The organism is Pseudomonas sp. GW821-FHT01C01 (genome assembly GCF_059422645.1).
The window spans coordinates 1-57671 of the sequence record NZ_JBWKXF010000037.1 but is presented as its reverse complement, the minus strand read 5'-3'; the positions used below and the strand labels follow the sequence as shown (position 1 = coordinate 57671).

The following is a 57671-nucleotide window of genomic DNA, read 5'->3' as shown; positions in this document are numbered from 1 at the left end:
TGGATAGTTTCATCACGTTGTTGCGCCATCTCGGCGAAATGGACAAACCTTCGCTGGCGCTGGGGCTGGCGACGGTGGTGGTGGGTGTGATCCTCAAACTGTTGCTGCCACGCTGGCCGACGCTCCTGATCACTCTGGTTCTCGGCGGATTGCTGGTCTGGCTCTGGCCATCGATGTTCGGGCACGTGCAACTGGTCAGCGCTTTCACCGGCAAGCTGCCGCCTTTCAGTCCGTTGCCGCTGGAGCTTGACCTGATCCTGCGCCTGCTGCCCAGCGCCGTGGCAGTGGGCATGCTCGGGCTGGTCACAAGCCTGTCGATTGCCCGCTCGATCTCCGCACGTTCGCAGCAATTGCTCGACGCTAACCAGGAAGTTCGCGCTCAGGGCTTGTCGAACATTGTCGGTGCGTTTTTTTCCGGATCGTTGTCCGCCGGTTCTTTCACTCGCTCAGGCCTGAGCTACGAGGCCGGTGCCTGTTCACCGCTGGCGGGGATTTTTTCGGCACTGTGGGTGGCGCTGTTCGCCATATTCGGCGCGAGCCTGATCGCGCACATACCGATTCCGGCCATGGCCGGGAGCATTCTGTTGATCGCCTGGGGACTGGTGGACCATCGCGGCATTCGCGCGTTGTTACGGGTCAGCCGCGCTGAATTCGTGGTCATGGCGCTGACCTGCGTCGCCACGCTGCTGCTGGAATTGCAAACGGCGATCTACGCCGGCGTATTGGCCTCGCTTTTTTTCTACCTCAAACGCACATCGCAACCACGGGTGCAGCATGTTCGAGATGGCGAGGAAGACATTCTGCGGGTGGGCGGTTCGATCTTTTTCGGTGCCAGCCATTACCTGCAAGTGCGCTTGCAACGGATGCATGGCGCGCGCGTGGTGATCGAGGCGCAGCAGATCAACTTCATCGACTATTCAGGGGTAGAAATGCTGCATCAGGAAGCGCGGCGCCTGTTGCGTCAGGATCGCAGCCTGACCTTGCGCCGGGCACGGCCGCAGGTGGTGGAAGAGTTGAGGAAGCTCGAAGGGGCGGAGAAATGCCCGATCCGGTTTGAGGATTGAAACACCGCCCCTGTAGGAGCGGGCTTGCTCGCGAAGGTCGTGAACGATAACGCGCAAAACCAGATGCCCAGGGCGCCCTCGGGTTTTTCGCGAGCAAGCTCGCTCCTACAGTAGGTTATAGGGCTAACTGCCGCCGTAATTCCGCCAGCACCGGCGCCGTGTCCGGGCGCACCCCGCGCCACAGGAAAAACGCTTCCGCCGCTTGCTCGGCCAGCATCCCCAAGCCATCCATCGCCACCGCCGCGCCATGTTCGCTGGCCCAGCGGCAAAACGAGGTCGGTTCCTTGCCGTACATCATGTCGTAACACACCGTTTTGCCCGGTTCGATCAGGCTGGGTGCAATCGGCGGCACATCGCCCGTCAGGCTCGCCGACGTCGCGTTGATGATCAGGTCCACCGACTCCTGCAACCAGTCGTAACCGCTGGCCGATACCGGCCCCAGATCGCCGAACAATTCCGCCAGCAGCTCAGCCTTGTCCACCGTGCGGTTGGCGATGATCACCGAGGCCGGTTGCTCGGCCAGCAACGGCTCCAAAGCACCACGCACCGCACCGCCGGCACCGAGCAGCAGGATGCGTTTGCCCTTGAGGCTGAATCCGGCATTGACCGTCAGGTCGCGCACCAGCCCGGCACCATCGGTGTTGTCACCCAGCAGACTGCCATCGGCCAGTTTGCTCAGGGTATTGACCGCGCCCGCCCGCTGCGCCCGTGCCGTCAGGCTGTTCGCCAGCCGGTAGGCCTCTTCCTTGAACGGCACCGTCACATTGGCGCCGCGCCCTTCGAGGAAAAACGTCCGGGCACACGTGGAAAAGTCGTCGAGTGGCGCCAGCAATGTGTTGTAGTCCAGTTTCTGCGCCGTCTGCTCAGCAAACAGGCGATGGATCAGCGGCGACTTGCTGTGGCCAATCGGGTTACCGAATACGACATAACGGTCCATCAGGATTCCTCGTTCAGGCTTCGGCCAACCAATCGCGGTCTTGCAGGAAATACTCGGTCAGGCGCGCTTCTTCGCTGCCAGGCGTAGCCTTCCAGTCGTAACCCCAGCGCACTTGTGGTGGCAGCGACATCAAAATCGACTCGGTACGCCCACCCGACTGCAGGCCGAACAGCGTGCCACGGTCATAGACCAGGTTGAATTCAACGTAGCGACCACGGCGGAATTCCTGGAATTCACGCTGTTGGGCGGTGAACGCATCGTTTTTCCGGCGCTGCACGATGGGCAGGTAGGCGTCGATGTACGCATCGCCGATGGCGCGCATGAAAGCGAAGCTGGTGTCGAAATCCCACTCGTTCAGGTCGTCGAAAAACAATCCGCCGATGCCACGCGGCTCGTGGCGATGCTTGATGTGGAAATAGCTGTCGCACCAGGCCTTGTAACGCGGGTAGACGTCAGGGCCGAACGGCGCACAGGCCTGCTCGGCGACGCGGTGCCAGTGCACGCAATCTTCTTCATTACCGTAATAAGGGGTCAGGTCAAAGCCACCGCCGAACCACCAGACCGGCTCTTCGCCTTCTTTTTCAGCGATGAAAAAACGCACGTTGGCGTGGGAAGTCGGCACATGCGGGTTGTGCGGGTGGATCACCAGCGACACACCCAGTGCTTCGAAGCCACGACCGGCCAGTTCCGGTCGATGGGCACTGGCAGAGGGTGGGAGACCGCTGCCAAAGACATGGGAAAAGTTGACGCCGCCCTTTTCAATCACCGCGCCGTTTTCAATCACGCGGGTGCGACCGCCACCGCCGGCAGGCCGGGTCCAGGCGTCTTCGACGAATTGCGTGCCACCGTCTTCGGCTTCCAGGGCAGCGCAAATACGCTCTTGCAGGTCGAGCAGATAGGCTTTTACGGCCTCGGTGCGGGTCGTCATGTCATCACCTTGAATCGGGCAAAACTACGCGGCGCTCCATTGGAGCTCAGCCTGCGCAAATGGGCGCGTAGCATAACATCGCAAGTCGACCCTTCGCAGTTGACGAAGATCAAGCTTAGGAGTCCGATAGGGAGCTTGGTAAAACGACCTATGGAGAGTTCTGATGGCAAAGCGTATCCAGTTCCGCGCCCACGGCGGCCCCGAAGTGCTCGAATATGTGGATTACCAACCCGCCGAGCCAGGTTCCAAGGAAGTGCGCGTGACCAACAAGGCCATCGGCCTGAACTTCATCGACACTTACTACCGCAGCGGTCTGTATCCGCCGCCGTCCCTGCCGTCGGGTGTCGGCTCGGAAGGTGCGGGCGTGGTCGAGGCGGTGGGCAGCGACGTGACCCGCTTCAAGGTCGGTGATCGCGTGGCCTATGGCAGCGGTCCGCTGGGTGCCTACAGTGATGTTCACGTCTTGCCCGAGGCCAATCTGGTAAAACTGCCGGACGCTATCAGTTTCGAACAGGCAGCGGGCGTGATGCTCAAGGGCCTGACCGTGCAGTACCTGCTGCGTCAGACCTATGAACTCAAAGGTGGCGAAACCATCCTGTTCCACGCGGCGGCCGGTGGTGTCGGTTCCCTGGCTTGCCAATGGGCCAGGGCCTTGGGCGTGAAGTTGATCGGCACGGTCAGCTCGGCAGAGAAAGCCGCACTGGCCAAGGCCAACGGTGCCTGGGCGACCATCGACTACAGTCATGAAAACGTCGCACAACGCGTTCTGGAGTTGACCGACGGCAAAAAAGTCCCGGTGGTGTACGACGGCGTCGGCAAGGACACCTGGCTGACTTCACTCGACTGCGCCGCGCCGCGGGGGCTGGTGGTGAGCTTCGGCAATGCGTCCGGCGCAGTGGACGGCGTGAACCTGGGGATTCTCGCGGGCAAAGGTTCGCTGTACGTGACCCGGCCAACCCTGGGCACTTATGCGAACAACGCCGAGAACCTGCAACGCATGGCCGACGAACTGTTCGAGATGATCATCAGCGGCAAGCTGACGGTGGATATCAGCCAGCGTTATCCATTGGCTGACGCGGCGAAGGCGCAAACCGAGTTGTCGGCGCGGCGCACGACAGGCTCGGTTGTTCTGTTGCCTTAAGGACGCCTTCGCTGGCAAGCCAGCTCCTACAAGGTTAGCAATGGACCTGTAGGAGCTGGCTTGCCAGCGATGAACGATGACGCGGTCTCAATCCGGACGCACAACCTTGCCGGTCGCCAGATCGCGAATCACGCTCGGGTTTTTACGCCCGCCCAGACTGCCACCCAGCACCAGATCCACCTGGCCACGGAAATACTGCTCGACGCGAATCCGCGTACGCGCCGCCGGACGTCCTTGCGGGTTGGCCGACGTCGACACCAGCGGCCCGACCAGCGCGCACAAGTCCCGCACCATAGGGTGATCGCTGACCCGCAGCGCCACGGTTTCATGCACGCCGGTAATCCACTGCGGCAACAGGTTCTGGTGTGGCACCAGCCAGGTGTTCGGTCCCGGCCAGGTACTTGCCATGCGGTCCATCCACAACTCGGGGAAGTCTTCGAAAAGGAAATCGAACTGACGGATGTTGTCGGCGACCAGAATCAGCCCCTTGTCCACAGACCGGCCCTTGATCAGCAGCAGACGCTCCACCGCTTCCTCGTCCCACGGGTCGCAACCCAGGCCCCAGACTGCTTCGGTTGGGTAGGCAATCACCGCCCCGGCGCGAATTGCTTGCGCGGCTTGTTGCACACGCCAACTGTTGACCATGAAAAACACTCCAGAATAAGGCTCTGCGCAGTTTACCGATCTTGTTTATAAAACCTAGCTCACACGCGCAAACCAGCGCCCGCTTTCGCAAACGGCGCGACCGTCCATTTCCAGCTCCGTCAACGCCGCCAATACTTTTGGCAAGGCCCAGCCGCTTGCTTCGGCCAGCGCTTCACTGGTGTGAGGCGCGGCATGCAGCAGCTTCAGCAGTGGATGAGCCGATGTCGTGGTGCAGGTTTCTGTGGATAACGACAGTCGTTGCCAGCCACGCAAGGCCTCGAGGATATGTTCGATGGTTTCCACCAGCAGCGCACCGTCACGGATCAACTGATGGCAGCCCCGGGCGCCGGGATGATGGATCGACCCGGGAATCGCAAACACCTCGCGCCCCTGTTCCGCCGCCAGCCTCGCGGTAATCAGTGAACCGCTGGCGACACTGGCTTCGACCACCAGCACCCCGAGTGACAAACCACTGATGATCCGGTTGCGCCGGGGGAAGTTGCCGGCGCTGGGGCCTGCATCCAGCGGAAACTCCGAAAGCACCGCGCTGCCCGACGCAATCATGGCGTCCGCCAGGCGTCGATTTCGCTGTGGATAAAACTTCTCAAGCCCCGTGCCGAGCACACCGACCGTTTGCCCGCCGACGTCCAGCGCGGCCTGGTGCGCGGCGGCGTCAATGCCCAGGGCCAGGCCGCTGGTAATGACAAAACCGGCACCCGCCAGACTGCGGGAAAACGCGGCAGCGGTGTCCATCCCCGGCCGGGACGCGCGACGGCTGCCGACCATCGCCAGTTGTGGTTTTTCCAGAATGCCCGGATCGCCCGCGACAAATAACAGCGGTGGAGCATCGCTTATTTGTGCCAGCAGTGCCGGGTAGTCCGGCTGGTCCCACATCAGTAAATGCTGGCCCGGACGCTCCAGCCAGGCCAATGCATGGCTCGCGCCATCGCGAATGTCAGCGCGGCGGCGTGCCTCCGAACACGCCGGCGGCAGGCCCAGTGCACGCCAGGCACTGGCCGGAGCGCTGATGGCTTTGGACGCCGAACCGAAGGCCTCGAGCAACTTCTTGAAACGCACCGGGCCGAGTTCCGGCAAACGGTGCAGACGTAAACGAGCTTCCAGTTCCGCAGGGGAAACCGGTGTAACAGCCAATAGCGACATGCATCATCCTTGATCGTTATGAGCAACCGAACAAACGGGAATAAGCTGTGGATAACTCTGTTGGTAACTTGTGAAGCACGCTTAGGGATTTCGCACCTTGTCCCACACCGCCAGCGAGCGCGATGCGTTGAGCACCAGCCCGTAGCTGAGTTTGTCGTAGGTACGGAAAACCATCAGCAGACCGGCGCGCTCATCGGGAATTTTCAATGGCTGGCCGGTGATCCGGTCGCGCACGGTTTCGCCGGTTTTCATCACCGCCAGCACATTGCCTTCGGCCAGACCGTCACGCCGCCCCTTGTTCAGCGTGACCACGTCCAGTGCGCCGATCTGCGTCACCCCACGCGGCACATCGATGATCAAGCCGTTGATCTCGGTGCCCGGCGCGCTGGGCGTGAAGGTCGAATTGATCGAGCGCTCTTCGCCGCTGAACAGACGATCGCCGAGGCGGACTTCCTGGGTCGTGCGTTGCAACGTCAGGGTGGCGACGTCGCCTTCGGTGGCAACGACCTCGCCGCCACCGATGTCGTCGGCATTGATCCCCAGAATTTCCTTGCTCTGCGGATCGGTGTAGACCTTGCCCTGGCGGAAGATGCCGTAAACCGATTGCGCCGGATCGAAATGGCCGCGGGCAAAGATCCGGTCACCCGCGCCGCTGAGTACGCGTTCGGCATCGCCGGCGACGATGTAGGGCGCCTTGTCGAAATCCTCGGCCTTGTCGACGATGCGGTTGCTCAGCAGAAAGCTGTTGATCGTTTTCAGTGCGATGCCTGGGATGGGCTCGGTCATTGGGCTGCTGCGCACCTGAGGCGACAGCTTTACGGTGGGAATATCTTCCTTGAGCGGCACTTGCCCGTGCACCAGACCGGCCGAAGCCAGAAGCAGCAAGGCGAGTAGTGATTTCCTCATGCGGTGAATCCCTTTATTATGTACGTTCGCGTGAAACGCCAGAGCCGTCAGTGGCTCACTCCCGGTTTGCTTATGAAGAGAAGGGAGCTACGTTTTACAACGGTGGCCTGCATCTTCGGACTCGCCAGGCCATCGACCCGACCTTACTTCACACGTGCACTGATCAAGCTTATGGCCATTTTAAACATCCTCGAATTCCCTGATCCGCGTCTGCGCACTATCGCCAAGCCAGTGGCCGTAGTGGACGACGAAGTGCGTCAGTTGGTCGACGACATGTTTGAAACAATGTATGAAGCGCCTGGCATCGGCCTCGCCGCTACTCAGGTCAACGTGCACAAACGTATCGTCGTGATGGACCTCTCCGAAGACCGCACCGAGCCTCGAGTGTTCATCAACCCCGAACTCGAACCGCTGACCGACGACATGGGCCAGTACCAGGAAGGCTGCCTTTCGGTACCGGGCTTCTACGAAAACGTCGATCGCCCGCAAAGGGTCAAGGTCAAGGCGCTGGACCGCGACGGCCAGCCCTACGAACTGATCGCCGAAGATTTGCTCGCGGTGTGCATCCAGCACGAATGCGACCACCTCAACGGCAAATTGTTCGTCGATTACCTGTCCACGCTCAAACGCGACCGCATCAAGAAGAAACTGGAAAAGCTTCATCGCCAGAACGCCTGATGCCCATCTTCAAAGGCTTGCTGCGGCAAGCCTTTTTCTTTTCAAGAGACGTCACCCATGACTGAGCCACTGCGCATTGTCTTTGCCGGCACCCCGGAATTCGCCGCCGAACACCTCAAGGCCCTGCTGAGCAGCCCTTATGAGATCGTCGCGGTCTACACCCAACCGGACCGCCCGGCAGGTCGTGGGCAGAAGTTGATGCCGAGCCCGGTCAAGCAGCTTGCTCTGGAGAACAACATCCCGGTGTTGCAGCCGCCAACCCTGCGCAACGAAGACGCGCAAGCCGAACTGGCCGCGCTGAAACCGGACTTGATGGTGGTGGTCGCCTACGGCTTGATCCTGCCGCAAGTGGTACTGGATATTCCACGCCTGGGTTGCATCAACAGCCACGCCTCGCTGCTGCCTCGCTGGCGCGGTGCGGCGCCGATCCAGCGCGCCGTGGAAGCGGGCGACGCCGAAAGCGGTGTGACCGTGATGCGCATGGAAGCCGGCCTCGACACCGGGCCGATGCTGCTCAAGGTCACCACGCCGATCAGCGCCGAAGACACTGGCGGCAGCCTTCACGACCGTCTGGCCGAAATGGGTCCACCGGCCGTGGTTCAGGCGATTGCCGGCCTCGCCGCGGGTACGCTGGAAGGCGAAGTGCAGGACGACAGCCTGGCCACCTACGCGCACAAATTGAACAAGGACGAAGCACGCATCGACTGGAGTCGCCCGGCGATTGAGCTGGAGCGTCTGGTCCGTGCCTTCAACCCGTGGCCGATCACCCACAGCACCTTGAACGGCGAAGCACTGAAGGTGCTGGCCGCCAACCTCGCCGAAGGCAAAGGCGCCCCGGGTGAAATCCTCAGTGCCAGCAAGGACGGTCTGATCGTCGCTTGCAGTGAGCAGGCCCTGTGCCTGACCCGTCTGCAATTGCCCGGCGGCAAGGCGTTGAACTTCAGCGATCTGTTCAACAGCCGTCGCGAGAAATTCGCCACCGGCACTGTCCTCGGTCAAGCGGCGGACGCTCAATGAATCCGCGTCTGGCCGCCGCCAAGGCACTCGCTGCTGTCCTGAACGGAAAAGCCTCGCTGAACAGTTCGCTGCCCACGCAGATGGACAAGGTCGAGGACCGTGATCGCGGCTTCACCCAGGACCTGGCGTTCGGCACCGCACGCTGGCAGCCACGTTTGTCGGCGCTGGCGGCCAAGTTGCTGCAAAAGCCGTTCAAGGCCGCCGACGCCGATGTCGAGGCGCTGCTGCTGGTCGGCCTCTATCAGTTGCTCTACACCCGTGTCCCGGCCCATGCCGCGATTGGCGAGACGGTCGGTTGCGCCGACAAGTTGAAAAAACCATGGGCCAAGGCCTTGCTCAACGCTGTTCTGCGTAACGCTCAGCGCGAAAGCGAAACGATTTTCGCCGAACTGGAACGCGATCCGGTGGTGCGCACCGCCCACCCGCGCTGGCTGCAGAAATCCCTGAAGGCGTTCTGGCCAGAGCAGTGGGAAGCCATTTGCGCCGCCAACAACGCGCATCCGCCAATGATCCTGCGGGTCAATCGTCGCCACCACACCCGGGATGCCTACCTCGGTCTGCTGACTGACGCGGGTATCGCCGCCACGCCGTGTGTCTACAGCCGCGACGGCATCGTGCTCGACGCCGCCGCCGATGTGCGCAGCCTGCCGGGTTTCGCCGAGGGCTGGATCAGCGTGCAGGACGAAGCCGCGCAACTGGCCGCTGATCTGCTCGACCTGGCCCCCGGTCAACGGGTGCTCGACGCCTGCTGCGCGCCGGGCGGCAAGACCTGCCATATTCTCGAAGCCGAGCCAAAACTGGCCGGCGTCGTGGCGGTAGACCTCGAAGCCAAGCGGCTGGTGCGGGTGCGGGAAAACCTCGAACGCCTGAAGCTGAGCGCCGAACTGATTGCCGCCGACGGCCGCGACACTCAGGCGTGGTGGGATGGCAAGCCGTTCCAGCGCATCCTGCTGGACGCGCCATGCTCGGCCACCGGCGTGATTCGTCGTCACCCGGACATCAAGCTGACCCGCCAACCCGACGACATCGCCGCATTGGCAGTGCTGCAAGGCGAGTTGCTCGACGCCATGTGGAACACGCTGGAAGTGGGCGGCATCCTGCTGTACGCCACCTGTTCCACGCTGCCGACCGAGAACACCGAAGTCATCGAAGCCTTCCTCGCCCGCACGCCGGGTGCCCGAGAGCTGGACCTCGCCACGACGGCCGGCATCAAGCAGCCCCATGGTCGCCAGCTGCTGGCCCAGGAAGGCGGCCACGACGGGTTCTACTACGCCAAGCTGATCAAGATCGCCGCCGCTCGCGGTTAAATGGATTCAATGGAGTGAATGGATGAAAATCATCATCCTCGGTGCAGGGCAGGTCGGCGGTTCGCTGGCGGAACACCTGGCCAGCGAAGCCAACGACATCACCGTGGTCGACACCGATGGCGAACGCCTGCGCGACCTTGGCGACCGCCTGGACATCCGCACGGTGCAGGGCCGCGCTTCATTCCCGACCGTGTTGCGTCAGGCCGGGGCCGACGACGCCGACATGCTGGTCGCCGTGACCAACAGCGATGAAACCAACATGGTTGCCTGCCAGGTCGCCCACACTCTGTTCCACACACCGACAAAAATCGCGCGGGTGCGCGAAGCCGCCTACCTGACTCGCGAAGAACAGTTGTTCCAGAACGAAGCGATTCCGGTGGACGTGCTGATCAGCCCCGAGCAGGTGGTCACCAACTACATCAAGCGCCTGATCCAGCATCCCGGCGCCTTGCAGGTGATCGACTTCGCCGAAGGCAAGGCGCAACTGGTGGCCGTGCGGGCTTATTACGGCGGGCCGCTGGTGGGCCAGCAACTGCGGCAGTTGCGTGAACACATGCCGAACGTGGAAACCCGCGTCGCGGCGATTTTCCGTCGTGACCGGCCGATCCTGCCCCAGGGCGACACGGTGATCGAGGCCGACGACGAGGTATTTTTCATCGCCGCCAAAGCGAATATTCGCGCGGTGATGAGCGAAATGCGCCGTCTCGACGAGACTTACAAGCGCATCGTCATTGCCGGTGGCGGGCAGATCGGCGAGCGTCTGGCCGAGGCCATCGAAAGCCGTTATCAGGTAAAGATCATCGAGATGAATCCGGCACGCTGCCGTCATCTCTCGGACCACCTCGACAGCACCGTGGTGTTGCAAGGCAGCGCCTCGGACCGTGACCTGCTGCTGGAAGAGAACATCGCCGATGCGGATCTGTTCCTCGCCCTGACCAACGACGACGAAGCCAACATCATGTCGTCGCTGCTGGCCAAGCGCCTGGGCGCGAAGAAGGTGATGACCATCATCAACAACCCGGCCTATGTCGACCTGATCCAGGGCGGCGACATCGACATCGCCATCAGCCCGCAACTGGCGACCATCGGCACCTTGCTGGCCCACGTGCGCCGGGGCGACATCGTCAGCGTGCACTCACTGCGCCGGGGCGCGGCGGAAGCCATCGAGGCGATTGCCCATGGTGATGCGAAATCCAGCAAGGTAATCGGTAGAGCCATCGAGAACATCGGCCTGCCGCCGGGTACCACCATCGGCGCGATCATCCGCGATGAAGAAGTGATCATCGCCCATGACGACACCGTGATCGAAACCGGCGACCATGTGATTCTGTTCCTTGTGGATAAAAAGCATATTCGCGATGTGGAGAAGTTGTTCCATGTGGGATTGAGCTTCTTCTGATCCATTAGACCGCCTTCGCTGGCAAGCCAGCTCCTACAGAGACTCGCGCATAACCTGTAGGAGCTGGCTTGCCAGCGAAGGCGATTTCGAAAAAGACAACCATTCGGAAACTCCCCCCATGATCGAATCCCTGGAAAAAATGCTCGCCAAGGGTGTGGATAACGCTTTGCTGCGCTTCGGCCTGGGCAAGGGCTATCTGGATCTGGGGGAAAACGCCAAGGCTGTGGAGCATTTTCAGCGCTGCGTCGAATTCGATCCGAAGTATTCGGCGGCGTGGAAACTGCTGGGTAAGGCCCATCTCGCGCTGGCGGACTTTGCGGCTGCGCGGCAGGCTTGGGAACAAGGCCTGGAAGCTGCTCGCGGCCATGGCGACAAGCAGGCAGAGAAGGAAATGACGGTGTTCCTGAAGAAGCTTGAGCGTCAGGCGCACTGATCAGAGATAACGCAAACCGATGCCCTCGGCATCCACCAACACCACTTCCATGCGTACCCGCGGCGCGCCTGTGGGTAAGTCCTGCACCTGCCCATAGACCACCGCCCCCCGGGGCAGCGCCGACAGTTGCGGGTGCTTGACGTAAACGCCGGTGGTCGACAGGTTGCGCGTCTGGCCCAGACAATCGCCGATGCTTTCGTGACTGATCTTGATGCGCAATGACTTGCGGTGTTCGGACATCTTCTGCGCCCTTGAGAACGGGTTGTGGATACGCGTAGGAGCGAGCTTGCTCGCGATGGATGCAAGGGCGCCGCGTTCAACCTGACAGCCCACATCTTCGTTAACGTCCATCGCGAGCAAGCTCGCTCCTACAAGGTTATCCACAGAGTGTGCCAACTGCTTCAGTACCAACGCTCTTCGCCCGGTGGACGCTTCTTGAAGCGCTTCATGCTCCACATGTACTGGCTCGGATACGCCCGCACGTAGCGCTCGACCACCTGGCTCATGGCCGCGCAGGACTCTGCGGTATCGGTGCTGTACATGGCCTCGGGCGCAGCTTCCAGGATGACCTTGTAGCCGGAACCGTCAGGCAAGCGCAGCGCATGCAGGAACACGCCGACCGCTTTGCCGCCGGCGAGCATGTTCGGCACGAATTTGCTGGTCAGCGCCTGGGTGGCGAAGAACGGCACGAAGATCCCGGCGGATTCGGCCGGTTCCGGGTCAGCGGGAATGCCCACTGCACCACCTTTGCGCACTTCCTTGATGACGCTGAGGATGCCTTCCTTGGTGGAAGCAGCGACCTTGTTGCCCAACTGCACCCGCTGCTTTTGCAGCAACTCATCCACTGCCTTCAACTTCGGAGGACGATAGAAAATGATCGGTTTGCACTGGCTGCAATAGAAGTGGTTGAGCACTTCCCAGTTACCCAGGTGGCTGGTGATGCCGACCACGCCTTTGCCGGAGGCGAGGGCGTCTTTCAACACGTCAAGGCCTTCGACCTCGCGCACCAGGTCGATGGAACGCTGGGCCGGCCAGATCCACGCGCAGGCGCTTTCGGTCAGGGACTTGCCGATGTCTTTCAGGCTCTGGCCCACCAGACGCTCACGCTCGACGGGGTCCATGTCCGGAAAGCACTTGGACAGATTGATCCGTACCACGTCGCGGGAACGGTTCGGGGTTTTCCACATGACCCAGCCAATCGCCGAGCCCACGGCCTGCACGGCCCACCACGGAAGCAGGGCAAACAGCCGCAGAGCGCCTACCAGCAAGGCGCCTTTAAACTTATCCACAGGTCACTCCTGATCTTGTGCTGTGCGCGAGGCGGCCATTCTAACCGGCGTTCGCCAGCTGCGCGTAGCGGTCGCAGTCCCGGGTGTGATCCATGACCATGCCCGAGGCCTGCATCAACGCGTAGCAAATGGTCGGCCCGACGAACGTGAAACCGGCTTTTTTCAGGCCTTTGCTCATTTCCACGGCGGCCGGCGTGACGGCCGGCACTTCGCTGCGATCCTTGAAATGATTGATCACAGGCGTGCCACCGACAAACGACCAGAGAAACGCCACCGGGTCCTCCAGCGCCAGCCAGGCCTGGGCATTGCGCCGGGCCGCGTTGAGCTTGAGACGATTGCGGATGATGCCCGGATCGAGCATCAATTCGTCGATTTCGGCATCGCTCATCTGCGCCACGCGCTGGACATCAAAACCGAACATCACCTGACGATAATGCTCGCGTTTGCGCAACACGGTGATCCAGGAAAGCCCGGCCTGGAACCCTTCGAGCAAAAGCAACTCGAACAATCCCTGCGCATCGCGTAGCGGCGTGCCCCACTCCTGATCGTGATAAGCCATGTACAGCGGATCTTCGGAACACCAAAAGCAGCGTGGCATAAGGCTCCAGGGGGCGTGCGCAGCAATGAATCGGGTATACTCCCGCTCTTTAAATCGCAGCCCAAGAAACAGGTGAATTTCGTGAGCCAGCCTACGCCAGCCGTGCGTACCTTCCAAGACTTGATCCTCGCCCTCCAGCAATACTGGGCCGAGCAAGGTTGTGTGGTACTTCAGCCCTACGATATGGAAGTAGGCGCCGGCACTTTCCACACCGCAACATTCCTGCGCGCCATCGGCCCGGAAACCTGGAACGCCGCCTACGTGCAGCCAAGCCGCCGTCCAACTGACGGCCGCTACGGCGAAAACCCGAACCGTCTGCAGCATTACTACCAGTTCCAGGTCGTCCTGAAGCCGAACCCGGACAACTTCCAGGAACTGTACCTGGGCTCGCTCAAGCACGTGGGCCTGGACCCATTGGTGCACGACATCCGTTTCGTTGAAGACAACTGGGAATCGCCGACCCTCGGCGCCTGGGGTCTGGGCTGGGAAGTCTGGCTCAACGGCATGGAAGTGACCCAGTTCACCTACTTCCAGCAAGCGGGCGGCATCGAGTGCTACCCGGTAACCGGCGAGATCACTTACGGTCTCGAGCGTCTGGCCATGTACCTGCAAGGCGTGGACTCGGTCTACGACCTGGTCTGGGCTGATGGTCCGTTCGGCAAGGTGACCTACGGCGACGTGTTCCACCAGAACGAAGTGGAGCAGTCGACCTACAACTTCGAACACGCCAACGTCGAGAAGCTGTTCGAATTGTTCGATTTCTACGAAAGCGAAGCCAAACGCCTGATCGAACTCGACCAGCCGCTGCCGTTGCCGAGCTATGAAATGGTGTTGAAGGCCTCCCATACCTTCAACCTGCTGGATGCGCGCCGGGCAATCTCGGTGACTGCGCGTCAGCAATACATCCTGCGCGTACGCACCCTGGCGCGTTCCGTTGCGCAAGCCTACCTGTTGGCTCGCGCCAAACTGGGCTTCCCGATGGCGACCCCGGACCTGCGTGATGAAGTACTGGCCAAGCTGGAGGCTGCACAATGAGTGCTCTGGATTTTCTGGTTGAACTGGGCACCGAAGAACTGCCACCCAAAGCCCTGAACACCCTGGCCGAGGCGTTCCTCGCCGGTATCGACAAGGGCCTGCAAGCCGCCGGCCTGAACTACGAGACTAAAACCGTTTATGCCGCGCCGCGCCGCCTGGCCGTGCTGATCACCGCACTGGCCACCCAGCAGCCGGATCGCAGCATCAACCTCGACGGCCCGCCACGTCAGGCCGCATTCGATGCTGAAGGCAACCCGACCCAGGCGGCCCTGGGCTTCGCCAAGAAGTGCGGCGTCGAGCTGAGCGAAATCGATCAGAGCGGCCCGAAACTGCGCTACAGCCAAAGCATCGCCGGCAAGCCGACCGCGAGCCTGCTGCCGACCATCGTCGAAGATTCCCTGAACGACCTGCCGATTCCAAAACGCATGCGCTGGGGCGCGCGCAAGGAAGAGTTCGTGCGTCCGACCCAATGGCTGGTGATGCTGCTCGGTGACCAGGTCATCGATTGCACCATCCTCGCCCAGAAGGCTGGCCGCGATTCCCGTGGTCACCGCTTCCATCACCCGGAAAGCGTGCGCATCGGCTCGCCGTCCAGCTACCTGGCCGACCTGCGTGCCGCCTACGTGCTGGCCGACGCCAACGAGCGTCGCGACATCATCAGCAAGCGCACCGAAGAACTGGCCACCCGTCAGGAAGGCACAGCAATCGTTCCGCCAGCGCTGCTCGACGAAGTGACCGCGCTGGTCGAATGGCCGGTGCCGCTGGTGTGCTCGTTCGAGGAACGCTTCCTCGACGTGCCGCAAGAAGCACTGATCACCACCATGCAGGACAACCAGAAGTACTTCTGCCTGCTGGACGCCGACGGCAAGTTGCTGCCACGTTTCATTACCGTGGCCAACATCGAAAGCAAAGACCCGCAGCAGATCATCGCCGGCAACGAGAAAGTGGTTCGCCCACGCCTGACCGACGCCGAGTTCTTCTTCAAGCAAGACAAGAAGCAGAAACTCGAAGACTTCAACCAGCGCCTGCAAAACGTGGTGTTCCAGGAAAAACTCGGCAGCGTCTACGACAAGGCCGAGCGCGTATCCAGACTGGCCGCGTTCATCGCTCAACGCATCGGCGGCAACGCTGCGTGGGCAGCCCGTGCAGGCCTGCTGTCGAAGTGCGACCTGGCGACCGAAATGGTCGGCGAGTTCCCGGAGATGCAAGGTGTCGCCGGTTACTACTACGCCCTCAACGACGGCGAGCCGGAAGACGTCGCCCTGGCCCTGAACGAGCAGTACATGCCGCGCGGTGCCGGCGCTGAATTGCCGTCCACCCTGACCGGTGCGGCCGTGGCCATTGCCGACAAACTGGACACCCTCGTGGGTATCTTCGGTATCGGCATGCTGCCAACCGGCAGCAAAGACCCGTATGCCCTGCGTCGTGCCGCACTGGGCGTGTTGCGCATCCTGATCGAGAAGCAACTGGACCTGGACCTGACCGACGCCGTGGCCTTCGCCGTGGACGCGTTCGGTGCCAAGGTCAAGGCTGCCGGCCTCAACGACTCGGTGCTGGAATTCATCTTCGACCGTCTGCGTGCCCGTTACGAAGACGAAGGCGTGGATGTCGCGACCTACCTCTCGGTCCGTGCCCTCAAGCCAGGCTCGGCCCTGGACTTCGACCAACGCGTGCAAGCGGTAGAAGCTTTCCGCAAATTGCCGGAAGCCGCTGCCCTGGCCGCGGTGAACAAGCGTGTGTCGAACCTGCTGAGCAAGGTTGAAGGCTCGGTGCCTACCGTCGTGGAAGCCAAGTACTTCGACAATGCCAACGAGTTCTCCCTGTACTCGGCGATCCAGCAGGCTGACCAGGCTGTACAGCCAATGGCCGCCTCGCGTCAGTACAGCGAATCCCTGGCACGCCTGGCTGCCTTGCGCGAGCCGGTGGATGCGTTCTTCGAAGCCGTGATGGTCAACGCGGAGGACGCAAAAGTCCGCGCCAACCGTTATGCGTTGCTGGCGCGTCTGCGTGGGTTGTTCCTCGGCGTCGCCGACATTTCGCTGCTGGGTTGAGGGATTGCTGTTGAAACTGCTGATTCTCGATCGGGACGGGGTGATCAACTACGACTCCGACGCTTACATCAAGTCGGTGGAGGAGTGGATTCCACTCCCCGGTTCGATCGAAGCCATCGCGCAGTTGAGCAAGGCCGGCTGGACGGTAGCGGTCGCTACCAACCAGTCGGGCATCGCTCGCGGCTATTACGACCTCGCCACCCTGGATGCCATGCACGAGCGCTTGCGCGCGCTGGTGGCCGAGCAGGGTGGGGAAGTCGGGCTGATCGTCTACTGCCCGCACGGGCCGGACGAAGGCTGCGATTGCCGCAAGCCGAAACCCGGGATGTTGAAAAACATCGCCGCACATTACAACGTATCGCTGACTAATCTATGGTTCGTCGGCGATAGCCTTGGTGACCTGGAAGCCGCTAAAGCCGTCGATTCACAGCCAGTTTTGGTCAAGACCGGGAAAGGCGAAAAAACCTTGGGCAAGACCTTACCGGCAGGCACCTTGATTTTTGACGATCTGGCGGCGATTGCCGCAGAACTTATCCACAATTAGAGCGTTTTTGAGGCTCCTGACCAGGGAGTGATCGCAAGTGCGCTTTATATAGACGGGCAAAGCCCGCACGGTAACCGTCACCATGTCGATACTGCAGGCCATCAGAACCTTCCTCTTTTACCTGCTGCTGGGCACCAGCTCCTTGCTGTGGTGCAGCCTGAGTTTTTTTATCGCGCCGTTTCTGCCGTTCAAGGCGCGCTATCGCTTCATCAACGTTTACTGGTGCCGCTGCGCCTTGTGGCTGAGCAAAGTGTTTCTGGGTATCCGCTACGAAGTTAAGGGTGCCGAGAACGTACCTGAACGGCCTTGCGTCATTCAGTCGAACCACCAGAGCACGTGGGAGACGTTCTTTCTCTCTGCCTACTTCTCACCGCTGAGCCAGGTGCTCAAACGTGAGTTGCTCTATGTGCCGTTCTTCGGTTGGGCCATGGCCATGCTGCGACCGATCGCCATCGATCGCGACAACCCGAAAGCCGCACTCAAGCATGTAGCGAAGAAGGGCGATGAACTGCTCAAGGACAATGTCTGGGTGCTGATCTTCCCCGAAGGCACGCGTGTTCCTTTCGGCACCATCGGAAAGTTCTCGCGCGGCGGTAGCGCATTGGCAGTCAACGCCGAATTGCCCGTGCTGCCGATTGCGCACAACGCAGGCAAGTTCTGGCCGAAAACCGGTTGGGCGAAGAAGCAGGGTGTCATCACTGTGATCATCGGCGCACCAATGTATGCCGAAGGCACCGGACCACGAGCCATTGCTGATTTGAACGACCGGGTCCAGGCATGGAATGAGCAAATGCAACGGGAAATGGGCTCGCTGCCACCGGCTCCGCAAGCGCCGGTTTCAAACGATCAGGTGGCTGTCTGAGATTCTGTGGATAACCTGTGTACCGTTTCATTGAAAATCGTCGTTTTTTGTACGTAACTTTATGATTTTTTTACATATTTCATAGAATGATAAAAACCATAAAAACGTGCATAAGTTTTTTTCGGACGTAAAAAAACCGGCTGATATAGCCGGTTTTTTTATGCCCGGAGCAATCGCTGACTATCGACATGACCGGGTGACCCGGATCGTTCGCCTTCATTCTATAAGCAGCGGAAATTGCAGCCTGAATGTCGTGCCAAAACCCACCTCGCTCTGACACTCGATTCGCCCGCCATGTCGATCCACGACAGCTTTGACCATCGACAATCCCAACCCCACCCCGTCGATACCCTGGGCGGAAGAAAAGCGCCGGTACTGGCTGAACAAATCGGGTAACTCCTCAGGAGCGATGCCTTTTCCCTGATCGATGAGCTCGCAGATTAACCAGCTGCCACTTTGACTGACGAGCAAACGGATGCGAGTGCCTGAAACACTGTACTTGATGGCATTTTCCAACAGATTGAACAACGCCCGGGTCAACAGTGACTGATCCACCATGACCAGGCTTTCCTGTGCCTCTTCTTCCACTTGATGAACCAGTTCGATCTGTTTCAACTGCGCGATGGGCAGCGCCTGATCGAACACATCCAGCACCAGCATCGCAAACAGGCTCGGCTGAAACTGATATGCCTCGGACTCGGCCCTCGCCAGTTGAGCGAAGCCATCGGTCAGCTCCAGTGCCCGGCGCACCTGCCGTTCGATTTGATCGAAGAGTTGCAGGTCACCGCCCACCTGATGGCGATGCACATCGAGTAGCGCGAGGATGGCCGAGTGGGGTGCCCGCAGGTCATGGGACAGAAAACGCAACAGGACGGCACGCTGCTCTTCCGCGTCACGTTCGACACTCAAGTCAGTCAGGCTCCACAACCAGCCGACCGGGGTTTCCCCGTCTACCGGTAACAACTCGGCGCGCTCCAGCCGCAGGCTGCGTTCCTTGAGGTCGCGAAACTCCATCAGTGGCAGCGTCGACAAAGGCGCCCCCCGCTCGCGGGTCAAATCCGGGTAGCCAAGCTGTACCAGGCGCTGAAGCACATCATTGCCGACCAGTTCTCCGCCAAACAGGTCCCGGGCCTTACGGTTGCCCAGCAAAATCTCTCCGTGAGGATCGCTGATCATCGTGGCCACCGGCAGGTACTCCAGGCCGTCGGAGATGAACCGATGTGTATCGCGAGCCCGGCTCATGGCTTGTTCGAGGGCCATGATCTGCCTTTGCAGGCGATCGCCACCGGGAAACAGAACCCGACGACGCTCCGGAAAAACCTTCGGCTCACTGTCCAGTCGCGCGAGCTCCCAACCGAAATAGGTCAGCACCACACTAAGGCGACGCCAGTTCCAGATCAGATAACCGAACAGCATGCCCAACGCCGCCGGTGTCGGCGACCACCATCTCTGCAGCCCCGCGAGGCCGGCGCTGATCAGCAACGTGCAAGCGATGCCAATCAACGTCAGCCAGAGCGCCAATCGCGGGCGCCACAGCAGCAGCCCGAGAACGCATGTCAGCAAGCCAATCGACAGCAACGCGCTCAAGCCTGGCGAGGCGTCATGCAGATTGACCTGAGCACGATAGGACAACAGCGCGGTCAGTGGCAGCAGCACCAGGCTTATCCACAACCATTCGCGCACCAATTGCCGAAACAACCGCTCAACCTGGCTCGGCTCGCGATTTTCAGGGCGGCGTAGGTTATCCATGGGGAACAGGGCAGGCCGGGATAAAGGGGTTCATAGATTGCCGGTTTGAGGACTAGACCCCAAAAAGCATAGCGGAGGTCGACCAACGGCGAGCCGCTTACTTTCACAGTATCGATTGAGCCGCTATCGTCGATAAAGAGCTGCCCAAGCGACAAGGAATCACCGTGTATGCGCGTTGCGATTCTGGACGATGAGCCCGCCGAATTACGCCGGGTCGAACAAACCCTGCAACAGATGGCCGAAGCCGGGGAACAGCCGTGGTCGCTGCACAGCTTCGAACGGGCCGAAGACCTGTTGCACCAACTGCGTCGTGAAACCTTCGACCTGCTGATCCTCGACTGGCAATTGCCCGAGCTCACGGGTTTGTCATTGCTGCTATGGACCCGCGAACACATGGAAGCGCCGCCTGCGGCAATCATGCTCACCAGTCGCGACGGCGAAAGCGATATCGTTCAGGCCCTGAATGCCGGCGCCGACGACTACGTCAGCAAACCGTTCCGCCCCAATGAACTGAAGGCCCGTGTTGGCGCTGTACTGCGCCGACATGGCCAGCAGCGCACCGCTACCGAAGGGTTGAGCTTCAATGATCTGGTGTTCGACGACGCCGAACTGACCGTCACTCGCAACGGCAAACCGATCGTCATGACCGAACGCGAGTACCGCCTGGCGCATTGCCTGTTCAGCAACCTCGGTCGACCGCTGTCGCGGGATTACCTGTACGAACGACTCTGGCCCCATGAAGAAATGTCATCGTCGCGACCGCTGGACACTCACATCTATCGCCTGCGCAACAAGCTTGGGCTGACGGCGGATCGCGGTTGGCAGTTGCTGACGATTTATGGGTATGGGTATCGGTTGGAGAGTGTGGCGCCGGCGAGCGAGAATCGCAGGCAATAAAAAAGGTTCATCACGCAATCCCGGGGAATTGTAGGAGCCAGCTTGCTGGCGATGGACTCAAGTGCGCCGCGTTTATCCAGTTCATACGCGTTATCGTTAACCACCATCGCCAGCAAGCTGGCTCCTACAAGGGGGCGGGGAAGCCCCCGAAAAAGGTTCATCACGCATTCCCGGGAAACTGTAGGAGCCAGCTTGCTGGCGATGGACTCAAGTGCGCCGCGTTTATCCAGTTCATACGCGTCATCGTTAACCACCATCGCCAGCAAGCTGGCTCCTACAAGGGGGCGTGCCACGCTCAAACCAGTGAAAGCCCCAAAAAAAAGGCCAATGCAAATGCATTGGCCTTTTCGTTGGCGCTGACCGGGATCAGAAGTCCAGGTTGGATACCGCCAGGGCGTTGCTTTCGATGAAGTCACGGCGAGGTTCGACCGCATCACCCATCAGGGTGTTGAAGATCTGGTCCGCGCCAATGGCGTCTTCGATGGTTACTTTGAGCATGCGGCGCGAGCCCGGGTCCATCGTGGTTTCCCACAGCTGATCCGGGTTCATCTCGCCCAGACCTTTGTATCGCTGGATGGTGTGGCGCTTGGTGCTTTCGGCCATCAACCACTCAAGGGCTTCCTTGAACTCGGTGACCGATTTACGGCGTTCGCCACGCTGGATGTACGCGCCGTCGTCCAGCAAGGTGCTCAGTTGAGCGCCCAGGGAAACCACGGTCTTGTAATCGTTGCTGCCGAAGAAGTCGCGGTTGAAGGTGACGTAGTTCGACAGGCCGTGGGAGATCAGTTCGACCTCTGGCAGCCAGACATTACGCTCACGGTCTTCACGCAGGCTGGCCTTGTAGACCAGACCCGACTTCTCGACGGTGCGCAGACGCACTTCGTACTGGGCCAGCCAATCCTGCATCGCTGCGTGATCGGACAGTTGATCCATGCTGACCGCCGGCAGGTAGATGAAGTGCTCGGTCAGTTCCTGTGGGTACAGGCGCGACAGACGCTTGAGGGTCTTCATTACCAGACGGAAGTCATTCACCAGACGCTCAAGGGCTTCACCGGAGATACCCGGTGCTTCCTCGTTCAGGTGCAGGCTCGCATCTTCCAGGGCCGACTGCGTCATGTACTCTTCCATGGCGTCGTCGTCTTTGATGTATTGCTCTTGCTTGCCTTTCTTCACTTTGTACAGCGGCGGCTGAGCGATGTAGATGTAGCCACGCTCGATCAGCTCCGGCAACTGACGGAAGAAGAAGGTCAGCAGCAGGGTACGGATGTGCGAACCGTCGACGTCAGCATCGGTCATGATGATGATGTTGTGATAGCGCAGCTTGTCGATGTTGTACTCTTCGCGACCAATGCCGCAGCCCAGCGCGGTGATCAAGGTGCCCACTTCCTGGGAAGAGATCATCTTGTCGAAACGTGCCTTCTCGACGTTCAGGATCTTACCCTTGAGGGGCAGAATCGCCTGGGTCTTGCGGTTACGTCCCTGCTTGGCAGAGCCGCCCGCGGAGTCACCTTCCACGAGGTACAGTTCGGAAAGGGCAGGATCCTTTTCCTGGCAATCGGCCAGTTTGCCTGGCAGGCCGGCGATATCCAGCGCGCCTTTGCGACGGGTCATCTCGCGGGCTTTACGCGCCGCTTCACGGGCACGGGCTGCGTCGATCATCTTGCCGACGACCAGTTTGGCTTCGTTCGGGTTTTCCAGCAGGAAGTCGGAGAAGTACTTGCCCATTTCCTGTTCGACCGCAGTCTTCACTTCGGAAGACACCAGCTTGTCTTTGGTCTGGGAGCTGAACTTCGGATCCGGCACCTTCACCGAAATGATCGCGGTCAGGCCTTCACGGGCATCGTCGCCGGTGGTGGCGACTTTGTGCTTCTTCGCCAGGCCTTCTGCTTCGATGTAGGTGTTGAGGTTACGCGTCAGTGCGGAACGGAAACCCACAAGGTGAGTACCGCCGTCGCGCTGTGGAATGTTGTTGGTGAAGCACAACAGGTTCTCGTTGAAGCTGTCGTTCCACTGCAGGGCGATTTCCACGCCGATGCCGTCTTCACGCTGGATGTTGAAGTGGAACACCTGGTTGACCGGAGTCTTGTTGGTGTTCAGGTATTCAACGAACGCACGCAGGCCGCCTTCGTACTTGAACAGCTCTTCCTTGCCGCTGCGCTCGTCCTTGAGGACGATGCCGACACCGGAGTTGAGGAAGGACAGTTCGCGAATCCGCTTGGCCAGGATGTCCCAGCTGAAGTGGATGTTCTTGAAGGTTTCACTGGAAGCCTTGAAGTGGATCTGCGTACCGGTGGTTTCGCTGTCGCCAACGATTTTCATCGGCTCTTGCGGAACACCGTGGACGTAAGTCTGTTCCCAGATCTTGCCGCTACGGCGCACAGTGAGAACAAGCTGTTCCGACAGGGCGTTAACTACCGACACACCCACTCCGTGCAGACCGCCGGAAACCTTGTAGGAGTTGTCGTCGAATTTACCGCCGGCGTGCAGCACGGTCATGATGACCTCGGCTGCCGAAACGCCTTCTTCTTTGTGCACGTCTACCGGGATGCCACGGCCGTTGTCGCGAACGGTGATGGACTCATCCGGGTGGATGATAATGCTGATGTCGTCGCAGTAGCCGGCGAGCGCTTCGTCGATCGAGTTATCGACCACCTCGAAAACCATGTGGTGCAGACCGCTGCCATCGTCGGTGTCACCAATATACATACCGGGACGTTTGCGTACGGCATCCAGGCCTTTCAGCACTTTAATGCTCGTTGAGTCGTACGTATTTTCTTCGCTCAATGCCTTCACTCCCGATGGTCGTGGGTCTGGGTGATACGGCCCTGTTCCACGTGGAACAGAGCGACTGGCGTTTCCGTCTGCCAGACTTCCCTCAATAATTCGTGATCTACACAGGTGATAAATACCTGGCAGCGTAAGTCTTCCAACAAGCGGCAAAGCGCGCGACGGTGGTGCTCGTCCAGCTCGGACGGCAAGTCATCCACCAGATAAATACACTGACCGCGTCGAGCCTGACTGACCAAGTGCCCTTGGGCAATCCGCAATGCGCAAACCACCAACTTCTGCTGGCCACGGGACAAGATGTCCGCGGCGTTGTGCGCGCCCAGTCTGAGACGCAAATCAGCACGTTGTGGTCCGGCCTGGGTATGCCCCATTTGCTGGTCCCGCTGCAAAGACCCGGCGAGCACAGCACTCAGTTCCCGGTCCTTGTCCCAGCCGCGGTAATAGCTGAGCGTCAAGCCTTCAAGCTCAACCAGATCGCTCAAGGTTTGTTCAAAGACTGGTTTCAAGGCTTTGATATAAGCGCGGCGGTACTCATCAATTTCAGCGCTGGCCTGGCACAGTTCCCTGTCCCAAACCGCTTGCGAAACGGCGTCAAGTGTACCATGCCGCAGCCAAGAGTTTCTCTGGCGCAGGGCCTTCTGCAAGCGCTGCCAGGTTGACATGAAGCGCGGTTCCACGTGGAACACACCCCAGTCGAGAAACTGACGGCGAATCTTCGGCGCACCTTCCAGCAATCGAAAGCTGTCCGGATTGATCAGTTGCAGCGGCAAGATCTCGGCCAGTTGCGCGGCGCTGCGGGCATTCTGGCCATCGATACGGATCTGAAATTCGCCTTGGCGATCCCGCGAAATGCCCAAGGCGCTATGCCCGCCCTCCGCCAGTTCAACCTGGCCAAAGACCGTGCACGCCAGTTGTTCATATTGAATGACCGGCAACAGACGGGTGCTTCGAAACGAACGGGCAAGCCCCAGCAGATGGATGGCTTCCAGAACACTGGTTTTGCCGCTGCCGTTGGCGCCGTAAAGAATATTGATGCGGGGGGAAGGGGAGAAGGTCACCGGGTGCAAATTGCGCACCGCGGTGACCGAGACGCGACTTAAGGACATCTAGCTTCTGCTGAACATGATTACAGACGCATCGGCATGACAACGTAGGCCGAGTCATCGTTGTCCGATTCCTGCACCAGCGCACTGCTGTTGGAGTCGGACAGGATCAGGCGAACCTGCTCGGTAGTCATCACGCCCAGCACGTCGAGCAGGTAGCTCACGTTGAAACCGATTTCCAGAGAGCCACCGTTGTATTCAACGCCCACTTCTTCTTCCGCTTCTTCCTGCTCCGGGTTGTTCGCCTGGATCTTCAACTGACCGCTAGCCAGTTGCAGACGGATACCACGGTATTTCTCGTTGGACAGAATCGCGGTTCGGCTGAACGCTTCGCGCAGCGCCTGGCGATCACCCAGAACCAGCTTGTCGCCACCCTTGGGCAGAACACGCTCGTAGTCCGGGAATTTGCCGTCGACCAGTTTCGAGGTGAAGGTGAACTCACCGGTGGTGGCGCGGATGTGATGCTGACCCAGCACAATGCTGACATTGCCGTCCGGCTCGGTGAGCAGGCGTGCCAACTCAAGGATACCTTTACGCGGCACGATGACCTGGTGACGATCCGGCTGACCGATATCGGCCTGCATCGAGCACATGGCCAGACGGTGACCGTCGGTGGCGACGGCGCGGATCACCCCAGCGGATACTTCCAGCAGCATGCCGTTGAGGTAGTAACGCACGTCCTGCTGGGCCATGGCGAAGCTGGTGCGTTCGATCAGACGACGCAGCTTGCTTTGCTCCAGGCTGCAGGTCAGCGAGCCCGGGCCTTCTTCCACGGTAGGGAAGTCGTTGGCCGGCAGTGTTGACAGGGTAAAGCGGCTACGGCCGGCTTTGACCACAAGCTTCTGCTCATCGACCTTGATGTCGATCAGCGCATCGTTCGGCAGGCTTTTGCAGATGTCCATCAACTTGCGTGCCGGCACGGTGATGGAACCCGGATCTGCCGGCTCTTCGAGTTGAACACGACCAACCAGCTCGACTTCCAGGTCGGTACCGGTCAGCGACAATTGCTGGCCTTCGACAACCAGCAGCACGTTGGAGAGCACCGGCAAGGTCTGGCGGCGTTCGACGACGCCTGCGACCAGTTGCAGGGGTTTCAACAGGGCTTCGCGTTGAATGGTGAAATGCATGGTCTAGTCCCTTGCCTTAATAAGCTGCGCTGGTGTTCATCAAGTGGTCAGTGTACGCAGCAGGTTCTTGTAGTCCTCGCGGATGTCCGCGTCGGATTCCTTAAGTTCGTTGATCTTGCGGCACGCGTGCAAAACCGTCGTATGGTCGCGGCCGCCAAACACATCGCCGATTTCCGGCAGGCTGTGGTTGGTCAGCTCCTTGGACAACGCCATGGCGACCTGCCGTGGACGAGCGACCGAACGCGAACGGCGTTTGGACAACAAGTCGGAGATCTTGATCTTGTAGTACTCGGCGACAGTGCGCTGAATGTTATCCACAGAGACCAGTTTATCCTGTAACGCCAACAAGTCCTTCAGGGATTCGCGAATCAGCTCAATGGTGATATCGCGGCCCATGAAGTGCGAGTGGGCTATCACGCGTTTGAGCGCGCCTTCCAGCTCACGGACGTTGGAGCGAATGCGCTGGGCAATGAAGAACGCGGCGTCGTGAGGCAGCTCGACTTTGGCCTGATCGGCCTTCTTCATCAGGATCGCCACGCGGGTTTCCAGCTCCGGCGGCTCGACCGCTACGGTCAGGCCCCAGCCAAAGCGGGATTTGAGGCGTTCTTCAAGGCCTTCGATTTCTTTCGGGTAGCGGTCACTGGTGAGAATGACCTGCTGGCCACCTTCGAGCAGGGCGTTGAAGGTGTGGAAAAACTCTTCCTGGGAACGCTCTTTGCGGGCGAAGAACTGAATGTCGTCGATCAGCAACGCATCCACCGAACGGTAGAAGCGTTTGAACTCGTTGATCGCGTTCAACTGCAGGGCCTTGACCATATCCGCCACGAAACGCTCGGAATGCAGGTACACCACCTTGGCATTCGGGTTCTTCTTTAATAAATGGTTACCCACAGCGTGCATCAAGTGGGTTTTACCCAGGCCGACGCCACCATAAAGGAAGAGCGGGTTGTAACCGTGCTTGGGGTTGTCCGCCACCTGCCAGGCGGCGGCGCGCGCCAACTGGTTGGATTTACCTTCAACGAAGTTCTCGAAGGTAAAGGTACGGTTCAGGTAGCTGGTGTGCTTGAGCGCACCTTCGACCTGCACGGTACGCTGCTCGGCGCGAACCGGGGCCTGTTGCGAACTGGCGCCGGCCATTGGGTCGAAGCTGTCACGGGAAGGTTCTTCCTCGTTGACCTCTGCCATTTTTTGCGTGGCACGTTTGGTCGAAGTGGCGGCTGGTGCTGACGGCGGCGGGCTGGCGGGCGCTTGAGCAGCCTGCGCCTGGGAAGCCGCGGCAGCCAGGGGAGCATTTGGCGCGGCACGCGGTGCCGAACTGCGTTTGCTGCCTATTAATAAGGAAAGCGCAGGCGCCATGCCATTGCCATGCTCATCGAGCAATTCGAGAACACGCCCCAGGTATTTTTCGTTGACCCAGTCCAGAACAAAACGATTGGGCGCATAGACACGCAACTCGTCGCCTTCGGCTTCGACCTGTAGTGGACGGATCCAAGTGTTGAATTGTTGGGCAGGCAGCTCATCGCGCAAAAGCTCCACGCACTGCTGCCAAAGTTCCACTGACACGGATATCCCCTAAGTTGAAAGCCGGTGAGGCAAAAACAAGCGGCCATTGTAACGACCAGACGCCGACTTATCCACACGAAGGTGGTTCATCGACCAAGAAGAATCAGGGTTTTATACGCAAAAAAGACGACCAGTGGTCTGTGCATAAGCTCTGTGGATAACCTGGCTTAAGGTCATTGCACAAGTGGGGGCGAAACTCGGTGGATAACCGGCCTGTGGATAAACCGACCTTCCACACACAGGTTATCCGACAGCGCAGCACAGGCTGAACACTGTTTTCCACTGTAGTTGTCATTCTCTGTACAGCCGATTAAACAAGGGCTGAAGCCACTTATCCACAGAAGGTGGCGAGCCTAGCTTTTATAAGCTTTACAGAAAAGCTTTAAATACTTTCCTTTCTTATTTTTATATTTACCGGCGGTTCGTCCAGCGCAAAACGTCTGGAGATCTATTTATAAGGAAACGCTGGTTGGAAATTGACCTGAAGGCTTGCTTTCTCTAGAATCCCCGGTCTCTTAAAACGGGGGCCATTCCGGCCCGTTGTGGACGAACCAGGTAACACGACAATGAAACGTACTTTCCAACCAAGCACTATCAAACGCGCTCGTACCCACGGTTTCCGTGCTCGCATGGCTACCAAGAACGGTCGCGCCGTACTGTCGCGTCGTCGCGCCAAAGGTCGTGCGCGTCTGGCAGTTTGATAAGCCGGCACTGGAGGTGAGTCAGGACTTCAGTCGGGAAAAGCGTCTGCTTACTCCCCGGCATTTCAAGGCAGTCTTTGACTCCCCTACCGGCAAGGTTCCGGGGAAAAATCTCCTGCTCCTTGCGCGCAACAACGATCTTGATCACCCCCGTCTCGGGTTGGTTATCGGGAAAAAGAGCGTAAAGCTCTCCGTCGAGCGCAATCGCCTCAAACGTCTGATGCGCGAATCGTTTCGCCTGAACCAGGATTCACTGGTCGGCTGGGACATTGTTATCGTCGCGCGCAAAGGTTTGGGGGACGTAGAAAACCCCGAATTGATTCAGCATTTCGGCAAACTCTGGAAACGACTGGCTCGCAGTTCGCCGGTACCAGCAGTCAAAACCGAACCTGTAGGGGTAGACAGTCCGGATGCGTAAACTGGCACTCGTTCCGATCCAGTTTTATCGCTATGCCATTAGTCCCCTGATGGCCGATCACTGTCGTTTCTACCCCAGTTGTTCCTGCTACGCGTTAGAAGCCATCGAAAATCATGGCCTTCTTCGCGGTGGCTGGCTGACCTTTCGTCGTTTAGGTCGCTGTCATCCGTGGAATCCCGGTGGTTATGACCCGGTTCCACCTATCCCTACCTCCCGTTCTTCTTCGATGGCCGAGTAATCATGGATATCAAACGCACGATCCTGATCGTCGCCCTGGCAATCGTGTCCTACGTTATGGTTCTTAAATGGAACCAGGACTATGGTCAGGCTGCCCTGCCGACTCAGAATGTTGCCACCAATACGACTGCATCGGGCCTGCCGGATACGGCATCTGGCTCCAACGCTTCCGCCAGTGACGACATTCCACGTGCTGCAAGCGACACCAGCGCACCTGCCGAAACACCGGTGGCTGTGAGCAAGGACCTCATCCAGATCAAAACGGATGTACTGGACCTGGCTGTCGACCCACAAGGTGGTGATGTTGCCCAGCTGACCCTGCCGCTGTATCCGCGTCGTCAGGATCACCCGGAAATTCCGTTCCAGCTGTTCGATAACGGCGGCGAACGTACTTATCTGGCGCAAAGCGGTCTGATCGGCACCAACGGTCCGGACGCAAATCCGGCCGGTCGTCCGGTTTACTCCTCGGAGAAGAAGGTTTATCAACTGGCTGACGGTCAGGACCAATTGGTCGTGGACCTGAAGTTCAGCAAGGACGGCGTCGACTACATCAAGCGTTTCACCCTGAAACGCGGCCTGTATGACGTAACCGTTTCCTATCTGATCGACAACCAGAGCGCTCAGCCCTGGACGGGTGCAATGTTCGCGCAATTGAAGCGTGACGCCAGCGCCGATCCATCTTCCACAACCGCCACCGGTACCGCGACTTACCTGGGCGCAGCCCTGTGGACAAGTTCGGAGCCGTACAAGAAAGTGTCCATGAAGGACATGGACAAGGCGCCGTTGAAAGAAACCGTCACTGGCGGTTGGGTTGCCTGGTTGCAGCACTACTTCGTGACCGCATGGATTCCGGCCAAGGGCGAAAACAACGTCGTCCAGACCCGTAAAGACAGCAAAGGCAACTACATCATCGGCTACACCGGCCCATCGATGAGTGTTGCGCCGGGTGCCAAGGCTGAAACCAGTGCTGTTCTGTACGCCGGTCCGAAAAGCCAGGCCGTGCTGAAACAGTTATCCCCAGGTCTGGAACTGACGGTCGACTACGGCATTCTGTGGTTCATCGCCCAACCGATCTTCTGGTTGCTGCAACACATCCACGCCATTGTGGGTAACTGGGGCTGGTCGATCATCTTCCTGACCATGCTGATCAAAGGGATTTTCTTCCCGCTGTCGGCTGCCAGCTACAAATCCATGGCGCGCATGCGTGCAGTGGCACCGAAACTGGCCGCGCTGAAAGAGCAACATGGCGATGACCGGCAGAAAATGTCGCAAGCCATGATGGAGCTGTACAAGAAAGAGAAGATCAATCCGCTGGGTGGTTGCTTGCCAATCCTCGTGCAGATGCCGGTTTTCCTGTCGCTGTACTGGGTTCTGCTGGAAAGCGTTGAAATGCGCCAGGCGCCGTTCATGCTGTGGATTACTGACCTGTCGATCAAGGATCCGTTCTTCATTCTGCCGATCATCATGGGTGCAACCATGTTCATCCAGCAGCAGCTGAACCCGACTCCTCCGGATCCGATGCAGGCCAAGGTGATGAAGCTGATGCCAATCATCTTCACCTTCTTCTTCCTGTGGTTCCCGGCGGGTCTGGTGCTGTACTGGGTAGTGAACAACTGCCTGTCGATCGCCCAACAGTGGTACATCACACGTAAGATCGAAGCGGCTACCAAAGCAGCTGCCTGATTTACACTGTGGATAACCACTCAAGACGCCCCCTAGTGGGGCGTTTTGCTATCTGTCACTTTTGTCTGGATACCGGTTTATGAGCGTTCCTCGTGAAACCATCGCCGCCGTCGCCACCGCTCAAGGTCGCGGTGGTGTAGGCATCGTGCGTATTTCCGGGCCGTTGGCCAGCGTTGCGGCCAAGGCCTTCAGTGGTCGCGAGCTCAAGCCGCGATTTGCCCATTACGGTCCGTTTTTCAGTGAAAACGACGAAGTGCTGGATCAGGGCATCGCGCTGTATTTTCCGGGACCAAACTCGTTCACCGGCGAAGATGTGCTGGAACTCCAGGGCCATGGCGGCCCGATCGTTCTGGACATGTTGCTCAAGCGCTGCCTGGAGTTGGGTTGTCGACTCGCCCGACCGGGGGAATTCAGTGAGCGCGCCTTCCTCAACGACAAACTTGACCTCGCCCAGGCCGAAGCCATTGCCGACCTGATTGAAGCCAGTTCCGCCCAGGCTGCGCGAAATGCGTTGCGCTCCCTGCAAGGAGCGTTCTCGTCACGTGTGCATAACCTCACCGAGCAACTGATCGGCCTGCGAATCTATGTCGAAGCGGCCATCGATTTCCCGGAAGAGGAAATCGACTTCCTCGCCGATGGCCATGTCCTGAGCATGCTCGACAAAGTGCGCGACGAGTTATCCACTGTCATGCGCGAAGCCGGGCAGGGTGCTTTGCTGCGTGACGGCATGACGGTGGTCATTGCCGGTCGTCCGAATGCCGGTAAATCCAGCCTGCTCAATGCACTGGCCGGGCGTGAAGCGGCGATCGTGACCGAAATTGCCGGCACCACCCGGGACGTGCTTCGCGAACATATCCACATCGATGGCATGCCGCTGCACGTGGTGGATACCGCCGGCCTGCGCGATACCGATGATCATGTGGAAAAAATCGGTGTGGAGCGTGCCTTGAAAGCCATCGGCGAAGCAGATCGGGTACTGCTGGTGGTCGATGCCACTGCACCGGAAGCCCTCGATCCATTCGCACTCTGGCCGGAATTTCTCGAAATCCGTCCCGATCCCGCGAAAGTCACCCTGATCCGCAACAAGGCCGACCTCACGGGCGAAGCCATTGCCCTGGAAATCAGTGAAGACAGTCACGTCACCATCAGCCTGAGCGCCAAGTCTGGAGGTTCAGGCCTTGAGTTGCTGCGTGATCACCTCAAGGCCTGCATGGGCTACGAGCAAACGTCCGAAAGCAGCTTCAGCGCTCGCCGGCGCCACCTTGAGGCGCTACGTCATGCCAGTGCTGCCCTCGAGCATGGTCGTGCCCAATTGACCCTGGCCGGTGCTGGCGAGTTGTTGGCCGAGGATTTGCGCCAGGCTCAGCAATCGCTCGGAGAAATCACCGGCGCTTTCAGTTCCGATGACCTGCTTGGGCGGATTTTTTCCAGCTTCTGTATCGGGAAGTAACCCTCCTGTTGTTCACAGACAGGCCATTCGTGCCTGTCTGCTCTCTCCTTTTCTGAATAAACCTTCGAGTGCCGAGCGGACTTTGTCTGCTTGAGCGGGATTCCTGTACCTGAATTTCGAGCAAACGGCACTTTTCTGTGGATTAAGCCCTGTGAATAACCGCCGCTAAGGTCAGTTGATAACAGGGCTCGAAAACTGAACATAACCGCCTCTGTGGATAACCACCCCTTTCATCCACAGGCTTACACCGGTTATCCAAGGGCCTCGTTGGCACATGAACACAGGGTTTTGAATCTCTGTACATATTGAAAACAAAGGCCTGTAGAGATCTATCCACAGAAAAGCAGGTGCATAGAAATAAACATAAAAACAAAGATTTAATAAATTTCTCTCTTTTTAATTTCTATAACTCCGACTTTTCCACAGCTGGTTAAATTTTGTGCAAAGGGTTCTTTAGGAAGGGCGAAGTCCCTATACTTGTCGACCAGGTCCGAAAACCTGAGCTCAAACTATTCCTGAATTACCTACTTAAGCAGGCACGAGGTGCGTGGTGGATTTCCCTTCCCGTTTTGAAGTGATCGTCATCGGCGGCGGTCATGCCGGTACCGAGGCAGCACTGGCCTCAGCACGTATGGGGGTGAAAACCCTGTTGCTGACGCATAACGTGGAAACCCTCGGTGCCATGAGTTGCAACCCGGCCATTGGCGGGATCGGCAAAAGCCACCTGGTCAAGGAAATCGACGCCCTCGGCGGCGCGATGGCCATGGCTACCGATAAAGGCGGCATCCAGTTTCGCGTGTTGAACAGCCGCAAAGGCCCGGCCGTGCGTGCAACCCGTGCACAGGCCGACCGGATTCTGTACAAGGCCGCTGTCCGCGAAATCCTGGAAAACCAGCCGAACCTGTGGATATTTCAACAGGCCGCTGATGACCTGATCGTCGAGCAGGAACAAGTGCGTGGCGTAGTGACCCAGATGGGCCTGCGTTTCCTCGCCGACTCGGTGGTTTTGACCACCGGCACTTTCCTCGGTGGACTTATCCACATTGGTTTGCAGAATTTCTCCGGCGGCCGTGCCGGTGACCCACCGTCGATTGCCCTGGCTCACCGTCTGCGTGAATTGCCTTTGCGGGTCGGTCGCCTGAAGACCGGTACACCGCCGCGTATCGACGCCCGTTCTGTGGATTTCTCGGTGATGACCGAGCAGGCTGGCGATACGCCGATCCCGGTGATGTCGTTCATGGGTTCCAAAGAGCAGCATCCACGGCAGATCAGTTGCTGGATTACCCACACCAACGCCCGTACCCACGAAATCATCGCGGCGAACCTCGACCGTTCGCCGATGTATTCCGATGCAGGCGAGATCGAGGGCATCGGTCCGCGTTACTGCCCGTCGATCGAAGACAAGATTCATCGCTTTGCCGACAAGGAAAGCCACCAGGTCTTCATCGAACCGGAAGGTTTGACCACGAACGAGCTGTACCCGAACGGGATATCCACATCCTTGCCGTTCGATGTGCAATTGCAGATCGTGCAATCGATCCGCGGCATGGAAAACGCACACATCGTGCGCCCGGGCTACGCCATCGAGTACGACTACTTCGATCCGCGCGACCTGAAGTACAGCCTGGAAACCAAAGTGATCGGCGGTCTGTTCTTCGCCGGGCAAATCAACGGCACCACCGGTTACGAAGAAGCCGGCGCCCAGGGCTTGCTGGCCGGGACCAACGCGGCACTGCGTGCGCAAGGCAAAGACGCCTGGTGCCCGCGTCGCGACGAGGCCTACATCGGTGTGTTGGTCGACGACTTGATTACCCTCGGTACCCAAGAGCCGTACCGGATGTTCACGTCCCGTGCCGAATACCGCTTGATCCTGCGTGAAGACAACGCCGACCTGCGCCTGACCGAAAAAGGTCGCGAACTGGGCCTGGTGGATGACGCGCGTTGGGCGGCTTTCTGCAAAAAGCGCGAAAGCATCGAACTGGAAGAGCAGCGCCTGAAAAGCACCTGGGTTCGCCCGGGCACCGAACAGGGCGATGCGATTGCCGAAAAATTCGGCACGCCGCTGACTCACGAATACAACCTGCTCAATCTCTTGAGCCGTCCGGAAATCGACTACGCTGGTCTGATCGCCGTGACCGGAGGCGGCGCAGAAGATCCACAAGTCGCCGAACAGGTCGAAATCAAGACCAAGTACGCCGGCTACATCGATCGGCAACAGGATGAAATCGCTCGCCTGCGCGCCAGCGAAGACACCAAACTGCCTGTGGATATCGATTACACGAACATTTCCGGTCTCTCGAAAGAGATCCAGAGCAAGCTCGGTGCGACCCGTCCAGAGACTTTGGGCCAGGCCTCGCGAATCCCGGGCGTTACGCCGGCAGCCATTTCACTGTTGATGATTCATTTGAAAAAACGCGGCGCGGGCCGTCAGTTGGAGCAAAGCGCTTGAGTTCGTTGGTCACTTCGCAACACGCAGAAGAGTTATCCACAGGTGCTCGCCAACTCGGTGTCACGCTGACAGAAACCCAGCACGCACAACTGCTGGGTTACCTGGCCCTGTTGATCAAGTGGAACAAGGCTTACAACCTCACCGCCGTGCGTGATCCGGACGAAATGGTTTCCCGTCACTTGCTCGATAGCCTGAGTGTGATGTCGTTCATCGAAAACGGTCGCTGGCTCGACGTCGGCAGTGGCGGCGGCATGCCTGGCATTCCGCTGGCCATCCTGTTTCCCGAGTCCCAGGTGACTTGCCTTGACAGCAACGGCAAGAAAACCCGCTTCCTGACCCAGGTCAAACTCGAACTCAAACTGGATAACCTGCAAGTTATCCACAGTCGCGTCGAAGCTTTCCAGCCTGCCCAGCCGTTCAACGGGATCATTTCCCGTGCGTTCAGCAGCATGGAAAATTTCAGCAACTGGACTCGCCACCTCGGCGATAGCGAAACACGCTGGCTGGCAATGAAGGGCGTTCATCCGGCCGATGAGCTGGTAGCATTGCCGGCAGACTTCCACCTCGATAGCGAACACGCCCTGGCCGTACCTGGTTGCCAAGGCCAACGCCATCTGCTGATACTGCGCCGCACGGCATGATTGGGAACACAAGCAAGAATGGCTAAGGTATTCGCGATAGCGAACCAAAAGGGTGGCGTGGGCAAAACCACCACCTGCATCAACCTCGCAGCATCCCTGGTCGCGACCAAGCGCCGGGTGCTGTTGATCGACCTTGATCCACAGGGCAACGCCACCATGGGTAGCGGTGTGGATAAACATGGCCTGGAAAACTCGGTCTACGACCTGTTGATCGGCGAATGTGATCTGGCCCAGGCCATGCACTTCTCCGAACACGGTGGTTACCAGTTATTGCCGGCCAACCGCGACCTCACCGCGGCCGAAGTGGTGCTGCTGGAAATGCAGATGAAGGAAAGCCGTCTGCGCAGCGCGCTGGCGCCGATCCGGGAAAACTACGATTACATCCTGATCGACTGCCCACCGTCGCTGTCGATGCTGACTTTGAACGCACTGGTTGCCGCCGACGGGGTCATTATCCCCATGCAGTGCGAGTACTTCGCACTCGAAGGCTTGAGCGACCTTGTGGATAACATCAAGCGTATCGCTGAACTGCTGAACCCGAACCTCAAGGTCGAAGGCCTGCTGCGTACGATGTACGACCCGCGCCTGAGCCTGATGAACGATGTCTCGGCGCAGCTCAAGGAACACTTCGGCGAGCAGCTCTACGACACCGTCATTCCGCGCAACATCCGTCTGGCCGAAGCGCCAAGTTACGGCATGCCGGCGCTGGCGTACGACAAAGCATCGCGGGGCGCCGTTGCCTATCTGGCATTGGCGGGCGAAATGGTTCGTCGTCAACGCAAAAACTCACGCATCGCCGCCGCTCAGGCAACTTAAGGAATCCCCATGGCCGTCAAGAAACGAGGTCTCGGACGTGGACTGGATGCTCTGTTGAGTGGTCCGACTGTCAGCTCGCTGGAAGAACAAGCGGCGCAAGCCGATCAGCGTGAGCTGCAGCACCTTCCCCTGGATCTGCTCCAGCGCGGTAAATACCAGCCGCGTCGTGACATGGATCCGCAGGCGCTCGAAGAGCTGGCGCAGTCGATCAGGGCCCAGGGTGTCATGCAGCCCATCGTGGTTCGCCCGATCGGCGGCGGTCGCTTTGAAATCATTGCCGGTGAACGCCGCTGGCGCGCCAGCCAGCAAGCCGGGCAGGAAACCATTCCGGCGATGGTGCGCGATGTACCCGATGAAACCGCGATCGCCATTGCGCTGATCGAGAACATCCAGCGCGAAGACCTGAACCCGATTGAAGAAGCGGTGGCCCTGCAGCGTTTGCAGCAGGAGTTCCAGCTGACCCAGCAACAGGTGGCCGAGGCTGTGGGTAAGTCCCGGGTGACCGTGGCTAACCTGCTGCGCCTGATTTCGTTGCCGGAAGTCATCAAGACCATGTTGTCCCACGGCGACCTGGAAATGGGTCATGCCCGTGCTTTGCTCGGTTTGCCGGAAAATCAACAGGTTGAAGGGGCGCGACATGTTGTCGCACGCGGGCTGACCGTGCGTCAGACTGAAGCACTGGTTCGCCAGTGGTTGAGTGGCAAACCGGAGCCTGTTGAACCGGCAAAACCGGACCCGGATATCGCCCGTCTCGAGCAGCGCCTGGCCGAGCGCCTAGGCTCTGCGGTGCAGATTCGCCACGGTAAGAAGGGTAAAGGGCAGTTGGTGATTGGTTACAACTCACTGGATGAGCTTCAAGGCGTACTCGCACATATCCGCTGAAACATTTCCTCATGTAGCGCGAAGTCGGAAATCACTACCTGACAGTTGAATAGGGGCTGAACCGCCCCTATACTCTGCGCGCATTTTGTCGGCACAAATTATGCCAAGTTATTGAATTTCGGCAGCCGACCATTGGAGAGCAAAAGTGATGGAAACCCGCACGCCAAACCGCCTGCCGTTCCATCGCCTGGCAGTTTTTCCGGTGTTAATGGCTCAATTTGTCGTTCTGCTCATTGCCGCTTTGGCGCTCTGGCAACGGTATGGAGTCGTTGCCGGGTACTCGGGACTTTGCGGAGGCCTGATAGCCTTGCTTCCCAATGTTTATTTCGCTCATAGGGCATTTCGGTTTTCCGGCGCCCGGGCAGCTCAAGCCATCGTCCGGTCATTTTATGCCGGCGAGGCGGGCAAACTGATTTTGACGGCGGTGCTTTTTGCATTGACGTTTGCAGGTGTGAAGCCATTGGCGCCGCTGGCTGTATTCGGCGTCTTCGTGCTGACCCAACTGGTCAGCTGGTTCGCTCCCCTGTTGATGAGAACAAGACTTTCGAGACCTTAGGGCGTTTGAGGCAACCATGGCAGAAACAACCGCTTCGGGCTATATCCAGCACCACTTGCAGAACCTGACCTTCGGTCAGCTCCCTACCGGCGGCTGGGGCTTTGCCCACACCGCAGCAGAAGCCAAAGAAATGGGCTTCTGGGCTTTCCACGTCGATACCCTCGGCTGGTCGGTCGCATTGGGTCTGTTTTTCGTTCTTCTTTTCCGCATGGCGGCCAAGAAAGCGACTACCGGTGTACCTGGTGCTTTGCAGAACTTCGTTGAAGTATTGGTCGAATTCGTCGATGGCAGCGTGAAAGACAGCTTCCATGGCCGTAGCCCGGTGGTTGCACCACTGGCGTTGACCATCTTCGTCTGGGTGTTCCTGATGAACGCCGTCGACCTGGTACCGGTCGACTGGATTCCTCAACTGGCCATCCTGATCTCCGGCGACCACCACATCCCGTTCCGTGCCGTGTCGACTACCGACCCGAACGCTACTCTGGCCATGGCCTTCTCGGTGTTCGCGCTGATCATTTTCTACAGCATCAAGATCAAGGGCATCGGCGGCTTCATCGGTGAGCTGACCCTGCACCCGTTCGGCAGCAAGAACATTTTCCTTCAGGCTCTGCTGATTCCGGTGAACTTCCTGCTGGAATTCGTGACCCTGATCGCCAAGCCGATCTCCCTGGCTCTGCGTCTGTTCGGCAACATGTACGCCGGCGAGCTGGTCTTCATTCTGATTGCTGTGATGTTCGGCAGCGGTCTGCTCTGGCTGAGTGGCCTGGGCGTTGTTCTGCAGTGGGCGTGGGCTGTGTTCCACATCCTGATCATCACCCTGCAGGCGTTCATCTTCATGATGCTGACCATCGTCTACCTGTCGATGGCGCACGAAGAAAACCATTAAGGCCAGTCTCGACTAGTCTGATGTCCTTCCCGGTCAAACGGGAAGGGGCTCTTCACGGGGCCTCTGAAACGATTTGTTTTACCGCTTTAATCTAAAAAACCTAAACCATACGACGTAAAAGTCGGGAGGAAAGATGGAAACTGTAGTTGGTCTAACCGCTATCGCTGTTGCACTGTTGATCGGCCTGGGCGCACTGGGTACCGCAATTGGTTTCGGCCTGCTGGGCGGCAAGTTCCTGGAAGGCGCAGCGCGTCAGCCAGAAATGGTTCCAATGCTGCAAGTTAAAATGTTCATCGTTGCCGGTCTGCTCGACGCCGTAACCATGATCGGTGTTGGTATCGCTCTGTTCTTCACCTTTGCGAACCCGTTCGTTGGTCAAATCGCTGGCTAATTACTCGGATCTTCCGGGTAATTTGGTGTGATGGACAACGTAACTGCGAGGTGTTGGCGTGAACATTAATGCGACCCTGATTGGCCAGTCCGTTGCGTTCCTGATTTTTGTACTGTTCTGCATGAAGTTCGTATGGCCTCCGGTCATCACGGCTCTGCACGAACGTCAAAAGAAGATCGCTGATGGTCTGGACGCTGCCAGCCGAGCAGCTCGCGACCTGGAGTTGGCCCAAGAAAAAGCGGGTCAGCAACTGCGCGAAGCGAAAGCTCAGGCAGCTGAAATCATCGAGCAAGCCAAGAAACGCGGTACCCAGATTGTCGACGAAGCCCGTGAACAGGCTCGCGTCGAAGCTGACCGTGTGAAGGCTCAGGCTCAGGCCGAGATCGAACAGGAACTGAACAGCGTCAAAGACGCGCTGCGCGCCCAAGTGGGTAGCCTGGCCGTTGGCGGTGCTGCGAAGATCCTGGGTGCCACAATCGATCAAAACGCGCACGCAGAGCTGGTTAACCAACTGGCTGCTGAAATCTAAGCGAGGGCGATCATGGCAGAACTGACCACGTTGGCCCGACCTTACGCTAAGGCGGCCTTCGAGCACGCTCAGGCCCACCAGCAACTGGCCAATTGGTCAGCCATGCTCGGCCTGGCAGCAGCGGTGTCGCAAGACGACACCATGCAGCGCGTGCTCAAGGCCCCGCGACTGACGAGCGCAGAAAAGGCCGCCACGTTCATTGACGTGTGCGGCGACAAGTTTGATGTAAAGGCACAGAATTTCATTCACGTCGTTGCCGAAAACGACCGTCTCCCGCTGTTGCCGGAGATCGCCGCTCTGTTCGACCTGTACAAGGCCGAGCAAGAGAAATCGGTAGACGTTGAAGTGACCAGTGCCTTCGCATTGAACCAAGAACAGCAAGACAAACTCGCCAAGGTTCTCAGTGCACGACTCAACCGGGAAGTGCGCCTGCAAGTCGAGGAAGATTCATCCCTTATTGGGGGTGTTGTCATCCGCGCCGGCGACCTGGTTATCGATGGCTCGATTCGCGGCAAAATCGCGAAACTTGCCGAAGCATTGAAATCTTGAGTTTGAAGGGGCAGCAGAGCAATGCAGCAACTCAATCCTTCCGAAATAAGTGAAATTATCAAGGGCCGCATCGACAAGCTCGATGTGACCTCCCAAGCCCGTAACGAAGGCACTGTCGTCAGCGTATCTGACGGCATCGTGCGGATTCACGGTCTGGCCGACGTAATGTACGGCGAGATGATCGAGTTTCCGGGCGGCGTCTTCGGCATGGCCCTCAACCTGGAGCAAGACTCTGTAGGTGCCGTTGTATTGGGCGCATACCAGACTCTGGCTGAAGGCATGAGCGCCAAGTGCACCGGCCGCATCCTGGAAGTTCCGGTTGGTAAGGAACTGCTGGGTCGCGTAGTCGACGCACTGGGTAACCCAGTTGACGGCAAAGGTCCGCTGAACAACACCGAGACCGACGCGGTCGAGAAAGTTGCTCCAGGCGTGATCTGGCGTAAGTCGGTAGACCAGCCTGTACAGACTGGCTACAAGGCTGTCGATGCCATGATCCCTGTCGGCCGTGGCCAGCGTGAGCTGATCATCGGTGACCGTCAGATCGGTAAAACCGCTCTGGCGATCGACGCGATCATCAACCAGAAAGACAGCGGCATTTTCTGCGTCTACGTAGCGATCGGTCAGAAGCAATCGACCATCGCCAACGTTGTTCGCAAGCTGGAAGAAAACGGTGCACTGGCTAACACCATCATCGTTGCTGCGAGCGCTTCGGAATCTGCAGCACTGCAGTTCCTGGCACCGTACTCCGGTTGCACCATGGGCGAATACTTCCGCGACCGCGGTGAAGACGCGCTGATCGTTTATGACGATCTGTCCAAGCAAGCAGTGGCTTACCGCCAGATTTCCCTGCTGCTGCGCCGTCCACCAGGCCGTGAAGCTTACCCAGGCGACGTGTTCTATCTCCACTCCCGTCTGCTGGAGCGCGCATCCCGCGTTTCGGAAGAGTACGTAGAGAAGTTCACCAACGGCGCAGTGACCGGCAAAACCGGTTCCCTGACCGCACTGCCGATCATCGAAACCCAGGCTGGCGACGTTTCCGCGTTCGTTCCGACCAACGTGATTTCCATCACCGACGGTCAGATCTTCCTGGAATCGGCCATGTTCAACTCGGGCATCCGTCCTGCAGTGAACGCCGGTGTTTCGGTATCCCGTGTGGGTGGTGCCGCTCAGACCAAGATCATCAAGAAGCTGTCCGGTGGTATCCGTACCGCTCTGGCTCAGTACCGTGAACTGGCGGCATTCGCCCAGTTCGCTTCTGACCTGGACGAAGCGACCCGTAAGCAACTTGAGCATGGTCAGCGCGTTACCGAGCTGATGAAGCAGAAGCAATACGCGCCAATGTCGATCGCCGACATGTCGCTGTCGCTGTATGCCGCTGAGCGTGGGTTCCTGACCGACGTTGAAATCGCCAAGATCGGCAGCTTCGAACAAGCGCTGATTGCTTACTTCAACCGCGATCACGCCGACTTGATGGCGAAGATCAACGTGAAGGGTGACTTCAATGACGAAATCGATGGCGGCCTGAAAGCCGGTATCGAGAAGTTCAAGGCCACCCAAACCTGGTAAGCCGCAGCGGGAGCCTAGCGGCTCCCGCTTGCTAACCTGATAGGTGTTACATGGCAGGCGCAAAAGAGATTCGCAGTAAGATTGCGAGCATCAAAAGCACGCAAAAGATTACCAGCGCCATGGAAAAAGTGGCGGTCAGCAAAATGCGCAAGGCACAAATGCGCATGGCTGCTAGCCGTCCTTATGCGGAGCGCATCCGCCAGGTTATTGGCCATCTGGCCAACGCTAACCCGGAATATCGCCACCCGTTCATGATCGACCGTGAAGTAAAGCGCGTTGGTTATGTCGTCGTGAGCAGTGACCGTGGTCTGTGTGGTGGCTTGAACACCAACCTGTTCAAGGCTTTGGTCAAGGACATGGCGGTAAACCGCGAAAACGGCGTCGAGATCGATCTGTGTGTAGTTGGTAGCAAGGGTGCGGCATTCTTCCGCAACTTCGGCGGTAACGTCGTTGCAGCTATCAGCCACCTGGGTGAAGAGCCGTCGATCAATGATCTGATCGGCAGCGTCAAGGTGATGCTGGATGCCTACCTGGACGGCCGTATTGACCGCCTGTCCGTGGTGTCCAACAAGTTCATCAACACCATGACACAACAGCCTACCGTGGAGCAGTTGATTCCACTGGTGGCAACCCCGGATCAAGAACTCAAGCACCACTGGGACTATCTCTACGAACCGGATGCCAAGGAGCTGCTCGACGGCTTGATGGTCCGTTACGTGGAGTCGCAGGTCTACCAGGCGGTGGTCGAGAACAACGCGGCTGAACAAGCTGCGCGGATGATCGCGATGAAGAACGCTACCGACAACGCCGGTGATTTGATCAGCGATTTGCAGCTGGTCTACAACAAGGCGCGTCAGGCTGCGATCACCCAAGAGATCTCGGAAATCGTCGGCGGCGCTGCCGCGGTTTAACGGTTCAAATATTCAGAGGATCCAGCTATGAGTAGCGGACGTATCGTTCAAATCATCGGCGCCGTTATCGACGTGGAATTCCCACGCGACAGCGTACCGAGCATCTACGACGCCTTGAAAGTTCAAGGCGCCGAAACCACTCTGGAAGTTCAGCAGCAGCTGGGCGACGGCGTGGTTCGTACCATTGCGATGGGCTCCACCGAAGGCTTGAAGCGCGGTCTGGACGTCAAAAACACTGGCGCAGCCATCTCCGTACCGGTCGGTAAAGCGACCCTGGGCCGGATCATGGACGTACTGGGCAACCCGATCGACGAAGCTGGCCCGATCGGCGAAGAAGAGCGCTGGGGCATTCACCGTCCTGCGCCAACCTTCGCTGAACAAGCCGGTGGCAACGAGCTGCTGGAAACAGGCATCAAGGTTATCGACCTGGTTTGCCCGTTCGCCAAGGGTGGTAAAGTCGGTCTGTTCGGTGGTGCCGGTGTAGGCAAGACCGTAAACATGATGGAACTGATCCGTAACATCGCCATCGAGCACAGCGGTTATTCCGTGTTCGCCGGTGTGGGTGAGCGTACTCGTGAGGGTAACGACTTCTACCACGAGATGAAGGACTCCAACGTTCTGGACAAAGTGGCACTGGTTTACGGTCAGATGAACGAGCCGCCGGGAAACCGTCTGCGCGTAGCCCTGACCGGCCTGACCATGGCCGAGAAGTTCCGTGACGAAGGTAACGACGTTCTGCTGTTCGTCGACAACATCTATCGTTACACCCTGGCCGGTACTGAAGTATCCGCACTGCTGGGCCGTATGCCTTCTGCAGTAGGTTACCAGCCGACCCTGGCTGAAGAGATGGGCGTGCTGCAAGAGCGCATCACTTCGACCAAGCAAGGTTCGATTACTTCGATCCAGGCGGTATACGTACCTGCGGACGACTTGACCGACCCGTCGCCAGCGACCACCTTCGCCCACTTGGACGCCACCGTCGTTCTGTCCCGTGACATCGCTTCCCTGGGTATCTACCCAGCGGTAGACCCACTGGACTCGACTTCGCGTCAGCTGGACCCGAACGTGATCGGCAACGACCACTACGAAACCGCTCGCGGTGTTCAGTACGTGCTGCAGCGTTACAAAGAACTGAAGGACATCATTGCGATCCTGGGTATGGACGAGCTGTCGGAAGCCGACAAGCAGTTGGTAAACCGTGCTCGTAAGATCCAGCGCTTCTTGTCGCAGCCGTTCTTCGTGGCTGAAGTCTTCACCGGTGCTTCGGGTAAATACGTTTCCCTGAAAGACACCATTGCTGGCTTCAAAGGCATCCTCAACGGTGACTACGACCACCTGCCAGAACAAGCGTTCTACATGGTTGGCGGCATCGAAGAAGCGATCGAGAAAGCCAAGAAACTGTAATCCCGGCGCCCGGCAACGGGCGCTAATTTAGGTTGAGGCAATCAGATGGCTATGACAGTCCATTGCGATATCGTCAGCGCGGAAGGGGAAATCTTTTCCGGTCTGGTCGAGATGGTGATTGCGCACGGTGCACTGGGTGATCTTGGTATCGCCCTGGGTCACGCGCCGCTGATCACTAATCTGAAGCCAGGTCCGATCCGCCTGGTCAAGCAGGGCGGGGAAGAGGAGGTGTATTACATCTCCGGTGGTTTCCTCGAGGTTCAGCCGAACATGGTCAAGGTTCTTGCCGACACCGTGCAACGTGCTGCCGACCTGGACGAAGCCGCAGCTTTGGAAGCCGTTAAGGCTGCCGAGAAAGCCTTGCATGAGCGAGGCGCGGAATTCGATTACGGTTCTGCTGCCGCACGTCTGGCCGAGGCTGCAGCTCAGCTGCGCACCGTCCAGCAGATCCGCAAGAAGTTCGGCCACTAAGGCCGCATTTGTTGTGTGATTGATTAAAAAGGGTAGCCTCGGCTACCCTTTTTTCTTTTCCGATTTTTACAACCCGGTCGCAGCCGCTGACCACCCAGGATTGGTAGCCAGTTATGTCTCTTGAAATCGTTATTCTCGCTGCTGGCCAAGGCACGCGTATGCGTTCCGCTTTGCCGAAAGTTTTGCACCCGATTGCCGGCAACTCCATGCTCGGCCATGTTATCCACAGCGCCAGGCAACTTGATCCACAGCGCATCCACGTCGTGATCGGTCATGGCGCCGATGCCGTGCGCGACCGCCTGGCAGCGGATGATCTGAATTTCGTCCTGCAGGATAAACAGTTGGGTACCGGTCACGCCGTTGCTCAAGCCGTGCCGTTCATTCAGTCCGACACGGTGCTGGTGCTCTACGGTGACGTGCCGTTGATCGAGGTCGAAACCCTGCAGCGCCTGCTCAAGCAAGTGGGGCCGCAGCAATTGGGCTTGCTCACCGTCGAACTGGATGACCCGACCGGTTACGGCCGTATTGTTCGTGATGCCGCTGGCAAGGTTGCAGCCATTGTCGAACAGAAAGATGCCAATGAAGCCGAACGCAAAATCACGGAAGGCAATACCGGCATTCTGGCGCTGCCGTTTGCCCGTCTTGGCGACTGGATGAGTCGACTCTCCAATAACAACGCCCAGGGCGAGTATTACCTGACCGACATCATTGCCATGGCGGTGAGCGATGGTCTGGTGGTGGCCACCGAGCAACCGCACGACGCCATGGAAGTGCAGGGCGCCAATGACCGCAAGCAGCTGTCCGAACTGGAACGGCATTATCAATTGCGCGCCGGTCGTCGTTTGATGGCTCAAGGTGTGACGCTGCGCGACCCGGCACGATTCGACGTGCGCGGAGACGTGACAGTAGGCCGCGACGTGCTGATCGACATTAACGTGATCCTCGAAGGCAAGGTCGTCATTGAAGATGACGTGGTGATTGGTCCGAACTGCGTGATCAAGGACAGTACCCTGCGCAAGGGCGTGGTCATCAAGGCCAACAGCCATATCGAAGGCGCCATTCTGGGTGAAGGCAGCGATGCCGGCCCGTTCGCGCGTCTGCGTCCAGGCACCGTACTGGAAGCCCGCGCGCATGTGGGTAACTTCGTCGAGTTGAAAAACGCTCACATGGGCGAAGGCGCCAAGGCCGGTCACCTGACTTATCTGGGTGATGCCGAAGTCGGCGCACGTACCAACATCGGTGCCGGTACCATCACCTGTAACTATGATGGCGCGAACAAGTGGAAAACCGTGTTGGGCGAAGATGTGTTCATTGGTTCCAACAACTCGTTGGTGGCGCCTGTGGATATCCTGGCCGGTGCGACCACTGCAGCCGGTTCGACGATTACCTCGACTGTGGATAAATCCCAGTTGGCCATCGGGCGTGCTCGTCAGAAGAATATCGACGGCTGGAAGCGGCCGGAGAAGATCAAGAAGGGCTGAGTTATCCACAACTCCCTTGTGTAGGAGCGAGCTCGCTCGCGATGGACGTCAACGATGACGAGGTCAGTCTGAATAAAAGCAGCGCCCTTAAGTCCATCGCGAGCAAGCTCGCTCCTACAGGTTATCCACAGATCTTTTTGTCGCAACACGCTTGACGAAGTTTCGCCGATAGGTTTTGATTGCTTCCGATATCTTTCGAATCGAAACTTACCAAATCATGTCGAAGCGCAATACACCTCAACGTCGTCACAACATCCTCGCCTTGCTCAATGAGCAGGGCGAAGTCAGTGTGGATGAGTTGGCCAAGCGCTTCGAAACATCGGAAGTGACGATTCGCAAGGATCTGGCGGCGCTTGAAAGCAATGGTCTGTTGCTGCGTCGTTACGGCGGGGCGATCACCATGCCTCAGGAGCTGGTGGCCGACCTTGGCCAGCCGGTTTCCAAGTACAAACAAGCCATCGCTCGCGCCGCGGTCACGCGGATTCGCGAGCATGCGCGCATCATTATCGACAGTGGCAGTACCACCGCCTCGATGATCCCGGAACTCGGCCAACAACCCGGTCTGGTGGTGATGACCAACTCGCTGCATGTCGCCAATGCCCTGAGCGAACTTGAGCACGAACCGGTGCTGTTGATGACCGGGGGTACCTGGGACCCGCACTCCGAGTCCTTTCAGGGGCAGGTTGCCGAGCAGGTTCTACGCTCTTACGACTTCGACCAGCTGTTTATCGGGGCCGATGGCATCGATCTGGTTCGCGGTACAACCACCTTCAACGAACTGCTCGGACTGAGCCGGGTCATGGCCGAAGTCGCCCGCGAAGTGGTCGTGATGGTGGAGGCCGACAAGATCGGCCGCAAGATTCCCAACCTGGAGCTGCCCTGGAGCAGTGTCCATACCCTTATTACGGATGAACGCCTGCCACTTGAGGCTCGCGATCAGATTCAGGCCCGCGGCATCAATTTGATATGCGCGGCTGTCAGTCAGGAGAAATAGCATGTGTGGAATTGTCGGCGCAGTCGCAGAACGTAATATCACCGCCATCCTCGTCGAAGGCCTGAAACGCCTCGAGTACCGTGGGTATGACAGCGCTGGCGTGGCGGTCTACACCAACGATGAAAAACTCGAACGCCTGCGTCGTCCGGGCAAGGTCAGTGAGCTGGAGCAGGCATTGGCCACCGAGTCGTTGGCGGGTCGACTGGGTATTGCCCACACGCGCTGGGCCACCCACGGTGCGCCATGCGAGCGTAATGCTCACCCGCATTTCTCCGGTGACCTGGCGGTGGTGCACAACGGCATCATCGAAAACCACGAAGCCCTGCGTGAACAACTCAAGGCCCTGGGCTATGTGTTCACCTCGGACACCGACACTGAAGTCATCGCCCACCTGCTGAACCACAAGCTCAAGGATCTGCGCGATCTGACCGTGGCCCTCAAGGCGACCGTCAAAGAGTTGCACGGTGCTTACGGCCTGGCGGTGATCAGCGCGCAGCAACCGGATCGCCTGGTTGCGGCCCGCAGTGGCAGCCCGCTGGTGATCGGCTTGGGCCTGGGGGAAAACTTCCTGGCGTCCGACCAATTGGCCCTGCGTCAGGTCACCGACCGCTTCATGTACCTGGAAGAAGGCGATATCGCCGAAATCCGCCGCGACAGCGTGCAGATCTGGGATGTTGACGGCAAGGCTGTCGAGCGCGAAGCCGTGCAGTATCGCGACGGTGCCGAAGCCGCTGAAAAGGGCGAGTTCCGCCACTTCATGCTCAAGGAAATCCACGAGCAACCGTCCGTTGTGCAGCGCACGCTGGAAGGTCGCCTGAGCCAGAACCAGGTACTGGTACAGGCATTCGGTCCACAGGCAGCCGAGCTGTTCGCCAAAGTGCGCAACGTACAAATCGTCGCGTGTGGCACCAGCTACCACGCCGGCATGGTCGCGCGTTACTGGCTCGAAGAGCTGGCCGGCATTCCTTGCCAGGTCGAAGTCGCCAGCGAATTCCGCTACCGCAAGGTGGTGGTGCAGGCGGACACCTTGTTCGTGACCATTTCCCAGTCCGGCGAGACCGCCGACACCCTGGCTGCACTGCGCAACGCCAAGGAACTGGGTTACCTCGCCAGCCTGGCGATCTGCAACGTCGGCATCAGCTCGCTGGTGCGTGAATCCGATCTGACCCTGTTGACCCAGGCCGGTCGTGAAATCGGTGTGGCTTCGACCAAAGCCTTCACCACGCAATTGGTTGGCCTGTTGTTGCTGACGCTGTCCCTGGGCCAGGTTCGTGGCACCTTGGCCAAAGGCGTCGAAGCGACGCTGGTCGAAGAACTGCGTCGATTGCCAACCCGTCTGGGCGAAGCGCTGGCCATGGACAGTACCGTGGAAAAAATCTCCGAGCTGTTCGCCGAGAAACACCACACGCTGTTCCTTGGCCGTGGCGCGCAGTTCCCGGTAGCGATGGAAGGGGCTCTCAAGCTCAAGGAAATCTCCTACATCCACGCCGAGGCCTATCCAGCCGGCGAGCTGAAACACGGCCCGTTGGCGCTTGTGGATAACGACATGCCGGTGGTGACCGTGGCGCCGAACAACGAGCTGCTGGAGAAGTTGAAGTCCAATCTTCAGGAAGTTCGCGCCCGCGGTGGCCAGTTGATCGTCTTCGCTGACGAGAAGGCCGGCATGACCAACGGTGAAGGCACCCACGTGGTGCACATGCCGCACATCCACGACATCTTGTCGCCGATTCTCTACACCATCCCGCTGCAGCTGCTGTCGTACTACGTCGCCGTACTCAAAGGCACCGACGTTGACCAGCCGCGCAACCTGGCGAAGTCGGTCACCGTGGAATAAGTTATCCACAATGAAAAACCCCCTTCACAGGGTAAGGCCAGTCAGTTAAGCAATTTCAGCTGCGACACCCTTTGTAGCAGCTGCCGAGCCCGCGAGGCTGCGTTCGGCTGCGAAGCAGTCGTAAATTCAGTAATTGCGGTATGTCAGGCAGACCGCGTCAGCTGGACTCACGACTGCTACGCAGCCGAACGCAGCCTCGCGGGCTCGGCAGCTGCTACAGATCGCATTACCGCTTAACTGACTGGCATTGCCTTCTCAGGGGGGGTTGTTTCTAGGTGGACGTCATTCGACGTTGCCGCCGCGTGTCGAGCAGATAGACCATGGCGCAGGCGTACAAGGTGACGAGGATGAACAGGCCCATGCGGATGGCGAAGGCGGTGTAGACATCCTTGCCCGCTGCACTGTCCTGTACCGATTGGCCGAGCAGAATGATCAGGGTTGCCAGGCTATTGAGCCAGAACCCAGGGTTCTGCCGGGTCCGGGCCAGGCCGTAGAGTTTTCTGGCCACCAGCAAACCGAACAGCAACATCCACAGAAAGAACATCCACAGGTTGACGAACAAGCTCAACGCGCACCAGAAGAGAATCGCCATCAGACCGCCGAGCAGGGTCGAGCCGAGCAATTCCTGGCCGGCGGTGCGGGCGCTGGTTGCGCAGCTCTGTTGGCCGAGGCTGACGGCTTTCATGATGATCGGCAGGTAGCTGGCCGGGTCGATCATGGCCAGCAGGAACGTTGGCAGCACCACCAGCGTGGCCCGTAGCGCCAGCCAGCTGCTTTCGCTGGGCGTAAGGCTCGGGCCGGGTTTGGCCGGTGGGGCGCTGGCGGGGTCGGGAAACAGCCAATGGCTGATGGTCAGCGTCGTGACGGCCAGGAACAGTCCCTTGACCAGGGCCACGATCACTTCGAGCGCCAGGGCGAATTCAGCGGTTCCGGCGGAACTGATCAAGGTCAGGCCCACCACCAGGAAAGTCGCCACCAGCGGGTTGCCGCCGCGCAGGCCATAACCAAACGCCATGAACAGACACAGCCCGACCAGCAACACGCCACTAAGCGGGTAGTAACGCAGCAGAGGAATGAGCAGCAGGCCGGTCCCGGTGGTCAACATCAGGATCAGGATCAGACCCAGGCTGGCCTTGAACGGCAACGGTCGGTTCATCGCCGCCAGCATCATCAGCGCCAGCATCGGCGCGAGGAACGGGATGGGCAGGGCCAGACCAAAGCTCGCCGCCAGGCACAGCGCGGTGCCGAAGCCCAGGCGCAGGGCACGCTGAACGCGGGCCGGGCGCTCAATACGCATAGGACATCCAGCTCATCAGGCGCAGGAACAGGCGACCGAGAACATTCAGCGGATTACCTTCACCCGGGAAGGCCATGACTTCGGCCTGCCCGCCGGCCCGGATGCCTTGCGGGCTGGTCAACTCTCCGGGCTCGAACTCGATGATGACTGGAAATCGCTGAGCAGGGCGCAGCCAATCGCGGCTGTTCTCCACTTTCGGCAGGCTGCCCGGCTGGGTGGTCTGGCCGACATCAACGCCGTAGCCGACGCTGCGCACATGGCCTTTGAAAATTTTCCCCGGCAGGGCGTCAAGGACGATGGAAACCGGCGTCCCGGGCTGGACGCTTCCCAGGTTGTTTTCGGTCATGTCGGCGCTGATCCAGACATCGTGGATGGCGATCAGGGTCATCACCGGAGCACCGGCGGCGGCGAACTGGCCGACATCGGTGCGCAAATCGGTGATCAGGCCGGCTGAACGCGCGTGGACCTTCGTATTGCTCAAATCCAGCTCGGCTTTTTCAAGGTTGCTGGCGGCGCTGAGCAACTGGGCGTTTTCTGATTCGTTACCACCCTGTTGTTCCCGTGCCCGTTGCACTTCGGCCTTGGCTGCAGCGACCTGGCTGATGGACTCTTCCAGAGTGGCGCGGGATATCTCCAGGCGTCGCAGCGAGATGGTGCCCGGGTCTTCGCGGTACAGGCGTTCGAGCCGCTGGATGTCCTGGCGTGCCTTGAGTTCATTAGCCTGGGACGCGCGCAGGGACGCTTGTTTGGAGTCGACGCCGGCGGTGTTGGCACCCACCTGGCGACGGGTTGACTCAAGGTCGGCACGGGCGCGATCGACGGCAATCTGGTACTGCTCTGGATTGACTTCAAACAGCAATTCGCCGGCTTTGACGTCCTGGTTATTGCGTACGTGCACCTGGGTCACCCGGCCGGATACTTCAGCCGCCACCGGCACCACGAAGGCCTGCACCCGCGCCTGTTGCGTGTAGGGTGTGTAGCGGTCGGCCAGCAGGTACCAGACCAGGCTCAGGATGATCAACAGCACCACCCAGTTGATCGCTTTTTTGGCCGGGTCGGCGGCGGGTGCCGAGGTGTTCTCGGTGGCCGGTTGTGGGCTGTCAGTCATGGGCACTTTCCTTCGGTTCGTCGAGCAAATCGCCCCAATCGGTCCGTTGTTGCATCTGTTGGCGGGTGGCCGGGTCGATCATCGGCCGGTCGCTGTACCAGCCACCGCCCAGGGCCTTGTACAGGGCGATCAAGCTGTTGACGGCGGTGCCACGGTTGACCAGGTAGATATCTTGCTGGGCGAACAGGGCGCGCTGGGCATCCAACACACGCTGGAAATCCGAATAACCTTCGCGGTATTGGGCATTGGCCAGGGTCACAGAACGTTCGGCGGCCACCGATGCATCGCTGAGGATTTGGTCGCGCTCCAGCGCCTTGATCAAACCGGTCGCGGCATCGTCGGCTTCGCGTGCAGCCTGGCGCACGCTGTCCTGGTAGATAACGATCAATTGCTGCAAGCGGGCATCCTGCACGCGGACGTTGTTGGTGATCCGGCCATGGTCGAAGATGTCCCAGCGCATACTGGGGCCGGCCACCAGGTCGAGGGTATTGGACGCACCGTTGAGCGAGCTGGCGGACCAGACGATGCTGCCCAGCAGACTGATGGAGGGGTACAGGTCGGTCTCGGCCACGCCGATCAACGCCGACTGCGCCGCCACTTGCAGCTCGGCAGCGCGAACATCGGGGCGCCGCACCAACAGGTTGGCAGGCACATCCTGCAAGACTGCGGTATCGAGCAGTGGCACCACCCCGGTGTAGCGATCAAGATCAGGGATCGTGCCGGGTGGCTGGCCGATCAGGGTGGACAGCGCATTACGCAAGCTCGCCACCTGGCTTTCGAAATCCGGGATGGTACTGAGGGTGCCCAAGTACTGGGTCTTGGCTTGTTGCAGATCGAGTTCGGCTTCGGCCCCGCTTTTGAACAGACGCTCGGTGATCTCGTAGCTGCGTTTTTGCAATGCGGCGTTACTGCGGGCGATTTGCAGACGCGCCTCGGCGGTGCGCAGGGCGTAGTAGGTTTGCGCCAGTTGCGCGTGCAACAACACCAGAGCATTTTCATAGTTGGCCTGGGCGGCAAACCAGGACGCGTCGGCTGACTCGATGGCACGGCTGAAACGCCCCCAGAAATCCAGCTCCCAACCAATATCGAAACCGGCGCTGTATTGCCAGAAATGCGTGTCCTGAGGGTTGGCGCCGCCCGATTGACGACGATTCAGGTAGAGGCTGTCGGCGCTGGCCTGCTGCAATTGCGGGTAGCGTCCACTCAGGGCGATGCCCAGTTGCGCGCGGGACTCCATGACCCGCAGGCCAGCAACCAGCAGGTCAGCGTTGTGGGCATCGGCTTCGGCGATCAAGTGGTCCAGCACCGGGTCGTCGAACACGCGCCACCATTGACGGCTGTCCGGTTGCGCGCGTTTTTGCCCGGCGATTTCCAGGGCCGGGCTGTTCCAGTGTTCGACCCAGGGCTGGGCCGGTGACTGGAAATCCGGGCCCAGTTGCACGCAGCCACCCAGAACGACGGTGCCGCAGAGCAGCAGCCGGCTGATGCGAGCAGGGCATGGCATCAAGCGCAAACTCCTCAGAGGGGACGCTGATCGTTCATTGCCTCGATTTTCGGAGTCTCGTTCACCGCGTCGATCTGGGGCGTCTCGTTCAGTACCTCGGCCGACGGTTGGTCCTGGACCCATTGCCAGAACAGTTGGTAGCCCACCGCCAGCGCTACCGGCCCGATGAACAAACCGATGAAGCCGCCGCTCACCATGCCGCCCAGGGCGCCAATCAGAATCACCGGCATCGGGACGTCGACGCCACGACCCAGCATCAATGGCTTGAGGACGTTGTCGGCCATCCCGGCAATCAGGCTGTAGATGCCAAACACGATGGTGCCCAAGGTGGTGCCATCGGTGGCGAAGACATAAGCGATCACCGGAAGGGTCACCAGCAGCACCGGTAATTGCATGATCCCCATCAACAGCGCAACCATCGCCAGCAGACCGGCACCGGGGACGCCCATGAGCACGAAGCCCACGCCTACCAGCAACATCTGAATGAACGCGATACCCACCACACCCTGGGCGACCGCGCGGATGGTTGCCGTGCAGAGCTCGGTAATGCGTGGGCCACGCTCTGGTCCGGAAAGGCGCGAGGTGATGGCCAGGGCGCTTCTTTCGCCGTTTTCGCCATAGGCCATAAACACGCCGGCAATGATCAGGGCGCCGATGAACAACAGAAAACCCACACCAACATCGGCCATTTTGCCCAAAAGGGTCAGGCCGATGGACTTGATATAGGGCATCAGCTTCATGAACACGCTGCTCATGTTGGTGGCGGCCTGCATCCAGTAGTCGTAGAGCGGCTGGCCAATAAGCGGCAGGGACGCGATTTTTTCGCTGGGTAGCGGAATCTGCAGCGAATCGGACTTGAGGATCGCCAGGGTGCCCTGGATCGACTCACTGATCGAGGTGCCCAGCAGGTAGATCGGCACCATCAGCAAGGCCAGGGCGACCACCACGATCAGGGTGGCGGCATGACCGTCCTTGTTGACCAGCTTGCGCTTGATGAGCGCATGCAGTGGATACAGGGTGATGGCCAGAATCAGTGCCCAGAGCATGAGGTTGAGGAAGGGGTGAAAGATCTGGAAGCAGAACAGTACCAGCACCGTAATGAGCCCGGCGCGAATCAGTACATCGAGCAAACCACCGGACAGTGCTCTAGCGGAAATGTTTGTGCGCAACATTTTCGAACTCCTTGCTGTGTCACTCAGGTTAGCCAGCCATATGAAGTTCAACTTTTCCCTACTAAGTGAGCCCTTGAAGCAAGATCGACGGACAGTCGTCCAAGCGTCAACAACCCATAATGCCTTACTTCAAGTAGGGAAAATTTCAACGAGGTGCCTACCAAAAACTCAGTAGGTGACAGGGTGGCTTGTAGTATAGGAGCAGTCGTGTATTCCGCCTGTTCAGGCAGACCGGAATCGTGCTGCAGTTGATGGTGCCTGCTGATGAGCCTTTACCTGGAGACGGGTTTGACGCAGTGCCAATGGCTGGTTTTTTCCTGTCAGGTATTAACCGTTGCAGCAGGCTGGTCCGGATAATTGCGAACAGTTGCGCCCGTCGCAAGATAATAATCCTCAATAATTATCAATAATTCCCGGTGCGTTTTTTCGAGTGTGCGTGGGTTTGAGACTCACATTGTTTTCACGGTGTAGACGCTAGAGTTCAGTAGCCCATTGATTTACCTGATGGTCGTGGACCCCATTATCTTATTGAACGCCTGCGCAAAAAATCCCTGTCTACTGTTGCGACTTTATTGATTCGAAAGGAGGACATGCCCATGGACCGCTTCCAGGAAATGCAGGTCTTCGCTGCCGTCGCCCAAGAGCAGGGGTTTTCGGCGGCGGCGCGGCGTTTGGGCCTGTCGGCGGCCAGCGTCACCCGAGCGGTGGCCGCGCTGGAGAAGCGTATTGGTACGCAACTGCTCACACGTACGACACGCAGTGTGCATTTGAGTGAGGCCGGTCAGCGATATCTGGAAGACTGTCGGAGAATTCTCGCCGAGGTGCAGGAAGCGGAGGATTCGGCAGCAGGCAGCCATATCCATCCTCGTGGGCAACTGACCATCACCGCACCGGTTTTGTTTGGAGATTTGTTTGTCACACCGTTGATGGTGAGCTACCTGACGCAGTTCCCCGAGGTCTGCATCAACGCGCTGCTGGTGGACCGGGTGGTGAGCGTGGTCGAAGAAGGTGTCGATGTGGCCATCCGCATTGGCGAACTCCCTGACAGCAATCAGCATGCGATCCGGGTCGGCGAGGTGCGGCGGGTGATCTGCGCATCGCCACAGTTTCTGGCCAGCCATGGTCGGCCCAGGCATCCACAAGAACTGGCCCAGGCGCCGATTATTGCGACATCGGCCATTGGTCAACTCAGGAGTTGGCCATTCATTGAAAACGGCGAAACCCTGAATGTGCGGGCTGAACCGCGGCTGGTGGTGACGGCGAATCAGGCGGCCATCACGGCAGCCAGTTTGGGGTTGGGATTCACGCGGGTACTGTCTTATCAAGTCGCGAGCAAGGTGGCTGCCGGAGAGCTGGAAATCATTCTGGCCGACTTCGAACTGCCGCCATTGCCCATCCATGTGTTTTATCAGGGCGGACGTAAAGCGCCGGCCCGGGTGCGCAGTTTTGTTGATTTCGCGGTAAAGACGCTACGCGAGCATCCGGCGCTCAACCATTGAGTTATTTCATCCACTGAAATAATGGATTGCGTTTGCTGGTGATTCTGTTGTTTTGGTTGTGAGTGGAAGATACGCCTCATCGGCGCTGCTCTCCCCCTGAACAGCACCACTGACCCGAGGTGTCGACCATGCAAGCGATCAAACTCTACAACTTCCCACGTTCCGGCCACGCTCATCGAGTCGAGTTGATGCTGTCCCTGCTGAAATTGCCGACCGAATTGATCTTCGTTGATCTCGCCAAGGGCGAACACAAGCAACCGGCGTTCCTGGCGCTCAATGCATTCGGTCAGGTGCCGGTGATTGATGACCAAGGCGTGGTGTTGGCCGATTCCAACGCGATTCTGGTTTATCTGGCGCAAAAGTACGGCAATGGTCGCTGGCTGCCGACGGATCCGGTGGGGGCCGCCAAGGTCCAGCGCTGGTTGTCGGTGGCTGCCGGTCCGATTGCATTCGGCCCTGCCCGGGCAAGATTGATCACCGTGTTTGGCGCGCCTTACAACGCTGAAGAAGTGATTGCCTACGCCCACACCGTGCTCAAAGTGATCGATCACGAACTGGCCAATACGCCGTATCTGGTCGGTACTGAACCAACGGTTGCCGACGTCGCCGCCTACAGCTACATCGCCCACGCGCCCGAGGGCAATGTGTCGCTGGACGAGTACGCCAATATTCGCGCCTGGCTGGCCCGCATCGAAGCCTTGCCGGGTTTTGTCGGCATGCCGCGCACCGTCGCCGGTCTGCAAAAAACTGCCTGATGCTGGCGGCCCGGAGTTGCCGGGCCGCCCCGTTCTGCGCCACTGGCGCAGGGGAGAAGCCGTATGGACCGTTCACCTTGGCATGCCGGCGAGAAACAACTGCAGGCGCATGTGGGCGTTGCCGAACGAATGGAGGTCTTCGGTCGTAAGGTGATTCGCAGCGAGATGCCGGACCAGCACCGCACGTTCTATCAGCAATTGCCGTTCATGCTGTACGGAGCGGTGGATGCCGACGGTCATCCCTGGGCCAGTATCCTTGAAGGCCAGCCCGGTTTCGCCCACTCGCCAGACCCTGGCCTGCTGCAATTTCGCAGCCTGCCGGCCTTTGATGATCCCGCGCAGTTGAGCGACGGCTCGGCCATCGGCCTGTTGGGCATCGAATTGCACACCCGCCGCCGCAACCGCATCAATGGGCATGTCCGCGCCATGACCACGGACGGGTTCGCGGTGACGGTGGATCAGTCCTTCGGCAATTGCCCGCAGTACATTCAGTTGCGCCAGTTTCACTCGGTGCCGCTGGCCGACCCCTCGACGCGTGTCGCCCAGCATTTCAATGAACTGGATGATGCAGCCAAAGCCATGATTGCCGAGGCGGACACGTTCTTCGTTGCCAGTTATGTGGATGTCGATGGCGAGCGCTCGGTGGATGTTTCTCACCGTGGCGGTCAGAGCGGTTTCGTACACATGGAAGGGAATCGCCTGACCATTCCGGATTTCGCCGGCAACCTGCATTTCAATACTTTGGGCAACCTGCTGCTCAATCCCCGGGCCGGATTGTTGTTCATCGATTTCAATACTGGTGATTTGCTGCAGCTCAGCGGGCGCACTGAAATCATTCTGGAAGGTCCCCAGGTCGAGGCGTTCCAGGGGGCCGAGCGCCTGTGGACAATCGATGTCGAGCAAGTCGTACGCCGCCCTGCCGCACTGGCGTTGCGCTGGCGTTTCGACGGCGTTTCACCCACCAGTTTGCTCACCGGCACATGGGCGCAGGCCAAGGCGCGTCTGCAGGCCAAAGCGCTGGGCGATCAATGGCGGCCGTTGCGAGTGGCGCGGATTGAAGCGCAAAGCCACAACATTCGCTCGATTTACCTGGAGCCCGCCGACGGAGCCGGGTTGCCACTGTTCCAGGCCGGGCAGCATTTGCCCCTGCGTTTCAATATTGACGGCGACGTACACATCCGCACGTACAGTTTATCGAGTGCTCCGTCCGATGATTTTTTCCGCATCAGCGTGAAGCGTGACGGGCGGGTGTCTACGCATTTGCATGAGCAGATTCGTGTCGGCGACCTGTTGGAAGCGCGTGCGCCGCAAGGGCACTTCACCGTCGCACCCCATGAGCGTCGGCCACTGGTGTTGCTGGCGGCCGGAGTGGGCATCACGCCGCTGTTGTCGATGCTGCGCGAGGTGGTTTACCAGGGATTGCGCACCCGCCGTATCCGCCCGACGTGGTTTATCCAGAGTTCGCGCACGCTGGCCGACCAGCCGTTTCGCCGCGAACTGGATCGCTTGCTTGAAGACGCCGGTGACGCGGTGCGGGTGGTGCGTTTGCTCAGCCAACCGGAAGCCGAGGCGGTGCAAGGTGAGGACTTCGACCTGAGCGGACGGATCGACGTCGCGCTGCTCAAGGATCTGCTGACGGTCGAGGATTACGATCAGCTGGATTTTGTCGTCTGTGGCCCCGGGAGTTTTACCCAGGCGCTGTACGACGGCTTGCGCGAGCTGGACATTCGCGATTCGCGGATTCACGCCGAAACCTTCGGCCCGTCCACCTTGCGTCGGCGTCCGGACCCCGATGCGGTGGTCATCGAGCAACCGCCAGCCGCCACCATGTCCGTGCCCGTGGTGTTCCAGCGCTCGGCCAAGGAGGCGCGCTGGCAGCCGGATGGTGGCAGCTTGCTGGAGTTGGCGGAGAGCCGGGGCCTGCGTCCGGAATTCAGTTGTCGCGGCGGCTCCTGCGGCACCTGCAAGACGCGTTTGATCAGCGGTCAGGTGCATTATCCACTGCCGCCAGCGGAGGTACCGGATGACGGACACGTGCTGATTTGCTGTGCGATTCCGGCGCAGGGGGCGCAGCCGTTGGTGCTCGATATCTGACAGATGATTGCAGGTGAACATTGTCCGTCGTTCGATGACTGAGTAGGGTAGGGGCAAAACGAACAAGGGCCGCAGAGGCTAAGACCATTCGGTCAAGCCCCTGACATTGTGGGAGCGGGCTTGCTCGCGAAGGCAGTGTGTCAGCAACGTTGATGTTGACTGACACGACGCC

Annotated in this window: 53 protein-coding genes (1 of these 53 running past the window's edge); 36 read left to right on the top strand and 17 right to left on the bottom strand. The window is 59.2% G+C overall.

Going from position 1 to position 57671, the window contains the following annotated elements; translation table 11 throughout:
* Positions 1–1064, top strand: partial view of a SulP family inorganic anion transporter gene (locus AC07XF_RS20465; RefSeq protein ID WP_495027885.1) — the 3' portion only. Its footprint begins 505 nt before the window's first position; only the last 1064 of its 1569 coding nucleotides appear in the window; its start codon lies beyond the left edge, outside the window; it ends in the stop codon at positions 1062–1064.
* A gap of 115 nt (positions 1065–1179) precedes the next feature.
* On the opposite strand, the gene aroE is transcribed toward AC07XF_RS20465, so the two are convergent.
* Together aroE and hemF are read right to left on the bottom strand one after the other, a co-directional pair.
* Complete coding sequence (aroE, locus tag AC07XF_RS20460; RefSeq protein ID WP_429489592.1) at positions 1180–2001, bottom strand: shikimate dehydrogenase; 822 nt, start codon at positions 1999–2001, stop codon at positions 1180–1182.
* Between the two features lie 13 nt (positions 2002–2014).
* Positions 2015–2929: an oxygen-dependent coproporphyrinogen oxidase gene (gene hemF / locus AC07XF_RS20455; protein ID WP_495027884.1), complete on the bottom strand. Its 915-nt coding sequence runs from the start codon at positions 2927–2929 to the stop codon at positions 2015–2017.
* 163 nt (positions 2930–3092) lie between these two features.
* Between hemF and AC07XF_RS20450 the strand changes: the two genes are divergently transcribed.
* Positions 3093–4070 carry an NADPH:quinone reductase gene (locus AC07XF_RS20450; protein ID WP_495027883.1) on the top strand — a complete coding sequence of 326 codons (978 nt, stop codon included), beginning with the start codon at positions 3093–3095 and terminating at the stop codon, positions 4068–4070.
* A gap of 87 nt (positions 4071–4157) precedes the next feature.
* On the opposite strand, the gene tsaC is transcribed toward AC07XF_RS20450, so the two are convergent.
* From tsaC to AC07XF_RS20435, 3 genes are all read right to left on the bottom strand, one after another.
* Positions 4158–4715: an L-threonylcarbamoyladenylate synthase type 1 TsaC gene (tsaC, locus tag AC07XF_RS20445; protein ID WP_495027882.1), complete on the bottom strand. Its 558-nt coding sequence runs from the start codon at positions 4713–4715 to the stop codon at positions 4158–4160.
* A gap of 54 nt (positions 4716–4769) precedes the next feature.
* Positions 4770–5876: a DNA-processing protein DprA gene (gene dprA, locus AC07XF_RS20440; RefSeq protein ID WP_495027881.1), complete on the bottom strand. Its 1107-nt coding sequence runs from the start codon at positions 5874–5876 to the stop codon at positions 4770–4772.
* Positions 5877–5957: 81 nt separating this feature from the next.
* Entirely contained in the window at positions 5958–6782 is an 825-nt protein-coding gene (locus AC07XF_RS20435; RefSeq protein ID WP_495027880.1) for a peptidoglycan-binding protein, read from the bottom strand.
* Between the two features lie 171 nt (positions 6783–6953).
* Here AC07XF_RS20435 and def point away from each other — a divergent pair, with 171 nt between their 5' ends.
* The 5 genes from def (at position 6954) to AC07XF_RS20410 (ending at position 11616) form a co-directional block, all read left to right on the top strand.
* A complete protein-coding gene (def, locus tag AC07XF_RS20430) occupies positions 6954–7460 on the top strand; it encodes a peptide deformylase (protein ID WP_034149418.1) in 507 nt (168 codons plus the stop codon).
* A 57-nt stretch (positions 7461–7517) separates the two neighbouring features.
* Positions 7518–8477 carry a methionyl-tRNA formyltransferase gene (fmt, locus tag AC07XF_RS20425; RefSeq protein ID WP_495027879.1) on the top strand — a complete coding sequence of 320 codons (960 nt, stop codon included), beginning with the start codon at positions 7518–7520 and terminating at the stop codon, positions 8475–8477.
* Positions 8474–9784 carry a 16S rRNA (cytosine(967)-C(5))-methyltransferase RsmB gene (rsmB, locus tag AC07XF_RS20420; RefSeq protein ID WP_495027878.1) on the top strand — a complete coding sequence of 437 codons (1311 nt, stop codon included), beginning with the start codon at positions 8474–8476 and terminating at the stop codon, positions 9782–9784. The genes fmt and rsmB overlap by 4 nt, the downstream gene beginning before the upstream one ends.
* A 22-nt stretch (positions 9785–9806) precedes the next feature.
* Entirely contained in the window at positions 9807–11183 is a 1377-nt protein-coding gene (gene trkA / locus AC07XF_RS20415; RefSeq protein WP_495027877.1) for a Trk system potassium transporter TrkA, read from the top strand.
* Positions 11184–11301: 118 nt separating this feature from the next.
* The gene (locus AC07XF_RS20410) at positions 11302–11616 is read left to right on the top strand and encodes a tetratricopeptide repeat protein (protein WP_218431485.1); all 315 of its coding nucleotides are present in this window, start codon (positions 11302–11304) and stop codon (positions 11614–11616) included.
* Here the strand turns inward: AC07XF_RS20410 and AC07XF_RS20405 are convergent, their stop codons facing one another.
* From AC07XF_RS20405 to AC07XF_RS20395, 3 genes are all read right to left on the bottom strand, one after another.
* Positions 11617–11856 carry a PilZ domain-containing protein gene (locus tag AC07XF_RS20405; RefSeq protein WP_495027887.1) on the bottom strand — a complete coding sequence of 80 codons (240 nt, stop codon included), beginning with the start codon at positions 11854–11856 and terminating at the stop codon, positions 11617–11619.
* A 161-nt stretch (positions 11857–12017) separates the two neighbouring features.
* Positions 12018–12905, bottom strand: coding sequence for a lysophospholipid acyltransferase (locus tag AC07XF_RS20400; RefSeq protein ID WP_495027876.1), 888 nt, complete (start codon positions 12903–12905; stop codon positions 12018–12020).
* Positions 12906–12945: 40 nt separating this feature from the next.
* On the bottom strand, positions 12946–13503 hold the full coding sequence (locus AC07XF_RS20395; RefSeq protein ID WP_495027875.1) for a DNA-3-methyladenine glycosylase I: 558 nt from the start codon (positions 13501–13503) through the stop codon (positions 12946–12948).
* A gap of 81 nt (positions 13504–13584) precedes the next feature.
* On the opposite strand from AC07XF_RS20395, the gene glyQ reads away from it, so the two are divergent.
* The 4 genes from glyQ to AC07XF_RS20375 all read left to right on the top strand — a co-directional run bounded on the left by glyQ (position 13585) and on the right by AC07XF_RS20375 (position 17995).
* Positions 13585–14538, top strand: a complete 954-nt coding sequence (gene glyQ / locus AC07XF_RS20390; protein WP_003213601.1) for a glycine--tRNA ligase subunit alpha — start codon at positions 13585–13587, stop codon at positions 14536–14538.
* Positions 14535–16589, top strand: coding sequence for a glycine--tRNA ligase subunit beta (glyS, locus tag AC07XF_RS20385; protein WP_007985081.1), 2055 nt, complete (start codon positions 14535–14537; stop codon positions 16587–16589). Before glyQ ends, glyS begins: the two co-directional genes overlap by 4 nt.
* 4 nt (positions 16590–16593) lie before the next feature.
* Positions 16594–17133 (top strand): D-glycero-beta-D-manno-heptose 1,7-bisphosphate 7-phosphatase, encoded by a 540-nt coding sequence (gene gmhB, locus AC07XF_RS20380; protein ID WP_177318960.1) that lies wholly within the window; start codon positions 16594–16596, stop codon positions 17131–17133.
* Between the two features lie 82 nt (positions 17134–17215).
* On the top strand, positions 17216–17995 hold the full coding sequence (locus AC07XF_RS20375) for a lysophospholipid acyltransferase family protein (protein WP_495027874.1): 780 nt from the start codon (positions 17216–17218) through the stop codon (positions 17993–17995).
* Positions 17996–18211: 216 nt separating this feature from the next.
* On the opposite strand, the gene AC07XF_RS20370 is transcribed toward AC07XF_RS20375, so the two are convergent.
* Positions 18212–19744, bottom strand: coding sequence for a sensor histidine kinase (locus tag AC07XF_RS20370; RefSeq protein WP_495027873.1), 1533 nt, complete (start codon positions 19742–19744; stop codon positions 18212–18214).
* Between the two features lie 168 nt (positions 19745–19912).
* Here AC07XF_RS20370 and AC07XF_RS20365 point away from each other — a divergent pair, with 168 nt between their 5' ends.
* Entirely contained in the window at positions 19913–20641 is a 729-nt protein-coding gene (locus AC07XF_RS20365) for a response regulator transcription factor (protein ID WP_495027872.1), read from the top strand.
* A gap of 366 nt (positions 20642–21007) precedes the next feature.
* Here the strand turns inward: AC07XF_RS20365 and gyrB are convergent, their stop codons facing one another.
* From gyrB to dnaA, 4 genes are read right to left on the bottom strand one after another with little or no spacing between them, the layout of a single operon-like run.
* Positions 21008–23425: a DNA topoisomerase (ATP-hydrolyzing) subunit B gene (gene gyrB, locus AC07XF_RS20360; RefSeq protein ID WP_429489616.1), complete on the bottom strand. Its 2418-nt coding sequence runs from the start codon at positions 23423–23425 to the stop codon at positions 21008–21010.
* A 5-nt stretch (positions 23426–23430) separates the two neighbouring features.
* Positions 23431–24534 (bottom strand): DNA replication/repair protein RecF, encoded by a 1104-nt coding sequence (gene recF / locus AC07XF_RS20355; RefSeq protein WP_495027871.1) that lies wholly within the window; start codon positions 24532–24534, stop codon positions 23431–23433.
* 20 nt (positions 24535–24554) lie between these two features.
* Complete coding sequence (gene dnaN, locus AC07XF_RS20350; protein WP_007969885.1) at positions 24555–25658, bottom strand: DNA polymerase III subunit beta; 1104 nt, start codon at positions 25656–25658, stop codon at positions 24555–24557.
* Between the two features lie 39 nt (positions 25659–25697).
* Positions 25698–27221, bottom strand: coding sequence for a chromosomal replication initiator protein DnaA (gene dnaA / locus AC07XF_RS20345; protein ID WP_495027870.1), 1524 nt, complete (start codon positions 27219–27221; stop codon positions 25698–25700).
* Positions 27222–27787: 566 nt separating this feature from the next.
* On the opposite strand from dnaA, the gene rpmH reads away from it, so the two are divergent.
* The 21 genes from rpmH (at position 27788) to glmS (ending at position 48070) form a co-directional block, all read left to right on the top strand.
* Positions 27788–27922 carry a 50S ribosomal protein L34 gene (gene rpmH, locus AC07XF_RS20340; RefSeq protein WP_003213577.1) on the top strand — a complete coding sequence of 45 codons (135 nt, stop codon included), beginning with the start codon at positions 27788–27790 and terminating at the stop codon, positions 27920–27922.
* Positions 27923–27938: 16 nt separating this feature from the next.
* On the top strand, positions 27939–28340 hold the full coding sequence (rnpA, locus tag AC07XF_RS20335) for a ribonuclease P protein component (protein WP_033063215.1): 402 nt from the start codon (positions 27939–27941) through the stop codon (positions 28338–28340).
* Positions 28333–28578 (top strand): membrane protein insertion efficiency factor YidD, encoded by a 246-nt coding sequence (gene yidD / locus AC07XF_RS20330; protein WP_010565858.1) that lies wholly within the window; start codon positions 28333–28335, stop codon positions 28576–28578. Before rnpA ends, yidD begins: the two co-directional genes overlap by 8 nt.
* A gap of 2 nt (positions 28579–28580) precedes the next feature.
* Positions 28581–30260: a membrane protein insertase YidC gene (yidC, locus tag AC07XF_RS20325; RefSeq protein WP_495027869.1), complete on the top strand. Its 1680-nt coding sequence runs from the start codon at positions 28581–28583 to the stop codon at positions 30258–30260.
* Between the two features lie 79 nt (positions 30261–30339).
* Entirely contained in the window at positions 30340–31710 is a 1371-nt protein-coding gene (mnmE, locus tag AC07XF_RS20320) for a tRNA uridine-5-carboxymethylaminomethyl(34) synthesis GTPase MnmE (RefSeq protein ID WP_495027868.1), read from the top strand.
* Positions 31711–32260: 550 nt separating this feature from the next.
* Positions 32261–34159 carry a tRNA uridine-5-carboxymethylaminomethyl(34) synthesis enzyme MnmG gene (gene mnmG / locus AC07XF_RS20315; protein ID WP_102701003.1) on the top strand — a complete coding sequence of 633 codons (1899 nt, stop codon included), beginning with the start codon at positions 32261–32263 and terminating at the stop codon, positions 34157–34159.
* Positions 34156–34800 carry a 16S rRNA (guanine(527)-N(7))-methyltransferase RsmG gene (gene rsmG, locus AC07XF_RS20310; RefSeq protein ID WP_007969895.1) on the top strand — a complete coding sequence of 215 codons (645 nt, stop codon included), beginning with the start codon at positions 34156–34158 and terminating at the stop codon, positions 34798–34800. Before mnmG ends, rsmG begins: the two co-directional genes overlap by 4 nt.
* 18 nt (positions 34801–34818) lie before the next feature.
* Positions 34819–35616 (top strand): ParA family protein, encoded by a 798-nt coding sequence (locus AC07XF_RS20305; RefSeq protein WP_007969897.1) that lies wholly within the window; start codon positions 34819–34821, stop codon positions 35614–35616.
* A gap of 9 nt (positions 35617–35625) precedes the next feature.
* Positions 35626–36498: a ParB/RepB/Spo0J family partition protein gene (locus AC07XF_RS20300; RefSeq protein ID WP_495027867.1), complete on the top strand. Its 873-nt coding sequence runs from the start codon at positions 35626–35628 to the stop codon at positions 36496–36498.
* 148 nt (positions 36499–36646) lie between these two features.
* Positions 36647–37054 carry a F0F1 ATP synthase subunit I gene (locus AC07XF_RS20295; RefSeq protein ID WP_007985054.1) on the top strand — a complete coding sequence of 136 codons (408 nt, stop codon included), beginning with the start codon at positions 36647–36649 and terminating at the stop codon, positions 37052–37054.
* Positions 37055–37070: 16 nt separating this feature from the next.
* Positions 37071–37940: a F0F1 ATP synthase subunit A gene (gene atpB, locus AC07XF_RS20290; protein WP_495027866.1), complete on the top strand. Its 870-nt coding sequence runs from the start codon at positions 37071–37073 to the stop codon at positions 37938–37940.
* Positions 37941–38073: 133 nt separating this feature from the next.
* Positions 38074–38331 (top strand): F0F1 ATP synthase subunit C, encoded by a 258-nt coding sequence (atpE, locus tag AC07XF_RS20285; protein WP_003097235.1) that lies wholly within the window; start codon positions 38074–38076, stop codon positions 38329–38331.
* A 58-nt stretch (positions 38332–38389) separates the two neighbouring features.
* On the top strand, positions 38390–38860 hold the full coding sequence (locus AC07XF_RS20280) for a F0F1 ATP synthase subunit B (protein WP_047535495.1): 471 nt from the start codon (positions 38390–38392) through the stop codon (positions 38858–38860).
* Between the two features lie 12 nt (positions 38861–38872).
* A complete protein-coding gene (locus tag AC07XF_RS20275) occupies positions 38873–39409 on the top strand; it encodes a F0F1 ATP synthase subunit delta (RefSeq protein ID WP_007969904.1) in 537 nt (178 codons plus the stop codon).
* A gap of 21 nt (positions 39410–39430) precedes the next feature.
* Positions 39431–40975 carry a F0F1 ATP synthase subunit alpha gene (atpA, locus tag AC07XF_RS20270; protein WP_007969905.1) on the top strand — a complete coding sequence of 515 codons (1545 nt, stop codon included), beginning with the start codon at positions 39431–39433 and terminating at the stop codon, positions 40973–40975.
* A 50-nt stretch (positions 40976–41025) separates the two neighbouring features.
* Positions 41026–41886: a F0F1 ATP synthase subunit gamma gene (atpG, locus tag AC07XF_RS20265; RefSeq protein ID WP_007934344.1), complete on the top strand. Its 861-nt coding sequence runs from the start codon at positions 41026–41028 to the stop codon at positions 41884–41886.
* 27 nt (positions 41887–41913) lie between these two features.
* Positions 41914–43290 (top strand): F0F1 ATP synthase subunit beta, encoded by a 1377-nt coding sequence (gene atpD, locus AC07XF_RS20260; RefSeq protein WP_495027865.1) that lies wholly within the window; start codon positions 41914–41916, stop codon positions 43288–43290.
* 45 nt (positions 43291–43335) lie between these two features.
* Positions 43336–43761, top strand: coding sequence for a F0F1 ATP synthase subunit epsilon (locus tag AC07XF_RS20255; protein WP_007985046.1), 426 nt, complete (start codon positions 43336–43338; stop codon positions 43759–43761).
* Positions 43762–43874: 113 nt separating this feature from the next.
* A complete protein-coding gene (gene glmU, locus AC07XF_RS20250; protein ID WP_495027864.1) occupies positions 43875–45242 on the top strand; it encodes a bifunctional UDP-N-acetylglucosamine diphosphorylase/glucosamine-1-phosphate N-acetyltransferase GlmU in 1368 nt (455 codons plus the stop codon).
* Between the two features lie 214 nt (positions 45243–45456).
* Complete coding sequence (locus AC07XF_RS20245; protein WP_495027886.1) at positions 45457–46236, top strand: DeoR/GlpR family DNA-binding transcription regulator; 780 nt, start codon at positions 45457–45459, stop codon at positions 46234–46236.
* Position 46237: 1 nt separating this feature from the next.
* On the top strand, positions 46238–48070 hold the full coding sequence (glmS, locus tag AC07XF_RS20240; protein WP_495027863.1) for a glutamine--fructose-6-phosphate transaminase (isomerizing): 1833 nt from the start codon (positions 46238–46240) through the stop codon (positions 48068–48070).
* 271 nt (positions 48071–48341) lie between these two features.
* On the opposite strand, the gene AC07XF_RS20235 is transcribed toward glmS, so the two are convergent.
* From AC07XF_RS20235 to AC07XF_RS20220, 4 genes are read right to left on the bottom strand one after another with little or no spacing between them, the layout of a single operon-like run.
* Complete coding sequence (locus AC07XF_RS20235; protein ID WP_495027862.1) at positions 48342–49367, bottom strand: DUF2955 domain-containing protein; 1026 nt, start codon at positions 49365–49367, stop codon at positions 48342–48344.
* Entirely contained in the window at positions 49357–50475 is a 1119-nt protein-coding gene (locus tag AC07XF_RS20230) for an HlyD family secretion protein (protein ID WP_495027861.1), read from the bottom strand. The genes AC07XF_RS20235 and AC07XF_RS20230 overlap by 11 nt, the downstream gene beginning before the upstream one ends.
* Positions 50468–51979 carry an efflux transporter outer membrane subunit gene (locus AC07XF_RS20225; RefSeq protein WP_495027860.1) on the bottom strand — a complete coding sequence of 504 codons (1512 nt, stop codon included), beginning with the start codon at positions 51977–51979 and terminating at the stop codon, positions 50468–50470. The genes AC07XF_RS20230 and AC07XF_RS20225 overlap by 8 nt, the downstream gene beginning before the upstream one ends.
* A 14-nt stretch (positions 51980–51993) precedes the next feature.
* A complete protein-coding gene (locus tag AC07XF_RS20220; RefSeq protein ID WP_495027859.1) occupies positions 51994–53151 on the bottom strand; it encodes an AI-2E family transporter in 1158 nt (385 codons plus the stop codon).
* Positions 53152–53747: 596 nt separating this feature from the next.
* Between AC07XF_RS20220 and AC07XF_RS20215 the strand changes: the two genes are divergently transcribed.
* The 3 genes from AC07XF_RS20215 to AC07XF_RS20205 all read left to right on the top strand — a co-directional run bounded on the left by AC07XF_RS20215 (position 53748) and on the right by AC07XF_RS20205 (position 57499).
* Positions 53748–54650: a LysR family transcriptional regulator gene (locus tag AC07XF_RS20215; RefSeq protein ID WP_495027858.1), complete on the top strand. Its 903-nt coding sequence runs from the start codon at positions 53748–53750 to the stop codon at positions 54648–54650.
* A 128-nt stretch (positions 54651–54778) separates the two neighbouring features.
* A complete protein-coding gene (locus AC07XF_RS20210) occupies positions 54779–55405 on the top strand; it encodes a glutathione S-transferase family protein (protein WP_495027857.1) in 627 nt (208 codons plus the stop codon).
* A 63-nt stretch (positions 55406–55468) separates the two neighbouring features.
* Positions 55469–57499, top strand: coding sequence for a 2Fe-2S iron-sulfur cluster-binding protein (locus AC07XF_RS20205; protein WP_495027856.1), 2031 nt, complete (start codon positions 55469–55471; stop codon positions 57497–57499).
* Positions 57500–57671 lie beyond the last annotated feature (172 nt).

Bases quoted from the DNA above. Each gene is read 5' to 3' on its own strand.
- aroE (WP_429489592.1), bottom strand. From the start codon at position 2,001: ATGGACCGTTATGTCGTATTCGGTAACCCGATTGGCCACAGCAAGTCG.
- hemF (WP_495027884.1), bottom strand. From the start codon at position 2,929: ATGACGACCCGCACCGAGGCCGTAAAAGCCTATCTGCTCGACCTGCAA.
- AC07XF_RS20450 (WP_495027883.1), top strand. From the start codon at position 3,093: ATGGCAAAGCGTATCCAGTTCCGCGCCCACGGCGGCCCCGAAGTGCTC.
- tsaC (WP_495027882.1), bottom strand. From the start codon at position 4,715: ATGGTCAACAGTTGGCGTGTGCAACAAGCCGCGCAAGCAATTCGCGCC.
- dprA (WP_495027881.1), bottom strand. From the start codon at position 5,876: ATGTCGCTATTGGCTGTTACACCGGTTTCCCCTGCGGAACTGGAAGCT.
- AC07XF_RS20435 (WP_495027880.1), bottom strand. From the start codon at position 6,782: ATGAGGAAATCACTACTCGCCTTGCTGCTTCTGGCTTCGGCCGGTCTG.
- def (WP_034149418.1), top strand. From the start codon at position 6,954: ATGGCCATTTTAAACATCCTCGAATTCCCTGATCCGCGTCTGCGCACT.
- fmt (WP_495027879.1), top strand. From the start codon at position 7,518: ATGACTGAGCCACTGCGCATTGTCTTTGCCGGCACCCCGGAATTCGCC.
- rsmB (WP_495027878.1), top strand. From the start codon at position 8,474: ATGAATCCGCGTCTGGCCGCCGCCAAGGCACTCGCTGCTGTCCTGAAC.
- trkA (WP_495027877.1), top strand. From the start codon at position 9,807: ATGAAAATCATCATCCTCGGTGCAGGGCAGGTCGGCGGTTCGCTGGCG.
- AC07XF_RS20410 (WP_218431485.1), top strand. From the start codon at position 11,302: ATGATCGAATCCCTGGAAAAAATGCTCGCCAAGGGTGTGGATAACGCT.
- AC07XF_RS20405 (WP_495027887.1), bottom strand. From the start codon at position 11,856: ATGTCCGAACACCGCAAGTCATTGCGCATCAAGATCAGTCACGAAAGC.
- AC07XF_RS20395 (WP_495027875.1), bottom strand. From the start codon at position 13,503: ATGCCACGCTGCTTTTGGTGTTCCGAAGATCCGCTGTACATGGCTTAT.
- glyS (WP_007985081.1), top strand. From the start codon at position 14,535: ATGAGTGCTCTGGATTTTCTGGTTGAACTGGGCACCGAAGAACTGCCA.
- AC07XF_RS20375 (WP_495027874.1), top strand. From the start codon at position 17,216: ATGTCGATACTGCAGGCCATCAGAACCTTCCTCTTTTACCTGCTGCTG.
- AC07XF_RS20370 (WP_495027873.1), bottom strand. From the start codon at position 19,744: ATGGATAACCTACGCCGCCCTGAAAATCGCGAGCCGAGCCAGGTTGAG.
- AC07XF_RS20365 (WP_495027872.1), top strand. From the start codon at position 19,913: ATGCGCGTTGCGATTCTGGACGATGAGCCCGCCGAATTACGCCGGGTC.
- recF (WP_495027871.1), bottom strand. From the start codon at position 24,534: ATGTCCTTAAGTCGCGTCTCGGTCACCGCGGTGCGCAATTTGCACCCG.
- dnaN (WP_007969885.1), bottom strand. From the start codon at position 25,658: ATGCATTTCACCATTCAACGCGAAGCCCTGTTGAAACCCCTGCAACTG.
- rpmH (WP_003213577.1), top strand. From the start codon at position 27,788: ATGAAACGTACTTTCCAACCAAGCACTATCAAACGCGCTCGTACCCAC.
- yidD (WP_010565858.1), top strand. From the start codon at position 28,333: ATGCGTAAACTGGCACTCGTTCCGATCCAGTTTTATCGCTATGCCATT.
- yidC (WP_495027869.1), top strand. From the start codon at position 28,581: ATGGATATCAAACGCACGATCCTGATCGTCGCCCTGGCAATCGTGTCC.
- mnmE (WP_495027868.1), top strand. From the start codon at position 30,340: ATGAGCGTTCCTCGTGAAACCATCGCCGCCGTCGCCACCGCTCAAGGT.
- AC07XF_RS20305 (WP_007969897.1), top strand. From the start codon at position 34,819: ATGGCTAAGGTATTCGCGATAGCGAACCAAAAGGGTGGCGTGGGCAAA.
- AC07XF_RS20300 (WP_495027867.1), top strand. From the start codon at position 35,626: ATGGCCGTCAAGAAACGAGGTCTCGGACGTGGACTGGATGCTCTGTTG.
- AC07XF_RS20295 (WP_007985054.1), top strand. From the start codon at position 36,647: ATGGAAACCCGCACGCCAAACCGCCTGCCGTTCCATCGCCTGGCAGTT.
- atpB (WP_495027866.1), top strand. From the start codon at position 37,071: ATGGCAGAAACAACCGCTTCGGGCTATATCCAGCACCACTTGCAGAAC.
- atpE (WP_003097235.1), top strand. From the start codon at position 38,074: ATGGAAACTGTAGTTGGTCTAACCGCTATCGCTGTTGCACTGTTGATC.
- AC07XF_RS20275 (WP_007969904.1), top strand. From the start codon at position 38,873: ATGGCAGAACTGACCACGTTGGCCCGACCTTACGCTAAGGCGGCCTTC.
- atpA (WP_007969905.1), top strand. From the start codon at position 39,431: ATGCAGCAACTCAATCCTTCCGAAATAAGTGAAATTATCAAGGGCCGC.
- atpG (WP_007934344.1), top strand. From the start codon at position 41,026: ATGGCAGGCGCAAAAGAGATTCGCAGTAAGATTGCGAGCATCAAAAGC.
- atpD (WP_495027865.1), top strand. From the start codon at position 41,914: ATGAGTAGCGGACGTATCGTTCAAATCATCGGCGCCGTTATCGACGTG.
- AC07XF_RS20255 (WP_007985046.1), top strand. From the start codon at position 43,336: ATGGCTATGACAGTCCATTGCGATATCGTCAGCGCGGAAGGGGAAATC.
- glmU (WP_495027864.1), top strand. From the start codon at position 43,875: ATGTCTCTTGAAATCGTTATTCTCGCTGCTGGCCAAGGCACGCGTATG.
- glmS (WP_495027863.1), top strand. From the start codon at position 46,238: ATGTGTGGAATTGTCGGCGCAGTCGCAGAACGTAATATCACCGCCATC.
- AC07XF_RS20235 (WP_495027862.1), bottom strand. From the start codon at position 49,367: ATGCGTATTGAGCGCCCGGCCCGCGTTCAGCGTGCCCTGCGCCTGGGC.
- AC07XF_RS20230 (WP_495027861.1), bottom strand. From the start codon at position 50,475: ATGACTGACAGCCCACAACCGGCCACCGAGAACACCTCGGCACCCGCC.
- AC07XF_RS20225 (WP_495027860.1), bottom strand. From the start codon at position 51,979: ATGCCATGCCCTGCTCGCATCAGCCGGCTGCTGCTCTGCGGCACCGTC.
- AC07XF_RS20220 (WP_495027859.1), bottom strand. From the start codon at position 53,151: ATGTTGCGCACAAACATTTCCGCTAGAGCACTGTCCGGTGGTTTGCTC.
- AC07XF_RS20215 (WP_495027858.1), top strand. From the start codon at position 53,748: ATGGACCGCTTCCAGGAAATGCAGGTCTTCGCTGCCGTCGCCCAAGAG.
- AC07XF_RS20210 (WP_495027857.1), top strand. From the start codon at position 54,779: ATGCAAGCGATCAAACTCTACAACTTCCCACGTTCCGGCCACGCTCAT.
- AC07XF_RS20205 (WP_495027856.1), top strand. From the start codon at position 55,469: ATGGACCGTTCACCTTGGCATGCCGGCGAGAAACAACTGCAGGCGCAT.